General features: G+C 61.5%; 58 protein-coding genes (1 of these 58 running past the window's edge). 27 read left to right on the top strand and 31 right to left on the bottom strand.

The features are described from left to right. The 9 genes from VKS22_06480 to VKS22_06520 form a co-directional block, all read right to left on the bottom strand. Nucleotides 1-611, bottom strand: a 611-nt coding sequence (locus VKS22_06480) for a GNAT family N-acetyltransferase (GenBank protein HLW70249.1), incomplete at its 3' end; no start/stop codon positions are given. 91 nt (nucleotides 612-702) lie between these two features. Next, entirely contained in the window at nucleotides 703-963 is a 261-nt protein-coding gene (locus VKS22_06485; GenBank protein HLW70250.1) for a DUF2934 domain-containing protein, read from the bottom strand. A gap of 786 nt (nucleotides 964-1749) precedes the next feature. Further along, a complete protein-coding gene (locus tag VKS22_06490; GenBank protein ID HLW70251.1) occupies nucleotides 1750-3174 on the bottom strand; it encodes a sigma-54 dependent transcriptional regulator in 1425 nt (474 codons plus the stop codon). 5 nt (nucleotides 3175-3179) lie between these two features. Then, nucleotides 3180-4640, bottom strand: coding sequence for a HAMP domain-containing sensor histidine kinase (locus tag VKS22_06495; GenBank protein HLW70252.1), 1461 nt, complete (start codon nucleotides 4638-4640; stop codon nucleotides 3180-3182). 24 nt (nucleotides 4641-4664) lie between these two features. Then, nucleotides 4665-5282 carry a DedA family protein gene (locus VKS22_06500; protein HLW70253.1) on the bottom strand — a complete coding sequence of 206 codons (618 nt, stop codon included), beginning with the start codon at nucleotides 5280-5282 and terminating at the stop codon, nucleotides 4665-4667. A gap of 2 nt (nucleotides 5283-5284) precedes the next feature. Then, on the bottom strand, nucleotides 5285-5656 hold the full coding sequence (locus tag VKS22_06505; GenBank protein ID HLW70254.1) for a CYCXC family (seleno)protein: 372 nt from the start codon (nucleotides 5654-5656) through the stop codon (nucleotides 5285-5287). Between the two features lie 88 nt (nucleotides 5657-5744). Next, the gene (locus tag VKS22_06510) at nucleotides 5745-6455 is read right to left on the bottom strand and encodes an NUDIX domain-containing protein (GenBank protein ID HLW70255.1); all 711 of its coding nucleotides are present in this window, start codon (nucleotides 6453-6455) and stop codon (nucleotides 5745-5747) included. Nucleotides 6456-6480: 25 nt separating this feature from the next. Then, entirely contained in the window at nucleotides 6481-7488 is a 1008-nt protein-coding gene (nadA, locus tag VKS22_06515) for a quinolinate synthase NadA (GenBank protein ID HLW70256.1), read from the bottom strand. Nucleotides 7489-7570: 82 nt separating this feature from the next. Next, the gene (locus tag VKS22_06520) at nucleotides 7571-7717 is read right to left on the bottom strand and encodes a hypothetical protein (protein HLW70257.1); all 147 of its coding nucleotides are present in this window, start codon (nucleotides 7715-7717) and stop codon (nucleotides 7571-7573) included. A 593-nt stretch (nucleotides 7718-8310) separates the two neighbouring features. On the opposite strand from VKS22_06520, the gene VKS22_06525 reads away from it, so the two are divergent. Continuing rightward, nucleotides 8311-9687 carry a hypothetical protein gene (locus VKS22_06525; GenBank protein ID HLW70258.1) on the top strand — a complete coding sequence of 459 codons (1377 nt, stop codon included), beginning with the start codon at nucleotides 8311-8313 and terminating at the stop codon, nucleotides 9685-9687. A gap of 84 nt (nucleotides 9688-9771) precedes the next feature. Continuing rightward, the gene (locus VKS22_06530) at nucleotides 9772-10707 is read left to right on the top strand and encodes an IS1595 family transposase (protein ID HLW70259.1); all 936 of its coding nucleotides are present in this window, start codon (nucleotides 9772-9774) and stop codon (nucleotides 10705-10707) included. 139 nt (nucleotides 10708-10846) lie between these two features. On the opposite strand, the gene VKS22_06535 is transcribed toward VKS22_06530, so the two are convergent. From VKS22_06535 to VKS22_06575, 9 genes are all read right to left on the bottom strand, one after another. Beyond that, complete coding sequence (locus VKS22_06535; GenBank protein ID HLW70260.1) at nucleotides 10847-11029, bottom strand: hypothetical protein; 183 nt, start codon at nucleotides 11027-11029, stop codon at nucleotides 10847-10849. Continuing rightward, nucleotides 11026-12060, bottom strand: coding sequence for a hypothetical protein (locus VKS22_06540; protein HLW70261.1), 1035 nt, complete (start codon nucleotides 12058-12060; stop codon nucleotides 11026-11028). The genes VKS22_06535 and VKS22_06540 overlap by 4 nt, the downstream gene beginning before the upstream one ends. Before the next feature lie 41 nt (nucleotides 12061-12101). After that, on the bottom strand, nucleotides 12102-12833 hold the full coding sequence (locus VKS22_06545) for a hypothetical protein (GenBank protein ID HLW70262.1): 732 nt from the start codon (nucleotides 12831-12833) through the stop codon (nucleotides 12102-12104). Further along, nucleotides 12830-14629, bottom strand: a complete 1800-nt coding sequence (aspS, locus tag VKS22_06550) for an aspartate--tRNA ligase (GenBank protein ID HLW70263.1) — start codon at nucleotides 14627-14629, stop codon at nucleotides 12830-12832. The genes VKS22_06545 and aspS overlap by 4 nt, the downstream gene beginning before the upstream one ends. 48 nt (nucleotides 14630-14677) lie before the next feature. Next, nucleotides 14678-15940, bottom strand: a complete 1263-nt coding sequence (gene hisS, locus VKS22_06555) for a histidine--tRNA ligase (protein ID HLW70264.1) — start codon at nucleotides 15938-15940, stop codon at nucleotides 14678-14680. Nucleotides 15941-16007: 67 nt separating this feature from the next. Beyond that, a complete protein-coding gene (locus VKS22_06560; protein HLW70265.1) occupies nucleotides 16008-17171 on the bottom strand; it encodes a thiolase family protein in 1164 nt (387 codons plus the stop codon). Between the two features lie 73 nt (nucleotides 17172-17244). Continuing rightward, nucleotides 17245-17691 carry an OB-fold domain-containing protein gene (locus VKS22_06565; protein ID HLW70266.1) on the bottom strand — a complete coding sequence of 149 codons (447 nt, stop codon included), beginning with the start codon at nucleotides 17689-17691 and terminating at the stop codon, nucleotides 17245-17247. Between the two features lie 113 nt (nucleotides 17692-17804). Beyond that, nucleotides 17805-18647: an alpha/beta hydrolase gene (locus VKS22_06570; protein ID HLW70267.1), complete on the bottom strand. Its 843-nt coding sequence runs from the start codon at nucleotides 18645-18647 to the stop codon at nucleotides 17805-17807. A gap of 22 nt (nucleotides 18648-18669) precedes the next feature. Continuing rightward, nucleotides 18670-19488, bottom strand: a complete 819-nt coding sequence (locus VKS22_06575; GenBank protein ID HLW70268.1) for an alpha/beta hydrolase — start codon at nucleotides 19486-19488, stop codon at nucleotides 18670-18672. Nucleotides 19489-19602: 114 nt separating this feature from the next. Here VKS22_06575 and VKS22_06580 point away from each other — a divergent pair, with 114 nt between their 5' ends. From VKS22_06580 to pth, 8 genes are all read left to right on the top strand, one after another. Beyond that, on the top strand, nucleotides 19603-20079 hold the full coding sequence (locus VKS22_06580; GenBank protein ID HLW70269.1) for a hypothetical protein: 477 nt from the start codon (nucleotides 19603-19605) through the stop codon (nucleotides 20077-20079). Between the two features lie 115 nt (nucleotides 20080-20194). Further along, nucleotides 20195-20950: a glucose 1-dehydrogenase gene (locus VKS22_06585; protein ID HLW70270.1), complete on the top strand. Its 756-nt coding sequence runs from the start codon at nucleotides 20195-20197 to the stop codon at nucleotides 20948-20950. Nucleotides 20951-21076: 126 nt separating this feature from the next. Beyond that, nucleotides 21077-21340: a phage terminase small subunit-related protein gene (locus VKS22_06590; protein HLW70271.1), complete on the top strand. Its 264-nt coding sequence runs from the start codon at nucleotides 21077-21079 to the stop codon at nucleotides 21338-21340. Nucleotides 21341-21564: 224 nt separating this feature from the next. Then, nucleotides 21565-23412, top strand: coding sequence for a translational GTPase TypA (gene typA / locus VKS22_06595; protein HLW70272.1), 1848 nt, complete (start codon nucleotides 21565-21567; stop codon nucleotides 23410-23412). 65 nt (nucleotides 23413-23477) lie between these two features. Then, nucleotides 23478-26492, top strand: a complete 3015-nt coding sequence (locus VKS22_06600; protein HLW70273.1) for an AsmA-like C-terminal domain-containing protein — start codon at nucleotides 23478-23480, stop codon at nucleotides 26490-26492. Continuing rightward, complete coding sequence (locus tag VKS22_06605; GenBank protein ID HLW70274.1) at nucleotides 26489-27196, top strand: TIGR04282 family arsenosugar biosynthesis glycosyltransferase; 708 nt, start codon at nucleotides 26489-26491, stop codon at nucleotides 27194-27196. The genes VKS22_06600 and VKS22_06605 overlap by 4 nt, the downstream gene beginning before the upstream one ends. Nucleotides 27197-27215: 19 nt before the next feature. Continuing rightward, complete coding sequence (hisC, locus tag VKS22_06610; protein ID HLW70275.1) at nucleotides 27216-28343, top strand: histidinol-phosphate transaminase; 1128 nt, start codon at nucleotides 27216-27218, stop codon at nucleotides 28341-28343. A gap of 26 nt (nucleotides 28344-28369) precedes the next feature. Continuing rightward, complete coding sequence (gene pth / locus VKS22_06615; protein ID HLW70276.1) at nucleotides 28370-29011, top strand: aminoacyl-tRNA hydrolase; 642 nt, start codon at nucleotides 28370-28372, stop codon at nucleotides 29009-29011. Nucleotides 29012-29013: 2 nt separating this feature from the next. On the opposite strand, the gene VKS22_06620 is transcribed toward pth, so the two are convergent. The 4 genes from VKS22_06620 to VKS22_06635 form a co-directional block, all read right to left on the bottom strand. Next, complete coding sequence (locus tag VKS22_06620; GenBank protein ID HLW70277.1) at nucleotides 29014-29928, bottom strand: VOC family protein; 915 nt, start codon at nucleotides 29926-29928, stop codon at nucleotides 29014-29016. Nucleotides 29929-29960: 32 nt separating this feature from the next. Beyond that, nucleotides 29961-30437, bottom strand: a complete 477-nt coding sequence (locus tag VKS22_06625) for an aromatic-ring-hydroxylating dioxygenase subunit beta (protein HLW70278.1) — start codon at nucleotides 30435-30437, stop codon at nucleotides 29961-29963. A 14-nt stretch (nucleotides 30438-30451) separates the two neighbouring features. Continuing rightward, complete coding sequence (locus tag VKS22_06630) at nucleotides 30452-31777, bottom strand: Rieske 2Fe-2S domain-containing protein (protein HLW70279.1); 1326 nt, start codon at nucleotides 31775-31777, stop codon at nucleotides 30452-30454. Nucleotides 31778-32041: 264 nt separating this feature from the next. Then, entirely contained in the window at nucleotides 32042-33079 is a 1038-nt protein-coding gene (locus VKS22_06635; protein ID HLW70280.1) for a DsbA family protein, read from the bottom strand. 398 nt (nucleotides 33080-33477) lie between these two features. On the opposite strand from VKS22_06635, the gene VKS22_06640 reads away from it, so the two are divergent. Further along, nucleotides 33478-34059 (top strand): hypothetical protein, encoded by a 582-nt coding sequence (locus VKS22_06640; GenBank protein HLW70281.1) that lies wholly within the window; start codon nucleotides 33478-33480, stop codon nucleotides 34057-34059. Nucleotides 34060-34221: 162 nt separating this feature from the next. Here VKS22_06640 and VKS22_06645 read toward each other — a convergent pair whose 3' ends face one another. Next, nucleotides 34222-35325 carry an amidohydrolase family protein gene (locus VKS22_06645; protein ID HLW70282.1) on the bottom strand — a complete coding sequence of 368 codons (1104 nt, stop codon included), beginning with the start codon at nucleotides 35323-35325 and terminating at the stop codon, nucleotides 34222-34224. Between the two features lie 159 nt (nucleotides 35326-35484). On the opposite strand from VKS22_06645, the gene VKS22_06650 reads away from it, so the two are divergent. Beyond that, entirely contained in the window at nucleotides 35485-35922 is a 438-nt protein-coding gene (locus VKS22_06650; protein ID HLW70283.1) for a DUF420 domain-containing protein, read from the top strand. Between the two features lie 83 nt (nucleotides 35923-36005). Here VKS22_06650 and msrA read toward each other — a convergent pair whose 3' ends face one another. Continuing rightward, entirely contained in the window at nucleotides 36006-36713 is a 708-nt protein-coding gene (gene msrA, locus VKS22_06655) for a peptide-methionine (S)-S-oxide reductase MsrA (GenBank protein HLW70284.1), read from the bottom strand. A 138-nt stretch (nucleotides 36714-36851) separates the two neighbouring features. Here msrA and VKS22_06660 point away from each other — a divergent pair, with 138 nt between their 5' ends. The 6 genes from VKS22_06660 (at nucleotide 36852) to VKS22_06685 (ending at nucleotide 43781) form a co-directional block, all read left to right on the top strand. Then, nucleotides 36852-37676, top strand: a complete 825-nt coding sequence (locus tag VKS22_06660; protein HLW70285.1) for an SDR family NAD(P)-dependent oxidoreductase — start codon at nucleotides 36852-36854, stop codon at nucleotides 37674-37676. Between the two features lie 84 nt (nucleotides 37677-37760). After that, on the top strand, nucleotides 37761-38975 hold the full coding sequence (locus VKS22_06665; GenBank protein ID HLW70286.1) for a hypothetical protein: 1215 nt from the start codon (nucleotides 37761-37763) through the stop codon (nucleotides 38973-38975). 346 nt (nucleotides 38976-39321) lie between these two features. Continuing rightward, nucleotides 39322-40704, top strand: a complete 1383-nt coding sequence (locus tag VKS22_06670; protein ID HLW70287.1) for a hypothetical protein — start codon at nucleotides 39322-39324, stop codon at nucleotides 40702-40704. Nucleotides 40705-40919: 215 nt separating this feature from the next. Continuing rightward, a complete protein-coding gene (locus VKS22_06675; GenBank protein HLW70288.1) occupies nucleotides 40920-41837 on the top strand; it encodes a TIGR03560 family F420-dependent LLM class oxidoreductase in 918 nt (305 codons plus the stop codon). Nucleotides 41838-41906: 69 nt separating this feature from the next. Then, the gene (locus tag VKS22_06680; GenBank protein ID HLW70289.1) at nucleotides 41907-42200 is read left to right on the top strand and encodes a hypothetical protein; all 294 of its coding nucleotides are present in this window, start codon (nucleotides 41907-41909) and stop codon (nucleotides 42198-42200) included. 36 nt (nucleotides 42201-42236) lie between these two features. Continuing rightward, the gene (locus tag VKS22_06685) at nucleotides 42237-43781 is read left to right on the top strand and encodes an acetolactate synthase large subunit (protein HLW70290.1); all 1545 of its coding nucleotides are present in this window, start codon (nucleotides 42237-42239) and stop codon (nucleotides 43779-43781) included. On the opposite strand, the gene VKS22_06690 is transcribed toward VKS22_06685, so the two are convergent. Continuing rightward, nucleotides 43778-44884 carry an ArsA-related P-loop ATPase gene (locus VKS22_06690; GenBank protein HLW70291.1) on the bottom strand — a complete coding sequence of 369 codons (1107 nt, stop codon included), beginning with the start codon at nucleotides 44882-44884 and terminating at the stop codon, nucleotides 43778-43780. The two genes, VKS22_06685 and VKS22_06690, sit on opposite strands and share 4 nt — an antisense overlap. After that, nucleotides 44884-45774 carry an ArsA-related P-loop ATPase gene (locus VKS22_06695; protein HLW70292.1) on the bottom strand — a complete coding sequence of 297 codons (891 nt, stop codon included), beginning with the start codon at nucleotides 45772-45774 and terminating at the stop codon, nucleotides 44884-44886. The genes VKS22_06690 and VKS22_06695 overlap by 1 nt, the downstream gene beginning before the upstream one ends. Nucleotides 45775-45787: 13 nt before the next feature. Here VKS22_06695 and VKS22_06700 point away from each other — a divergent pair, with 13 nt between their 5' ends. Beyond that, a complete protein-coding gene (locus VKS22_06700; protein ID HLW70293.1) occupies nucleotides 45788-46045 on the top strand; it encodes a DUF4911 domain-containing protein in 258 nt (85 codons plus the stop codon). On the opposite strand, the gene VKS22_06705 is transcribed toward VKS22_06700, so the two are convergent. The 3 genes from VKS22_06705 to VKS22_06715 are packed head-to-tail and all read right to left on the bottom strand — an operon-like array spanning nucleotide 46042 to nucleotide 49485. Further along, complete coding sequence (locus VKS22_06705; GenBank protein HLW70294.1) at nucleotides 46042-48441, bottom strand: glycoside hydrolase family 15 protein; 2400 nt, start codon at nucleotides 48439-48441, stop codon at nucleotides 46042-46044. The two genes, VKS22_06700 and VKS22_06705, sit on opposite strands and share 4 nt — an antisense overlap. Beyond that, complete coding sequence (tatC, locus tag VKS22_06710) at nucleotides 48428-49228, bottom strand: twin-arginine translocase subunit TatC (protein HLW70295.1); 801 nt, start codon at nucleotides 49226-49228, stop codon at nucleotides 48428-48430. Before tatC ends, VKS22_06705 begins: the two co-directional genes overlap by 14 nt. Then, nucleotides 49225-49485, bottom strand: a complete 261-nt coding sequence (locus tag VKS22_06715) for a twin-arginine translocase TatA/TatE family subunit (GenBank protein HLW70296.1) — start codon at nucleotides 49483-49485, stop codon at nucleotides 49225-49227. The genes tatC and VKS22_06715 overlap by 4 nt, the downstream gene beginning before the upstream one ends. Nucleotides 49486-49574: 89 nt before the next feature. On the opposite strand from VKS22_06715, the gene VKS22_06720 reads away from it, so the two are divergent. From VKS22_06720 to VKS22_06755, 8 genes are all read left to right on the top strand, one after another. Further along, nucleotides 49575-50609 carry a histone deacetylase gene (locus VKS22_06720; protein HLW70297.1) on the top strand — a complete coding sequence of 345 codons (1035 nt, stop codon included), beginning with the start codon at nucleotides 49575-49577 and terminating at the stop codon, nucleotides 50607-50609. A gap of 96 nt (nucleotides 50610-50705) precedes the next feature. After that, nucleotides 50706-51980: an LLM class flavin-dependent oxidoreductase gene (locus VKS22_06725; protein HLW70298.1), complete on the top strand. Its 1275-nt coding sequence runs from the start codon at nucleotides 50706-50708 to the stop codon at nucleotides 51978-51980. 21 nt (nucleotides 51981-52001) lie between these two features. Further along, nucleotides 52002-52787, top strand: a complete 786-nt coding sequence (locus VKS22_06730; GenBank protein HLW70299.1) for an alpha/beta fold hydrolase — start codon at nucleotides 52002-52004, stop codon at nucleotides 52785-52787. A gap of 11 nt (nucleotides 52788-52798) precedes the next feature. Further along, the gene (locus VKS22_06735) at nucleotides 52799-54175 is read left to right on the top strand and encodes an FHA domain-containing protein (GenBank protein HLW70300.1); all 1377 of its coding nucleotides are present in this window, start codon (nucleotides 52799-52801) and stop codon (nucleotides 54173-54175) included. Between the two features lie 58 nt (nucleotides 54176-54233). After that, entirely contained in the window at nucleotides 54234-54506 is a 273-nt protein-coding gene (locus VKS22_06740; protein HLW70301.1) for a type II toxin-antitoxin system Phd/YefM family antitoxin, read from the top strand. Beyond that, entirely contained in the window at nucleotides 54503-54928 is a 426-nt protein-coding gene (locus VKS22_06745; GenBank protein ID HLW70302.1) for a type II toxin-antitoxin system VapC family toxin, read from the top strand. The genes VKS22_06740 and VKS22_06745 overlap by 4 nt, the downstream gene beginning before the upstream one ends. Nucleotides 54929-55019: 91 nt before the next feature. Next, complete coding sequence (locus VKS22_06750; GenBank protein ID HLW70303.1) at nucleotides 55020-55592, top strand: peptidylprolyl isomerase; 573 nt, start codon at nucleotides 55020-55022, stop codon at nucleotides 55590-55592. A 25-nt stretch (nucleotides 55593-55617) separates the two neighbouring features. Continuing rightward, the gene (locus VKS22_06755; protein ID HLW70304.1) at nucleotides 55618-56358 is read left to right on the top strand and encodes a PHP domain-containing protein; all 741 of its coding nucleotides are present in this window, start codon (nucleotides 55618-55620) and stop codon (nucleotides 56356-56358) included. 8 nt (nucleotides 56359-56366) lie between these two features. Here the strand turns inward: VKS22_06755 and VKS22_06760 are convergent, their stop codons facing one another. Both VKS22_06760 and moeB read right to left on the bottom strand, forming a co-directional pair. Then, nucleotides 56367-57077: a histidine phosphatase family protein gene (locus tag VKS22_06760; protein ID HLW70305.1), complete on the bottom strand. Its 711-nt coding sequence runs from the start codon at nucleotides 57075-57077 to the stop codon at nucleotides 56367-56369. Nucleotides 57078-57205: 128 nt separating this feature from the next. Beyond that, nucleotides 57206-57671: the end of a molybdopterin-synthase adenylyltransferase MoeB gene (gene moeB, locus VKS22_06765; GenBank protein HLW70306.1), read on the bottom strand. It continues 770 nt past the right edge of the window; the window shows 466 of its 1236 coding nt (coding positions 771-1236); the start codon falls outside the window, past its right edge; it ends in the stop codon at nucleotides 57206-57208.

Below are 57671 nucleotides of genomic sequence, written 5' to 3' on the forward strand. Positions count from 1 at the left end.
GAGCGGCTGGGACTCAAAAAGCCGACACCGGAGGCGTAGCCGAGGCTGTCGGCGAGAGCCGCGGTCGTGTCGGGGGTCAGCGCGTGCACGAACGTGCAGATGCCGTCGGAGCGGGCTACTGAAGTGAAGCCTCCCCGCACCAGCATCCGCAGGGCCGGAGCATTGGAGGCGAGCGTATCCGTCGTGAGACGCTGAAAGCCGGCCTGTTGGGCGCAGCGGCTGAGGTGCCGCACCAATAGCGAACCGACGCCCAGTCCTTGATATTTATCGAGAACACTCATCGCGAGTTCTGCCTCGCCCGGCTGATCGGTGGCGACACAGCGCGCGTCGCCGATGATCAACGGTGCCCCGGCCGCATCGGTTACTACCGCGATGAGTGCAATGTGCTTGGGGTATTCGGGTGCCGTGAGCCGATCCAGTTCATGAGGCTCAATCGCATGGCGCAGTCCGAAAAACCGTCTGTATCGAGAATCGGGACTGAGCAGTTCGAAGTGACGAGCAAGAAGCTGGTTATCCTCAGGGCGAATCGAACGCACTGTCACGAGCGTACCATCGCGCAAAAGTTTATCGCAACGATAGCTCCACGCCCCGCTGTTAGGCTGAATGGTCATTCACCATTAGTTTAACCACTCCGCAGTCTTATTGCATCTCAGCATTTTATGTCTGCGAATCTCTTAACGCGGATGCAGAGTCGCGGAAGGGTCAGGGCTGCTGCGAGGCTATCTTCTTTTTCCGCGGCGGCTGGTTCGCAATTTCGTGGCCTGTGGCCTCTTCCATCTCACGCAGATGCTCGCGCTCCTCGGTGATTTCCATCGCGTCGATTTGGCTGTCGTTGGGCAATTGCTGAGCCAATTCCTGCTCCGCCCGGAACCAATGCTCAAGTTCCCGGCCTTCAGGTTTACCTTCGCGCGCCCAGATAGCGTAGGCGCGTTCCCGCACCTGTTCGAAAGTATTCTCACTCATTTTTCGCGAAGCCTCGGCGTTGAGCAGCGGCCGTCGGCGGCGCCGCACTTGATCCTTTTGCGCGAGCCGGCGCACCCTCGATAAATCGATTGCAGCCGCTCGCCCCGGAAACTCGCAATTGGAATGACAACAACTCCTCGTCTATGCACTCGCCTTGGGTCAGATTTCCTACGGAAGCGTCAGGTTCTATCTGCCACCATTTGCAGTCCTTGCATAAGCCCCATTTTTTACTCATTTCAGGCTCCTTAACGCTACGAGATGGCGAGCGTGATCTGTCCGCTTGCCGCCGCCGATATTCTAAGGCATCGCCGAAAATGTCGTGGTCGAATGCTTCTCCACCGCACTGCTGTCGGCCGGGCTCGTCGTCGTCGTGGTCGTAGACTCCGAAGTTGCTGGTAACGGCTCAACGGCGACGGCCGGCTCGGTGGTTTTGCTGCTATAAGAGAAGCACCCAGCCACTGCGCCTACAGCAACCATTGCACCGACCAAGGTAGCTGCGCCAATTAGGTTCGTAAGGTCGCCCAGATGGAACCTATTTTTAGTCATTGTTCGAGAACCTCCCAAGATTTACAGACGCTTGTGGCGTCAATGCGAAGTAAGAGCAGCAAACCCTATGCCGCAGCCCGCACTCCGAATCACGTCTCGAACCGCAGTGATTTGCTTTATTGAACGAGACCCCGGTAAAAACTACCGGAGCATCCAGGAGATTTCTGGAAGTCGTGGAAACGGCGCGGATCACACTGCGATAATCCGGTTTGACCCGGATACGCCCTGCGCCGGTTAGATTCAGGCTTTTGCGGGTTCTGGCGGCGCGCCGCCCTTGCCGTCCGGCTTGCCGAGTCCGAACTTGTCGAGCCGATACTGGAGGGTGCGGTAACTCATCCCGAGCATCTTCGCAGCTTTCGCGATCACCCAGTCGTTTTTCTCCATCGACTGAATTATCAGGTCGCGTTCAAAACGCTCGAAATTGATCCCTTCGGCGGGAATTTCGAAGCGATCCGAAATGCGGGCCTTGTCCGCCCGGCCGGCGGCGCGGCGCTGCAGGACCTCTTGCGGCAGGTCGCGCGGAAGAATCTTGTCGCCTTCACATAACAGGATGGCGCGCTCGAGCGCCGACTCGAGTTGGCGGACATTGCCCGGCCACGCATAGTCGATCAGCACTTCCATCGCTTCGCGGCTGAGTTCTTTCGTGCGTCCGTCGGCGAGATGGGTGAAGCGCGCCAGCGTGTGATTCGCCAGCAGCGGGATGTCCGCGCGGCGCTCGCGCAGCGGCGGCAGCGTGATCGTGACGACGTTCACGCGGTAGTAGAGATCTTCGCGGAAGCGCTCTTCGGCGACTTCGTCGGCGAGGTTGCGATTCGAGGCCGAGAGCAGCCGCACGTCGACGCGCACCGATTCATTACCCCCCACCCGGCGCACCTCGCGCTCCTGCAGTACGCGTAACAGCTTGGCCTGCACGCTGATCCCGAGGTCGGCGATTTCGTCGAGAAACAGTGTGGATTTGTCCGCGCTCTCGATCAGGCCAATCTTGCGTTCGGTCGCGCCGGTGAAGGCGCCGCGCTCGTGGCCGAACAACTCGTTTTCAATGAGCGTCTCGGGGATCGCCGAGCAGTTGATCGCAACGAAGGGACGCGTGCCGCGCGGCGACAGCCGATGGATCGCGCGGGCGATAACTTCCTTGCCCGTGCCGCTCTCGCCCTGAATCAGGACGGTCGAGTTGGACGGCGCGATCTTCTGGACCATGCGGATAATCTCATGGATCGCCGGATCCTGGCCGATGATGCCCTCGATTTGGAGCTTGCCGGCGACTTCGCGGCGCAGCAGCAGATTTTCCTGCTTTTCGTTCGCGAGCTCGGCCGCGCGCGTAATCGCGATTACCAGCGTCTCGCGATCGGTCGGCTTGGTCAGGTAGTTGAAGGCGCCGTCTTTGGTCGCCTTGACGGCGCTGTCGATCGAACCGTGCGCCGTCAGCACGACCACCTGCGTTGCGGGATGCTGCTCCTTGACTATGAGCAACAGCTCTTCGCCGGTGAGCCCGGGCATCATCAGGTCGGTGAGGACGACGTCGAAGCGGCTGAGTTGCAGCTGTTCGAGAGCGCGGCGGCCGTTGACCGCCTCCTCGACCGCGAAACCCTCCTCGCGCAGGGTCTCGGCCGTGATTTGACGCTCGCGGTCGTTATCCTCGACGACCAGTACGGAAGCCTGCGCCATCATGCTTAATGTTGTATGCCGCCGAGCGGAAAGCTGAAAGTGACGCGCGCGCCGGGCGGCGGCTGGTTGGCTCCGATCGTTACGCTGCCGCCGTGCTTTTCGACGATCGCCTTGGAGAAAAACAGCCCCAGGCCGATACCTTCGCGCTTGGTCGTGAAAAACGGCTCGAAAACCCGTCCCGCGATCTCCTCTTCAATCCCGCCGCCGCTATCGGCGAAGGTCAGGACCAGATTGCCGTTGTTGCGGCTGAAATCGACCGTCAGCCGCCCGCCATCGGGCATTGCCTGCACCGCGTTGACGACGACGTTGACGAAGCAGGTGCGCAGCTTCTCGGCGTCAACGTTCAGAGTCACGCGGCCGGCGTCGCCGCGCTCGACGAGTTCGATCGCCTGGCTCCTGAGCTTGGATTCGCTGAGCGCGAGCACGCCGTCAACCAACTGGCGCATATCGGTCGGCGCCGGATGGATTTCGATGGGCTGGCCGTATTGCAGGAAGGTCTGCACCATTTCCGCCAGCCGCCGAATCTCATCCTTCATGATGGCGATCTGATGGAGGAAATCCTCGCGGCCACTGTCGGCCGGCGGCGCATAGCGGGCGCGCAGGCGATCGAGCGCGAGACTGATGAAATTCATAGGGTTCTTGATCTCGTGGGCCAGCGCGCCGGCGAGCTGGCCGAGCGCCGTGAAACGCTCGAGCCGGTTCAGCTCCTGTTCGCGCTCGCGGGCGTGGCGCAGTTGCGCGAGCATCCCGTTGAAGCTGCGCGTGAGCAGACCGATCTCGTCGCGCCGACGCGCTTCCGGCACCGGCGCGAAGCCGCGCGCCTCGATATTCTGCGCGGCATCGGCGACCGCGTGGATCGGATCGACGTAGCGGTCAGCGAGCACATAGACAAAGACCAGGCCGAGGGCGAAGATCGCAAACCCGATCGTCACCAGCCGCCAGCGATAATCGCGCAACGGCTGGTCAAAGTCGCTGAAGTCCGCCACCACCTGGATGTAGCCGAGCAGATGATCCTCGACCTCGACCGGGATGAAGTAGACCGTGCTCTGTCCGTTCGCCAGTCCGAGCCTGACGCCGGGCACCGCCACCGGTTCGTGCGGATTTTTGTTGCGTAAATGCATCAGGCTGCGCACGACATCGGGATTCAGCGCTGCGCCAATCAGGCGCGGGTTCGAGCTGTTGATGATCAACTCCTGGTTGGAGGCGATCGAGACTTCGAGGCCGTTGGTGTGGAGCTTGCCGACGAAGCTCTGCAGGCGATCGCGATCGGTCGCGCCGACCGAGGAGAGCTCCTGCACACTGATCTGAATCACGCTGGCCAGGTCCTGAACCTTTTTCTCGGTGGTCCGGACGATGGTGTCCTGTGTCCGCAAGCTGACCAGAATTTCTGCGCCCAGGGTCAACGCGAGCAGCGTCACCATCAGGGCGATCAGTTTGGCTTTGAGGTTAAGCGCGGGGATGCGCATCGTAGAGCTATTCGCCGGATCCGCTCAGGGCGTCAGCTCGGAGCCGGCCCGCGGCGCGCCGCGCGAGATAAACGCGCGCGACGCCAGAAATAACGCGACCGCAATCAAGACCACCCAGATAATCCGCTGCACCCCGCCGATATACGCCAGCGCGTGCTCGATCTGCGCACCAAACCGGTAGCCAAGAGTCACGACGATCGGCACCGAGATGAGCGCGCCCAGGCTGTCGTAAAGCACGAAGCGGCCAAAATCGATCCCCAGCGATCCTGCCGTGACATAGACCAGCGCCCGCGCGCCCGCAAGAAAACGGGCATAAAAGATCGCCAGATGGCCATGACGATCCATAAAGCGTTTGAGGCGTTCGAGCCGCCGGTGTGAATCGGGCCAGATTTTGATGTACGAAACCAGTCCCGTGCCGAAACGCCGGCCCAGGAAGTAGAGACAGTTATCCCCGACCACCACGCCGACGAACGAAATCGCCAGCGTCAGCGGATAGCTGGTGATGCCGCGATAAACCAGGAATCCGCCGGTCAGCAACGCCAAATCCTCCGGCACCGGCAAGCCCAGACCGCATAGCAGTAAGGTCAGAAACAGCCCGGCGTAGCTGAAGTGCTGGATGTAATGGGAGACCAGGCCGCTCAAGCTCAACTCCCGTGGGCGTACCGATCGTGCAAAGCCTGGCGAATCTGATCGACCGGCATCCCGCCGTCAGCGAGTTTGCCCGCCGCTACCGCCTCGCCGACGCAGGTGTCGCAGCCGGCGCCGTGATTGGTGCGAAAACAATCGAGAAGGTTTTTGTGCCCTTCGTGCTGCTCGCAGCCGCAGTAACAGTCGAGCTGGGCGAGCAGGTCGGGATGCGCCTTGGCAACCTCATAAGCCATTCGCGTATCGCCCTCGAACTGCTTGGGATCGAGCGTGAGCGCCTGCTCCGCGGCGGCGCTGGGCGCCAGCCGGACGCGATAGATGGTGGCGCTCACCAGCGTCAGCAGCGCGATAACGACGCCTCCGACGACCAAGCAACCTCGACTCGTCGATCCTCCGTGCATGGCTACTCCTGAACTAATGCGAATCGCAAACTCGCGCGAAATTGATCTTGCGCCCGGATTATAGCATTTCGATGGCCTGCAAATCGCGGCGTGCGAATTCATAGAGCGCCGCAGGCCGGCCCTGCCCGCGGCGCGTTTGCGGCAGCCGCCGCAGCAGGCTCATCGCGAAGATCCGGCGGCGGAAGTTGCGGCGATCGAGATCGCGCTCGAGCACGGTCGCATAGAGCTCTTCGAGTTCCGCAAAAGTGAAGGTCTCGGGCAAGAGATTGCAAGCGATATTCGTATATTCGAGCTTGGCCTTGAGCCGCTCAAGCGCGCAGGCCGCCATCAATCCGTGATCGTACGCCAATGGCGGCAACGCAGCGGCCTCGAACCACTGCCCACCAGGGTATTTTTGCGCGCCGCAACCCGGTCCCATCGAACTGCCACTCAGCGCGAGATAGCCGACGGAGACGACGTGAGCCTGCGGGTCGCGGGTCGGATCGCCAAAAGTGCGCAATTGCTCCAGATAAGTGGCGCGGATCCCGGTCGAAAGTTCGAGCTCGCCGCGCGCCGCTTCGTCAAGCATCTCGCCGACGCGAATCAGCCGTCCCGGAAAGGCCCATTTTCCCGCCGTGGCGCCGACGCGCAGTTCCACCAAATAGCATTTGAGCCGCCGGTCGCGGATCGCAAACGGCACGACGTCCACGGCAACCTTCGGGCGGGCGTCGGCGCGGCGTCGGCGAAGACCCGCCTCCGCCGGTTGCCCGAGCTGCGTTCGGATTGGCACTGCCGCGGGCGCGCTCACGAGCCAGCTACGCGCTCAGTTCGAGCATCCGTTCGAGCGCGCGGCGGGCGCCCTCGCGAACTTCCTCCGAGAGCGTGATCTCGTAGCGCAGATGCTCAAGCGAGTCACGCGTGCCCTCGAGGGTGATCATCTTCATATAGCGGCAGAGCTTGCAGGCCTTATAAAAATGTTTTTCCGGAATCTCCATCAACAAGCGATCGGACAACCCGCACTCAGTCACAATCAGGAATTTGTCTGCCGGGCTTTCCTGCGCATAACGAACCATCGCGCTGGTCGAAAGCACCGCGTCGGCCAACGCCAGCACATCCTTGCGGCACTCCGGATGAGCCAGCACGACAAGCCCGGGGATGCCGCTTCGCACCTTCTCTACCTCTTCCGCGGTTATCTGATGATGGACGTAACAGTTACCGTCCCATGAAATTATCCGCTTGCGGGTCTGGGTCTGAACATAGTTGGCGAGATTCTGATCGGGCACGAACAGGATATTCTCGGAATCGATCGCGTTGACGATTTGCGCGGCGTTGGCCGAGGTGCAGCAGGCGTCGGAGAGCGCCTTCACGTCGGCCGTGCAGTTCACGTAAGAGACCACTTTCAGGTCCGGATAAAGCTCGACCAGCTCCGCCTTGCGCTCGGCCAGCGCCTCGGCCGTAACGGCGTCAGCCAGCGAGCATCCCGCGCGCAAATCCGGAATCAGCACCTTGCGCTCGGGATTGAAGACCTTGGCGGTCTCGGCCATGAAATGCACTCCGCAAAAAACGATGACGTCGGCATTGCGCACCTCGCGGGCCTTGCGGGCCAGCTCCAGCGAATCGCCAATAAAGTCCGCCACCTCGAAAATTTCCGGCCGCTGATAGTTGTGCGCCAGCACCACCGCCTGGCGCTCGGCCTTGAGTCGATGGATTTCCGCGATCGTATCAACGTACTGGTCGCAGAGTTCGACTGTGTAGGCCGAGTCGTGCAGGACCCCCAGCTTGCGATGGAGCGCGGCGCCGTCGATAACAGTTTGCAGGTTCATCGCTATATCCTCTCGCTTTCGGCCTCTCCACTCCGTTCCATCAGCGGAAACCTGCCGACTTTGCGTCAATCTGACGCTTATGCTAACAGTCTCGCGGCACTTCCTGCAACCGCACGAACATCAGCGCGGCCCGGTTCCATTTGGAGATCGGTGCGGTGCGGCGCTGGGTGAGATACAAAATCGGCTGTTTCAGTTCTCGTTCAATAGCTCGCTGAACGTTGATTTCCAAGGTTCACGGGTGATCTCGGACGGTGGTTTGATTCTGGTGCGCGAGTTGGACGGAGGTGCGGCTCTGGGTGAGTGTCATCGCCTACGACCTCGGCAATCTATGGCGGCGACTGGCGCGGACCGCTCCGAGCGGGAAGTGGTTGCTCGCGAGCTTGCAGCAGCGGTTGGTAAAGACTGGCGGACGGCTCATCCAACATGCGCGTACTACTGGTTGCTGCAGTCGGAGAGCCATCTGACGCGCGGCGGCTGTTCGCGGGCATGCTGGCGAAGATCGCGATGCTGCCGTCGGCGAGATAAAGTTAGCGCAAAGCAGAGCAAATTTCGATGACGACGCCGGGGATGCAGGGACAAGTGTCGCCAGAATCGATAGAGAAACGGCATTTTCAGCCGTCGGAGCCCGTCGGACGCGAAACCGGCCCCTCCCCACACTACTGAGAGCACTGCGGCACAAAAGCGGCTAAAGCCTTGCCGCGAAAACAGTTTCGAGCTATAGAACGGCTCGGAATTGGAAAGGCAAAAAGAAAATGCCGGTATAAACTTAAAATCGCAGTTCTATGGCTGGGCAGTATCGCCGAGGAAACAGGAGCTTAGCGAATGAGAAGCCTTCTGGGCGAACGCGCGATCGTAATCGGTGGCAGCCTCGCCGGACTAATGGCTGCTCGCGTCTTGGCCGACCACTTCGACCACGTGACAGTTTTGGAGCGCGACCATGTTGAGGACCGACCTGCGCTTCGCAAGTCGATCCCCCAGGGTAGTCATGCGCACGTCCTCCTACTTGGTGGCCAGCAGGCGATGTCGCGTCTCTATCCTGGATTCGTCGATAGGTTACTTAGTCTCGGCACCGTGCGCGTCCATGTGGGCAGAGAATTTGTGGTGCTGACGCCGACCGGCAAAGCATACTCATTCGGCGGCGCGGTCAGGGAAGCGCGCGATCTCGGGATAACCTTCCATTATCAAAGCCGTGGTTTGCTCGAACATTGTGTCCGGCAATGCACACTGGAATCGCCGAACGTGAGTTTCGAGGGCGACTGCATAGTGCGGCGGCCGATCTTTCGCGACGGACGCGTGCGCGGTGTGATTTGCGGCCGCGACGGAGACATCAAGCCGCTCGTTGGGGATTTGGTAGTGGACGCCGGTGGCCGAGGTTCGCGCGCCCAAGGCTGGCTCCGGCAGGTTGGCTTCGCGCCCCCCGAAGAAACGACGGTGGGCGTTGATTTCGCGTACTCCAGCGCGAGGTTTGTGGCGCCGGATTACGCGGAGCCGGCGCAGGTCTTTGCCGCGCTGGGGCCCGGCCCCGATTATCCCAAGGCCGCATATCTCGTCCCGCTCGAGGATGGTGTGCGGCTGCTGACTCTAGGCGGTCGTTTCGGAGACTATCCGCCGACCGATGAAGCCGGCTTTCTAGCTTTCGCGAAATCGCTGCATACGCCGAAGATCCATGAGATTGTCATGAACGCGGAGCGTGTATCGGAGATCACGCACCATAGCTACCCGACCGCGTTTCGCCGCCATTACGAGCGAATGCCGACTTTTCCAGACGGCTTTCTGGTCATCGGCGACGCGTTGTGCAGTTTCAACCCGGTCTACGGGCAGGGGATGAGTTCGGCGGCGCTGCAGGCCGAAGCACTTCAGCATGTCTTGAACGAACGCGCCGAGGGACCGGCTCCGCTCGAGGGACTGGCGCCCGCTTTCTTCACGAAGGCGGCCGAAGTGATCACGACACCGTGGCTGCTGGCGACAATTTCCGATTTCGCTTATCCGCAGACCCGTGGCGTGCAACCGCCCGGGCTCGAGGAGAGCGGCAGGTACTTCGCGGCGGTCGAGGCGCTTAGCGCCGACGACGCGAAGCTGCAAGCTCTTATAGTGGAAGTTTTCAGCCTGGCGAAGCCTCTATCGGCGCTATCCGAAGAACCCCTGCGAAGCCGTGTCCTGGCGAAGATGCAAACGGCGCCGATAGCATCAGTCGATTAAGGGCCCCTCAGAAAACCGAAAATAGAGCTAATACTGGTAATTATCCCCTTGACGGCCGTATTCTGATTTGCTAGATTGATCGGTATGAGCAAGGTCAATCGCAACAATCCGATTCGGTCTGGCGCTTCTGAAAGCACCTATTCTCGCATGGAATTCGAGCGGCAATTCCCTGATGACGCAACGTGCCTCGAATTCTTGGTTGAGAAGCTTTATCCAAGCGGCATCTATTGCTCTAAATGCGAGAAGGTCACGAAGCATCATCGCGAAAGCAAACGACCAGCTTACAAGTGCCAGCATTGCGGACGACATGAGCATCCGATGCGCGGCACGATATTCGAGAATTCGGCTACCTCGCTCAAGCTCTGGTTCACAGCGATCTTCTTGATGTCGGCCACTCGATGCGGCATTAGCGCAAAGCAGCTTGAGCGAGAGCTCGGCGTTACCTACAAATGCGCGTGGCGTATCTTCAAACAAGTCCGTTCGATGCTCGATGAAGATGATAGCCCCAAGCTGTCGGGCAAAATTGAAATGGACGAAAGCTTTTTCGGCGGCTTGGAAAAAAACAAACACGCGAATAAGCGCCAACACCTTGGGACGGGCGGAACGGGCAAAGCCGCCGTTTTTGGCATGGTTGAACGTAAGGGTCGCGTGGTCGCGAAGGTCGTCCCGAACACTGGCAGCGCCTCGCTTATGCCTCATGTCATCGAGCGTACGATGCCCACGAGCACAGTTTTTACCGATGAATGGGTCGCTTACAACCCGCTTGAACGGCTCGGCTACCAGCACAAACGCGTTCACCACGCGACCAAGGTCTACGTCTCTGGCGACGCGCACACGAACACTATCGAAGGATTCTGGAGTCTCACTAAGAACGGTATTCGTGGCGTTTATCATAACGTTGGACGCGACTACTTGCAGAGCTATCTGGACGAATATGCCTTCCGGTTCAATCGTCGTCCGAGTCTTGGGCGACACAATATGTTTGCGGCATTTGTTTCACGCATTAAGAAATCCGCTTAGAGAGGAAATTCTCATGGCATTGGAAACGTTTGAACGCCAGTTACTTACAGATGCAACAGAGGCAATTGGCAGCATGTCACTAGTCTTGAGCGCCGTGATAAGTGTCCTTGGGCAAGATGTTACCAACTTGAAGCCGCGACTACTCCACGCCCTTACTACTAGCTCTAATGATTTCAGTGCCATCGGCGATATGGAGCGAATGCTCCGTCACGCCCGGACTTTCATCGATTCGATTTAATTTAGCGAGACCATCTCGGAGAGGTTTGAGCCAAATCGCAATTCGGCCAACTAATTGGTTGGAATTCGTATCGTCTTTGTTCATTTCTTTTCTCGCTTCTGTATGGCCTTCGCTAGGTCGTTAAAGAACCTCCCCTTATTGGGATGTTCTGATACATCCTTATCCCGTGACTTGCGTGACGGCTTGGGTTTAGATTCTTCCATCGCCGTTTCAACAGGCTTATCGTCGTCTCGCTTCTTCATCGCTTCTACAATCCTTTTCTCGAATTCTACTAGTTTAGGTTGATTGAGAATTTCGAGAATTTTGGTTGACGGGACAACCATAGAAATTCCAGTATGCCATTTTGTAGCGCCCGAAGTAGCACCTTCGGCGTTTGTCGGATAATAACCATGCACTAGACCAAGCAAATACATATCGCCCAGTGCCATCCCAATTTCGGGGTCAAATGTTGTCCGAGAGCGGCGCAGCGCCGATACACCTACAGTTTGCCGAACAATCACCGGCGATCCGCTTAGGCCCCCGAGCGAGAGCGCTTCGACCAAATGTAAGAGCGCGTCACTGTAATTTCGCGTCGGAATAAGCTCATTCGCCATCATGGCGATATGGCCATGTCGAACAATTGGAGTTACTTGCGCCCTTCCTGCCCATTCGCGGAAAAGGCCGACTATAAAAACTTCGTCTCCTATGCCAATTCCTATCAGATCAAGATTTACTTCCGTAATGAATCGGCTAACTGGAAAGGTTGCGGTCCGGCCACGCAAGCCCCAAGGAAAGACAGCAGCATCGACAGAACTATCCGTCGGGTGATACCACCATTTGTGTTGAGGCTGTTGACTCAGTTGGACATGCGATTGCCCAGCCCTATCATTAAATCTTATTGCAAAAGGCTGGTTGAGCTTAGACGCAACATGATGAGCGGTTATGAGATAGATGGCACCTCCAGGGGTGCGATTTAGATCAACAAGAAAGCCAGTACCCTTTGCGACAAAGGTACCGCCCGGCGTTTGATAGCCGAGATAAACAATAGATCGGAGGGCAGCATCGGGTACGCGCATAGTCGCCTCACGCGATATGCGCGGCGCGACAGCATCTAGTCCGCGAAATCGCAGGGCCAAGGCTAGCCCCTCCCCTTACGGCCGTCAAGGGGATAGGTTCCCTAATACTGGCCCTGCACAATCGGCTGTACGGTAATCTTGTCTTGCAGATTTTCGAGCGCCGCCTGCGCGCCTTGCGCGGTGAGATCATTGGCCCGCACCCAGCGGCCGTTGTTCGCAATAAATGTTGGCAGGTCGAAAACGTTGTCACTTAGCGACTTCTGTTCCTTCGCGAAATTCGCCGTCCAGACAATTTGTTGAGATTTCTCGTCAACAAACTTCAACGTGAAAGCAACCGACGCCGGCGACTGCGCCGCATAGTCGTAACCGACGCGCTCCTTATAGTGATGCACCGAACCGTAGAGTACGCCGTCCGCGCCGAGCTTGCGGCCAAGTTCCAGGGCGTTCTGATCCATATCCGCTGCGGTCGTCGGCGGCATCTGCTGCAGGATGTTTGCGACGTCCTCTTGAGTCACGACGGTCCAGCCGCCGAGAATTGTCGCGCGGGCGTAGACTTCCGCCGTCGCCGATTCGGTCGCACCGGGCGCCAGGTTATGCTCGATCTTGTCCGGCTCCTCAATCAACGGCATCACAGCGATCTTGTGCACGATGACCGTCTTGCTCGAACGCACCGCGTGGATCTCGAGCCCGGGCGTGCCGTGAAATCCGGGCAGGATGTGCGCGACGTTGCCCATTTCCTGATACTCGCTGGTCTCCTGCAGACGCTCGCACGCCGCGAGCGCGAAGACCAACAGCAGCGCACCGATCAGGCGCACCCATGACGACGGCGTCACAGCGCCACCTTGATCGACAGCTCTTTTAGCTGATGCGCCTCGACCTCTGAGGGCGCGCCACTCATCGGATCGACCGCCTTCTGCGTTTTGGGAAAGGCCATCACGTCGCGCAGCGAGTTGGCGCCGCAAACCATCATCGCGATCCGGTCCACCCCGAACGCGATTCCGCCGTGAGGCGGCGCGCCGTATCCAAGAGCGTCGATCAGAAAGCCGAATCTGCTCACCGCCTCCTCGCGCCCGAGTCCGAGAAGCTCGAAAACCTTGAGTTGAAGCTCGGGGTTGTGGATACGAATCGAGCCGCCGCCCATCTCCTGTCCGTTCAACACCAGGTCATAGGCCAGAGCGCGGGCTTGCGCGGGATCGCTTTCGAGCAAATGCAAATCCTCAGGCCGGGGAGCGGTAAACGGATGGTTAACCGACGTCATACGCCGTTGTTCCTCGCTGTATTCGAAGAGCGGGAAATCCACGATCCAGAGAAACTTGAGCGCGGAGGCGTCGCGCAGCTCGAACTTGCCCGCAAGCTGCAATCGCAAGTCGCCGAGAATCGGCCGCACCAACGCTTGCGGCCCGGCCATGATAAGCAACGTGCCGCCCGCCGCGAGTCCCGCCGCGCGCTCCGCAGCTTGGCGCTCCGCCGCGCTGATATGGCGCGCGAGCGGTCCCTGCCATCCGCTTTCGACGGTTTTGGCCCAGGCCAGACCGAGACTCTTTTGCGCGCGCAGCATCTCGACCAGCTCGTCGAGCTCGCGCCGCGAGAGTTGATACTCGGCGGGCAGCGCGAGCGCGTAAATCGATTCGCCGCGCTCCAGCACTTCCGCGAAAACCTTAAACGAGGTTCCGGCAAAGGCGGCAGTCAGATTCTTCAGCTCGAGCTCAAACCGCAGGTCCGGCTTGTCGGAGCCGAACCGCTCCTGCGCTTCTTCAAACGGCATCCGAATGAATGGCGGCGCGAGTTTGACGCCCAGCGCGTATTCGTAGATCGACGCCATCATGCCTTCGGCGACGCCCATGATGTCGTCGAGTCGCGGCCCGGTCATCTCGATATCGATCTGGCTGAACTCGGGCTGGCGGTTCGCGCGCAAGTCTTCATCGCGAAAACATCGCGCGATCTGGTAGTAGCGATCGAAGCCGCCGACCATCAGCAGTTGCTTGAACAACTGCGGCGATTGCGGGAGCGCGTAGAATTTGCCGGGATTGACACGGCTCGGCACCAGGTAATCGCGCGCCCCTTCGGGCGTCGCCCGGCACAGGATCGGCGTTTCGACCTCGATAAAGCCCTGCCCGTCGAGCCACGCGCGCGCCCCGCGTAGCGCCTGATGACGCCGGCGCAAATTATCCTGCATCTCGGGCCGGCGCAGATCGAGATAACGGTACTTGAGCCGCACCTCCTCCGCGGTGTTCTCCGCCCCAGCGCCCAACTGAAAGGGCAGCGCCGCCGACGCGCTCAGGATCTCCGCCGACGCGACGATGATTTCAATTTCGCCGGTCGGCAACTGCGGATTGATCGTATTGTCGGAGCGCCTGACGACCCAGCCCTTGGCCGCGAGATAGAACTCGGCGCGCGCCGCCCCCGCGGCCGCACGCGCTCCTGCCGCCTCGCTCTCGGGCTTGAAGACGAGCTGCACGATCCCTTCGCGATCGCGCAAATCGATGAAGATCACGCCGCCGTGGTCGCGGCGCGCCGCGACCCAGCCCCAGAGCGCGACTTCGCGGCCTTCATCGGTTGCGCGCAGCGTTCCGCAGTAATGACTGCGTGGCCACGGCGGAATCGGGGTGTATGAATCAGTGGGCGACATCGGCTGCGATCCCGCAAGGATACCTATGCGGCTGCACCTGCGAAATAGTCAGCGCGCCGGCTCGGAGACGGCGGCGATTTCGCCGGCGACGACCGCCTGCGGAAGCTCGCGCTGCGTGCCGGCGCGCAGATCGCGCAATTGCACGACGCCCCGGGCCAATTCGTTTTCGCCGACGATAATCGCGAAATGCGCCCCGAGCTTGTTCGCCCGCCGCATGAGCGCCTTGAGTCCGCGATCTGGCGCCAGCAGCTCGACACAAATACCCCGGCGCCACAGCTCGCCCGCGAGCTTCATCGCCGCCACCACAGCGCTGTCGCCGAGCGCAATCAGTGCAACGTCGGGCGCCACCGCTCCCGCGCCGCCGGTCGCCTCGAGCGCGAGCGCCAACCGCTCGACGCCAATCGCGAAGCCGGTACCCGCCACCGGCGCCCCACCCAACGCCTCGACCAGACCGTCGTAGCGCCCGCCGGCGACCACCGCGCTCTGCGATCCCACCGCGGTCGAGACGACCTCAAAAGTCGTGCGCATATAGTAGTCGAGGCCGCGCACGAGTCGCGGATTCACGACGTAGGGGACTCCGGCTCCGCTGAGCAGCCGCTCGACCGTTGCAAAATGCGCGCGGCACGCATCGCACAGATAATCGATGCTCTTGGGCGCTCCGGCCGCCAGTTTCACGTCGATTTTACAATCGAGCAGACGCAGCGGATTGCGTTCGAGCCGCTGATGGCAATCCGCGCAAAGCTCCGTTAGATGGGCGCGGCCGTATTCGAGCAGAGCCGCACGATAGGCGGGCCGGCACTCGGCGTGGCCCAGAGAATTGATCTGGAACTCCAGTTCCAGCTTCAACTCCTGACGCAGCTCATCGATCATGATCAGCAGTTCGGCGTCGCAAGCCGCGTCGGCGCGACCGAAAATCTCGACGCCAAATTGATGGAACTGCCGGAAGCGCCCCTTCTGCGGCCGCTCGCGGCGAAACATCGGACCCGAGTAATAGAAACGCTGCTCGGGATCGCTGCGATCCAGGCCCGCCTCGATATAGGCGCGGACGACACCGGGAGTCCCTTCCGGTCGAATCGCGAGCAGCGTCTCCGCCTCGTCGGCGTCGCTGAATGCGTACATCTGCTTTTCGACGACATCCGAGGTTTCGCCGCTCGAACGCTGATACAGTTCGAGCCGTTCGAGGATCGGGATGCGCATCTCGTGGACCGCGTGGCGCTCCATGATCGCGCGCGCGCAGTCCTCGACCCGGCTCACGGCGCGCGCGCTCGGCCCGATCAAATCCTGAAAACCTCTGAGACGTGTCAGGTGCAAATCAGCCTCACTCAAATAAAAAGGGCCGCCCGCCGGGCGGCCCCTCATGCCCTTCGCGAATCCTCGATTATACCGTCAGGATATTGATCGTGCAGGCCGAGCCGAGCCCGATCACATGCGCCATCCCGACCTTGGCGTTCGGCACCTGCCGTTCCTTCGCGCGATCGTCCTGCGTCAGGTGCCAGACGATTTCGCAGATATTCGCCACTCCAGTCGCGCCCAGCGGATGACCCTTCGAGAGCAGGCCGCCGGAGACGTTGACCGGCGCGTGGCCGCCGAGGTCCGGATGCTTGCCGCCGCCCTCGTCGATAAACTTGGCCGCTTCACCGTCGGCGCAGAGCTCCAGATTCTCGTAGTGCACCAGTTCGGCGGTCGCGAAACAGTCGTGCAGCTCCGTCAGGCTCACGTCCTTGGGGCCGAGTCCGGCCGTCTCGTAAGCCTTGCGCGACGCGCGCCGCGTCAGTGTACTCACGTCAGGCAGCGTCAAATCGCGATCGGTGTAGGGATCCGACGTCAGCACCGAGGCTGCTACCCGCGGCCGCTTGCGGCCGCCGGCGAGCTGCTTGAGCTTGTCCTCGGAGACCAGGATCGTGGCCGCGGCGCCGTCGCCCGTCGGGCAGCACATATAGAGGGTATTCGGGAACGCGACCATGCGCGCGCTCATCACGTCCTCAAGCGAGACTTCGTTGCGATACTGCGAGAACGGATTCTTGGTCGCGTGCTTATGCGACTTGACCGAAATTTTCGCGAAGTGTTCGAGCTTGGTGCCGTGCTTGCGCATGTGCTCGACGCCCGCCTGGCCGAACACCGCCGGCATCAGGCCCGAGCCGATCCGCCCTTCCGTCGAATAAGCCGGGTCGGAACCGCCGCCGCCACCGCCGAGCAGCCCCTGCTTGCCCATCTGCTCGACCCCGATCGCCATAGTGACGTCATACATACCCGACGCGACGGCGATATAGGCCTCGCGAAAAGCGGTCGAGCCGGTGGCGCAGGCGTTCGAAACGTTGATCACCGGGATTCCGGTCTGCCCGATCTGTTGGAGGATCCGCTGCCCGACCATCGCGTTTGATTGATATAGATTACCCGCCGCGAACATCTCGACATCCTTGATCGTGACGCCGGCGTCCTTGAGCGCGATCAAAGCCGCTTCCGCGCCGAGCTCCGGTACGGACTTGTCGGGATAGCGGCCGAACTTGATCATTCCGGTTCCCAGTACGTAGACATTTCGCATCGCGATTCTCCTTCAGAAAAGAACTTGCTGGAAAAGAAACTGCGGGCCGTGCCCCTCGATTAATTCTCGGTATCTAGTTCTTGCTCGGGCGGAACTGGAAGGCCATCACTTCGTTGCCCTGACGATCCTTCGCCACTGCATTTACCACCAGCTCGACCGGCATTCCGAAGGCCTGCCCCGGATTCTTTTGCAGATCCTCGGGATCGACATCGATCAGATTCGACTTCACGCTGATCCCTTCGGGCAGATCGATAATCGCCGTTACGTATGGCGTCTTGATTCCCGGGAACGACTGATGGATCACCGAAAAGACCCAGACCTTACCCTTGTCTGAAAGGTCGATCTGCTGGAAATTACCGGCAGCTCCGCACTTTGAGCAGGCCAGCCGTTTGAGATCGAGGAATAACGCGCCGCAGCCGCCGCACTTGATCGCCACCAGATGAGGTTTCGGTTGCAGTTTGAGGATCGGCAGGATCGGGCGGGGTCCCGCTTCAGCCGGCGCAGTCTGCGGTTCAGCCATGATTTTCCTCCGAGGGCACGATTGCGACCGCGCTGTTACACTGTTCTTCTTTCACGTTTTTCAATCTTACACTCTTAGCCGGGCCTGAGTTTCCCACGGCCCGAGCCGTATCGTCAACCGGAAGAGGCCTCCGGATGCGTTTCAATGAACTCCTTCAGCACCTGCGCCAGTTCTGCCGGTCGTTCGAGCGGGATATGGTGATGCGCGTCCGCAATCGTCTCGAGGCGCGCCCGCGGATTTGATGCGACCGCGGCGGCCGCCGCCTCGGCGGTGAGGATCCGGCTGTGGCCTGCGCGCACCAGCAGGAGGGGCATTTCGATTTGGCTGATCGCCGACGCCACGTCGAGCCCGTCGCTGCCGAAAAAACTCTCGCGATCGAATTTCATCGTGAAGCCGCCGTTCGCCGTGCGCACGAGGCTATGCTCAGCGACGGCGCGCATGATCTCCGGCGCGATCTCCCCCTCTTTCGGCATCAGCCGGAACCTTTCGATCGCGGTCGCGAGGTCGGGATAAACCACCGTCGGCAGAGCCTTGAGATGACGCAGATAGCGATTCCGCCGCGCGGTCGAGGTTACCGCGACGTCGATCGCTACCAACCCTCGCGCGAGCTTGGCGAAGCGCATCGCGAAGGCCAGCGCCGCGACCCCGCCCATGCTGTGCCCGACGACCACCGGACGCTCAAGTTCGAGCGCGCGAATCAGCCGCGCGATATCGTCTGCATAGGCGAGCGGGGAATAGTTCGGCGGCTTGACCCAGTCGCTGTCGCCATGACCACGCAAATCCAGCGCGACGATTCGCTGCGCGGCGGCGCCCATAGCCTCCGCGACCCAGACCCACCACCAGGCGTTGGCGGAATTGCCGTGCACGAGGACGACGCAATCCCGCGCTCCGCGGTTCCATTCGAGATAGTGGAGCCGCGCGGCGCCTTCGGTAAAGCCACTTACCGGCGCGTCCACAGTGTGCTGTCCAAATGGCTGATTACTGTAGCTCGCCGAGAAACTCGTTGAGGATCGCGATTAGCGCGGCCGGATTATCGATCATCACATGATGGAACGAGTCGGGCACGGTAGCTTGACGGCAATCGGGAATCGCCGCCACGATTTTCCCGGTGACCTCTTCCGGCAGGACGCTCGATCCGGCGCGAATATAGAGTGACGGACATTGGATTCGTGCGAGGCCCTTCCAGACGCTGACGGGTTCGCGGATCAGGGTCCGCCGATCCATCTTATGGATCCAGCCGCCTGCCGCATCCTGACGAAAGGAGAGTCGCGCGACATATTCGAGGGTTCCGGGCCGTGCGTTATTCTGGCGAGGATTCGTGCGGAACTTCGCCACGGCCTCATCCAGTGAAGCGAAGGGCCGCGACGGCCGCTCGCCGATCGCGCGCAGCGCCGCGACCGCCTCGGGCGGATAGCTGGCCGGACTGTCGATCACGACCATCGCGCGCAGGCTCGCGCTCTGCTCGCTCGCGTACGCCATCACCGTATGACCGCCCATCGAATGGCCGACCAGAATTGGCGCCCCCAGTCCCCAGCCTTCGATCACCGCGCTCAGGTCTGCGACGTATTGACGGGTGCCGTAAGTCCATTCCGCGGTCCATGGACTCTCGCCATGACCGCGCTGATCGAGCGCCAGCACGTGAAAGCGATCGCAGAAGGCCGGCGCGACGAAATCCCACCAGCGCGCGTGCGCCGACCCGCCGTGGACAAACAGGATCGGCGTCTGGCCCGCGCCGCCATAATCCGTGGCGCTCAGCACCAGGCCGTCGGCGGCGTCGAAGCGGCGAATCGTAATCATGCTTCGCTATTCAAGAGGCTTCCGCCGCGTTGCGCAATCGTTGCGCGCGATCGAGTCTCGCCGCTAACCCCAAGCCCTGCTACAATCCGCGCCAATCCATTGCGAGGTAACACCATGAGCCAAACTACGCCCGCCGAAAGCACGCCAGCCACACCAAATCGTTTCCGGTTTGATACCGGCAACATCCAATGGAAAGACTTCCTGACCGAGGGCTGTTACTACCAGATTCTTGACGTCAATGTCGCCGCGCACACCGCCGACATAATCGTGAAGTTCGATCCCGGGGCCCGTTGTCTGTTCCACCGCCATGTCGCCGCGACGACGACCCTGGTGCTCGAAGGCACCCTCCACGTTTTCGACCAGACTGCAGACGGCGTGGTCGAGAAGATCAAACCCGCAGGCTTCTTCTCGAGTGGCGCGGAAAACGAAATCCACATCGAGGGCGGCGGCGACGAGGGCGTCATCGTCTATTTCAGCATGCGTGGCAAAGACGATCACATCTACGATCTGCTTAACTCGGATTTCAGCCTGCGCAAAGCCATCACGGTGCAGGATTTTGCCAAAGACATGGCGCGCTGGTCCGAATCCTAGGACTAGCCGGAGCGTAGCGGAGGCGAGCACAGGGGGGCGGCCGAGTCTGCGCGAGGCGCGGCCAGGTCAGGAGTCTGCGAGCTGCGTAAAAAATTAAGCCGGAAGGGGAATTCCAATGGACCGACTCAAAGGTAAAGTGGCGCTGATTTCGGGCGGGGCGCGCGGCCAGGGCGCCGCCGAGGCGCAGCGCTTTGCCGCTGAAGGGGCCAAGGTCGTGATCGGTGACGTGCGCGACGACTTGACCAAATCGACCGCCGACGCGATCAATGCGAAGCTCGCAAACGCCGTGCGCGCGGTGCATCTGGATGTGACACGCGCCGCCGACTGGCGCGCCGCGGTCGAGGTCTGTGAACGCGAATTCGGCGGCCTCGATATTCTCGTCAACAACGCCGGTATCCTCAATATCAAAGGTCTCGAACAGACCTCGGAAGAGGAATGGGACGCCGTGGTCAACGTCAACCAGAAGGGCGTCTGGCTCGGGATGAAGGCGGCGATTCCCGCGATGCGTAAGCGGGGCGGCGGCTCGATTATCAACATCTCATCGATCTTCGGTTTGATCGGTTCGCCGGGCTCGACCGCCTATCACGGCACCAAGGGCGCGGTCAGGCTCCTGACCAAGGCGGCGGCGGTGCAATACGGACCGGAGAAAATTCGCGTCAACTCGGTCCATCCGGGGGTGATTCACACGGCGATGGTCTCCGAGGCTTTGCCGACCCGCGAAGACCTGCAGCCCTTTTTCGATATGACACCGATGAAGCGCGGCGCGCAGCCGGAAGAGGTCGCGGCGGCGGTGCTGTTCTTGGCGAGCGACGACGCGTCATATGTGACCGGGGCGGAGTTGGCGGTGGACGGCGGCTACTCGGCTGCCTAGTGAAGTAAATCTTGGCGGACGACTGCTACCCGAAGATCTCCGCGCAGAGATATGCTCTTCCAGCATAACTGGTTTTTTGAGATACTATGTCGCGTTCGAGTAATCTATCTCTGCTGGGAGTTGCAGGTGATCAAACAAATCGTTTTGGGTGTGGCCGCGTTGGCCTTAGTGACGGCGATCGGCGGCGTCGGAAGCGCTCACGCAGGTAAGGTCGATTGTGCCAAGGTTATGACCGAAGTTGGCGCGGGTAAGAAGACCAAGGATATCGCAAAGGAGATGAGTATCTCGACCAGCAGCGTTTACCGCTGCAAATCGAAAGCAAAGACCAAGGCCAAGGCGGCAGGCGCGGCGAGTCCCGCTGCGGTCAAGTCGCCGTCGAGCCACTCGTAACCGGCTGGATCGCCGGGGTTCCGGCGCTGCGGCCAACATGCGCAGGAGATGCGGGGCTTAGCGCGCACTCGACGCGCCGCCAGTTGATGCGCACCGCCGAGCGAATTCACACGATCGTCGCCATGAACTCCGGTACCGAGCGTTTACTCCCGGTCCAGAGACCAGTACACTAGGCGCTGCGCGACCGAGACCGCTCGGTCGCGTTTCCCTTTATAAATAACACTATGCGCCGTCAGGATATTCGTAATCTCGCCATTGTTGCGCACGTTGATCACGGGAAAACCACCCTGGTTGACGCGATGCTGCGCCAGTCGGGGGTTTTCCGCGCCAACGAACAGGTGGTCGATCGCGTGATGGACTCGTTCGCCCTCGAGCGTGAACGCGGCATCACGATCATGGCCAAGAACACTTCGATCCAATTCGGCGCCACACGCATCAATATCGTCGATACGCCCGGCCATTCCGATTTCGGCGGCGAAGTTGAGCGTACGCTCTCGATGGTCGATGGCATCTTGCTGCTGGTGGACGCCTGCGAGGGGCCACTGCCGCAGACTCGTTTCGTCCTGCGCAAGGCGCTCGAGTCACACCTTTCTGTGGTCCTGTGCATCAACAAGATCGATCGCGCCGACGCCCGCGCGGCGGAAGTGCTCGACGAAGTTTACGATCTCTTTATCGATCTCGAAGCCCACGAAGATCAGCTCGACTTTCCCGTGCTCTACACCAACGCGCGCGCCGGCACGGCGACGCTGAGGCCCGAGATACCCGGAGTAGATCTGCATCCGCTGTTCGACACAATCATCGCGCATCTGCCGGGACCCGAGGTTGATCCCGACGCGACCGTCCAACTTCAAGTCAATAACCTCGACTACGACGACTATGTCGGCCGCCTCGCGATCGGCCGCCTGATCGCCGGCACGATCGTGGCGGGCGGCAACTATTCAATCTGCCGCGGCGAGATCCGCCGCGGTTCAGGCAAGGTCTCGCGGCTCTACGGATGGCAGGGGCTTAAGCGGATTGAGGTCGCCGAGGCGCGCGCCGGCGACATCGTGATGCTCGCCGGCCTCGATGATCTCGAAATCGGCGATACTATCGCCGACCTCGACGAGCCGCGCTCGTTGCCGCCGATCCGCGTGGACGAGCCGACCGTCGCGATGACCTTCTCGGTTAACAATTCGCCCTGGGCGGGCCGCGAGGGTACTTTCGTCACTTCGCGCAAGCTCGGCGAGCGCATCGATTTCGAGGGCCGCCGTAATGTCAGCGTGCGCATCGAGCAACTCAGCCCGGAAGCCTGGCGCGTGATGGGCCGCGGCGAATTGCAACTCGCGGTAATCCTCGAAACCATGCGTCGCGAGGGCTACGAGCTCCAAGTCTCGAAGCCCACCGTGATTACCCGCCAGGAGGGCGGCGCAGTGGTCGAACCGATGGAGTTCCTCGTAATCGATATCCCGGAAGAGGCGGTCGGCACCGTCACCCAACTACTGGCCGGCGCCAAAGGGCGGATGCGCGCGATGGAGACGCACGCCAGCGGAAGGGTGCGCCTGGAATATGATGCGCCCGCACGCGGCCTGATCGGTTTTCGCGGCAACTTTCTCACCGAGACGCGCGGCGCCGGCGTAATGCATTCGATCTTCAATGGTTACGCGCCGTGGTGCGGCACGATTCGCACCCGCCAGAACGGCGCGATGATTTCCGATCGCGAGGGCGCCGCGACCGGCTACGCGATCTTTCATCTGCAGGAACGCGGGCGCTTCTTTATCGGCGCCGGCGAACCGGTGTACGAAGGCATGATCGTCGGCGAGTATTCCCGTGAAACCAATCTGCCGGTGAATGTCTGCCGCGAGAAAAAGCTCACCAATATCCGCGCCGCCGGTCACGACGAAGCGATCCGGCTGTCACCGCGGCGCGACCTCGGGCTCGACGCGGCGCTCGAATGGATCGACGAGGAGGAGCTGGTCGAAATTACGCCGAAGTCGATCCGCGTCCGCAACCGGATCCTCAAGACTGCGCTGCGCGGCAAGCATCGCGCGGCCTGGAGCGATAGCGCCCCGGCGCAGTCCGCGCCCAGCAACTGATTTCGACGCGACGCTGCATTCGGGGGACCTCGGCGCCTCCGAGCTCTGACGCGAATCAACTCCCGATGAGACGTCTGCGATTTGTCGGCTATGCGCTCCTGCTGGCGGTCGCCGTAGGCGTTACCGCCGGCGTGGTCGCGGTGCGCAATCAGGCGACGATCGCGAAGATCGTACTGGGCCGGATCCGCGATCACACCGGCTTCGACATTCAGATAAGCGGCACCCGCGTCGCCTTCAATCGCCGCCTCGAGGTCGTGCTCGAACATCCGCGCGTGCTGCGGGCGGGCGTTGAAGTGGCGCGCCTGAAAGAGATCCGCGCCGTCCTCGGCTATCGCGCAGTCTTCCGTAATGCCGGCCTACCGGTCTACGAGCTGGGGTTTGAACAGCCGCTTGCGCGAGTTCCCGCCGGCGGGGCGAACTTCGCCGCAGACGGCTTCGCCCATCTCGACGCGCCGGCGATAAAAGCGCTGTCCGAAACGCTCGACGCACTCTCCGACACGGTCCAGCACATAAAAGTCAACGAGGCGACGCTGACCGATGAACACAATGTCCCAATCGTCGAGCATCTGAACCTCGAGGCGAGCCGTTGGCACTATCGCCATCCGGGCAACTGGCCGTGGCAGGTGAAGTTTACCGCAATGCCGGCGTGGGTGCCGGCCGACCCGTTTCATCTCGCCGGCCGGGTCACCCTCGGTCCGCCGTTGGATCATCCGCAGCTCATCGCGAACGGCGAAATCTGGTTCTGGGATCTGCGCGTCACCGGCGTTGACGTTGGCGCTGCAAAGGCGGCGGCTAAGGTCGACGGGAATCTGCACGTGGCCCTTGACGACACCGGGGTCCTCAGCGGCAAGAGCAACACCAACGTCCGTGGTTTGTCACTGAGTGGCGGCAGCCTGAGCAAGCCGCTCACGCCCGGCGATTATCAGATCAGCGCGGGCTATCATGCGGCACCCGACGAGATCGACCTGCCGAGCGTCACGCTGCGTCAGGAAGGCGTGATCGTGTTGAGCGGGAACGCGCGCATCGTACATCCATACACCGATGATCGCGCCGCGACCTTTAGCGCGGGCGGAACGCGGCTGACGCTGGCGCGCGTCAGCTCATTGATGCGCTCAGTCCGCGCGATTCCACCATCGCTGCTCCAATTCGCCACACGGCTTGACCAGGGCGAAATCGCGCTGACGCAGATCGCGCTCGACACGGCCGTACCGCTTCGCGACTGGAGCGTCGCGACGCTGCGCAATAATTTGCGCGCCGCCGCGATTCTTACGAACGTCGGTTACCAGTTTCCGCCCGATTCAAAGCTTATGCCGCTGCGCGATTTCAATGGGCAGCTCGCTTATGCGGCGGGCCTGCTGACGCTCACGCAGGGCTCGCTCGCGATCGGCAAATCCCGCTTCGACGGTCTCAGCGCCGACGTCAATCTGTCGCGCGCCCCGGCGCTTATTTCTTACAAGACGAAACTGCGCGGCGATCTCGATCTCGGCGAGCTTTACCCGGCCGCTAACGCCGTGGCGCGCACTGCGAGCCCGACGATCGCCGATAACGTCACGCATGTCGCTGGACGCGCGCCAGTCGTGCTCAGCGGTTCCGGCGACTCGAAAGATCTCAGGTGGCGCGCGCCGCGCGACTATCTTGCGACCTTCGACTTGAGCCGCGCGGTGCTCGGAACAAGATCTGTTCCCGAGGACATTGTCTTCGCCCAGGGCAGTGCGGTGCTCAGCCCCGCCGGCATCTCCTTAGACCACGTCCGTTTGCTTCCTGCGGGCGCGAAGGGCGGCGACATCGTCCTCAACGGGACATTAGCGCCTCGGCCCGGCATGCCGCTTCTGCACAACTTCACCGCGCAACTGCATCAACTTGTGATCGAGCAGTGGCTGCCGCGATTCGTCGATCCCGCGGACCTCGCCGCCGATGGCACGGTAAGCGGCGCGCTCACCGCCAACAGCGCTCCCGGTCACGAAGATTTTCCGGTAATCACCGGCAAGCTCACGCTCACTGCCGGCCAGATCCAATTCGGCTTCGTCCGTTCACCGATGATCGTAAGTCGCGCAGCGACCCTCATCTTGGACGGCAAGGGGTTGACGCTCGATCTGCCCGGCGCCAAACTGGAAGGCTCGGCTCTGGACTTCCGGCTGGCGGTCGCAGACCTGGCGCATCCCGCGGTGCGGCTCGACGCCACCGCGGCCAAACTCGATTTTGAAGTGCTGCGCTTCATCCGCCTACCCTGGTCGCCGCGCACTCCGCCGCATTTTTTCCCCGTCCCAGTATCGGGACATATCGAAGGACGCGAGGCCAATTTCGGTGAGTTGCCGCTCTCCAACGTCGCCACCGACTTCACCAAAGCGGGTAACGACTGGCACGTATCCAATTTCACCGCCACCGTCTTGAAGGGCGACGTCCACCTCGATATTGCAGGCCGTTCGCGTGACGATTGGATCCGTATCATCGGCACGATCGCCGGAATGGATGCACGGCTGCTTTCGACCCTCGCCGCCCCGGGGCCGCGTCCCATCTTGATCGGGACGCTCGCCGCCAACGGCGACATCTGGGCGCACACCGACGTCGATTTCTTCGACTCGCTCGGCGGAACCCTCTCAGTCCGCGTCACCGACGGTCTGGTCAATCGCTTCAAGCTGCTGACGCGCATCCTGGGGCTTATCGATCTCAAGAGCTGGCTCACCGCTCAAGTGGATCCGCTGGTCACCGGAGTGCCCTTCAAAGCCTTGACCGCAGATTTCCTGGGCGCAGGCGGTGACTTCAAAACCAAAAATCTGTTGCTCGATGGCCCGGTGGTCGATATCACCGCGCACGGCGACGTTCAGTTTGGCCGCGAGCGCGTGAATATGGAGGTCGGCGTCTTCCCATTCAACACCGCCAACTGGATAGTCCATCAAATCCCGATCGTCGGCGGCAACCTCGCCGGTGGCACCAAAGGCCTGGTCGCGGCTTACTTTGCGGTTTACGGGCCGCTAAAGGATCCCACCGTCTTGCCCAAGCCAGTGACCTCAGTAGCGGAGTTTGTCAAAAAGATGCTGGGCCTGCCGATCAATATAATCGTGCCTAACACGATCAAGTGACGCATTCGTCGCAACCGCCGCAAGCCATAAACCAGACCATCATAGTCTTCACGCGCGAGCCGGTCCCGGGCCTCACGAAAACGCGGCTGATTCCCGGCCTCGGCGCGAACAATGCCGCGGCTCTCGCCGACGCTTTCACCCGCGATGCGTTGACCAAGGCGCGCGCCACCGGCCTGCGTCTGGTGATTGCCGGGAGCGCCGCGCGCGACGTGAGGCAGAGCCGCTATTTTCTTGCCCTCAAGCGCCGCTTCGATGCGGAATTGATCGACCAGGGAAACGGTAGTTTGGGCGCACGGATGGCCCGAGTGCTGGCCCCCCTTAGCGTCGATGGCGCAATTCTGATCGGCGCCGATACGCCGTCGCTGCCGCTGCGAGCGCTCGTCCAAGCCGTCGCGATGCTGCAGCGCTCGCCGACCGTCCTCGGCCCCACTCTCGACGGCGGCTACTATATGGTTGGCGTCCGCGGCGGGCTTCCCAAGATTTTTCATGGCATCCGCTGGGGCGGCGCGAGCGTGCTCGCTACAACGATCGCGCGTCTCGAGCAGGCTGGAAGGCGCTACGCGCTGGCCGAGCCGTGGTACGACATCGATCGCTGGAGCGATCTGATACTCCTTGCCGCGCATCTGCGCCTGATCCTTCGCCGCGCGCCGGATCCCTGTCCTGCAACCTCACAACTGCTGTGGCGGCTTGGTCTGCTTTATTGACGCGGCTAAACTGTTCGCGATGGCCCAGCCGGTTCAATCGTCAGTTGCTGATAACGCATCGATGTTTCGTCCGGCGATCGCGCGGATGGAACCATACGTCCCGGGAGAGCAGCCGCGGCCGGGCGAGCAACTGACCAAGCTCAACACCAACGAGAATCCCTACCCGCCGTCGCCATTTGTGCGGCGGGCGATCGTCAAGGCAGCGACCAGCGCGCTGCGCCTTTATCCCGCGCCCAACGCCGACGATTTCACTTTGGCGGCGTCACGCGCCTATGCAGTTCCCCAGAAAATGATTCTGGCCGGTAATGGTTCCGACGAACTGCTCGCGATGCTGTTTCGGGCGGTCCTCGATCGTGGCGACAAAGTCGCCTGCGCGCAGCCGACCTATTCGCTCTATGACACGCTCGCGCAAATTCAGGATGCGCACGTAATTAAAATTCCACTCGGACCCAGCTTCAAGCCTCCGCTCCAGGCGCTGACGCGCGAGCGCGCCAAATTGACCATCGTCTGCAGCCCAAACTCTCCGTGCGGCACGCCGGCGCCGCGCGCCGCGCTCGACGTGATGGCGCGGGCCCTCGGGGAGCGCTTGCTGGTAATCGATGAGGCCTACGCGGATTTTGCCGAGGCTCACGCCCTGGACCTCGCCAGGCGGCACAAAAATGTCATCGTGCTGCGCACGCTGTCAAAGTCTTTTTCGCTGGCCGGAATGCGCCTCGGTCTCGGCTTCGCCCATCCGCATTTGCTCGGCCAGCTACTCAAAGTTAAGGATTCCTACAATCTGAATCGTCTCGCGATCGCAGCCGGCGCCGCCGCGCTCTCCGATCTACCCTGGATGCGGCGTAACGTCGAGCGCGTCAAACGCACGCGCACCCTGACCGAAGCCCGTCTGCGCCGGATGGGCTTCGAGGTCCCGCCTTCACAGGCTAATTTCGTGATGGCGCGGATGGCGAATCAGAATCTGGCGGCGTTGGCTGCGAGCTTGCGCCGGCGCGGAATTTTGGTGCGCCATTTTCCGCGCTCGGTCTTCAATGACGCCCTCCGCATCTCGATTGGGACGCCGGCGGAGATGCGCAAATTGTTTGACGCGCTCGAACCTCTGATCAAGCCGTTGAGCGCTTCCGGCCGCAATGGCCGCCACGCGCGCTAAACAATCGGCTGACGCAGGAAGCCGCCATGAGCCGGATCGGCAACCTGTTCGTCAGATTTCGTCCCGGACCGGCGCCGCGCGCGGAGCCCGATACGGACGCGAGCCGCTGGGTCGTCGCCGGACTCGGCAATCCCGGCGAAGAGTATCGCCGCTCACGCCATAACGTCGGCTTCATGGCCGCCGCACATCTGGCCGCGCGCCACCGGATCGAACTCAACCGCCGCAAATTCAGTGGCCTCTACGCTGAGACGGCTATCGCAGGCGCGTCCGCACTGATCGTGACGCCGCAGACCTTCTATAACCGCAGCGGCGATTGTCTCGCGTCGCTAACCGGCTATTTCAAAGTCCCAGTCGAAAAGTTGATTGTAATCCACGATGAGATCGATCTGCCGCTGCGGCAGATGCGGATCAAGCGTGGCGGCGGCGACGCCGGCAATCGCGGCGTGCGCTCAATCGCTGCGGCGCTAGGCCCCGACTTCATTCGCGTGCGCGTCGGCGTCGGCCATCCGGGCGCCGCCGCGGACGCGATCGATCATGTCCTCAAGCCATTGACCGCGAGCGAGATGCGCGAACTTGAGCCGACACTGGACCGCGTCATCGAGGCGGTCACGGTGCTGATTGGCGAGGGGCTCGAGCGTGCGATGAGTATTTTTAACCAGCAGGTTTGAGGCTACGCGGCTGGCTTCGGCGGTGGTCCGCCCGCTCCGCCGCGATGACCCCAGATGCTGCCGGCTTCGTGCCGCTGAACTTTCCAGGTCGCGTCGTCGATCTGCCGCGCGCCGTAGCCGTATTCGATCTCAAAGCCCGACGGCGACCGCATATAGAACGACACCATATGGTCGTTGGTGTGGCGCCCGAGCGTAGCGGCGATCGGAACGCCGCGGTCCTGGCATAGATACATCGTCGAGCAGACATCATCGATCGTCCTGACCTGCAACATGAAGTGATGGAGCCGCTTGCCGCCGGGAAATTCGCCAAAGGCCAACGAGTGATGGCGCGGATTGCAGTGCAAAAAGTTGATCATCATGCCCGAGGGCGCACCGCGCCGCATCTTTATCTCGATAAAATCACTGATCCGCATGCCCAGCGCGTCGCGATAAAAGTGCAGACTTTTGGCCGCGTCGGTGACGCCCAGCACGATATGACCGAGTCCCATCAGGCCGGTCTCGAAACCCGTTATCGCGCGCGAGGAGTGAAACGGCGCCTCGAAGTTCATCAGCGGACCGTAATAGGCCTCGCTCGCGATTCCATTCGGGTCGCGAAACTGGATTAGTTGCGCGACACCGCGATTACGCGCGAGTTCCGGCGTTCCCGCCGCCACCTCGACCCCCGCCGCTTCGAGTTGCGTAGTCAGGGCGTGTAACGCCGGCTCGTCGCTCACTTCCCAGCCGATAAAGGCCACGTCGTCGGCGTCATTCTCGTGCAGGATGAAGCGATGGTGATTCTCGTCCATACGCAAGTAGAGCGAGCCGTCGGCGGTGACGCCTGACGACTGCAGGCCGAGAATTTCAGTCGCGAACCGCTCCCAGTCCGCGAGCACCTTGACGTTCAATCCCAGGTAACCGAGTTGCGTCACGCTTGCCACCTGAATCCTCCAGCGCTGAGAGCTTCTGCGCGTCACACGATAAAAGTGAGGTTGTCGATCACCTCGTCGTTATTGACCAGAATGGCTTTTTTCGCCGCGATCTTCCATCGCCCGGCCTCGAAACGCATCTGATGCTCGTAACGGCCGGCGAAAACCCGCTCCCGCCCGCGACGAAGCTCGTAAAGGATAAAAGCCGAAGCGACCTTCGCCGCGGCGTCCGTGGTTTCCTCGATCTGCACATTCGCGATCAGGCGGCGGGTCTTTGAGGGTGGACTTTGCGCGTGCGCGAGCCCAGTGCCGAGTCGGGCCACGCGGTCGCGCAGCCGTGCGCCGTTATCGTAGACGATCGAAATGGCACGCGCTGGATCGCCGCCCTCGCCCCCCATGGGAATCCAATAAGTAATGTCGTCGGTGAGAGAATTCAGCCAATCAGCGTAGCGTCCTTCGTCGAGCAGGCGCGCCTCCGCATAAAGCAGATCCTCCGCATGCGAGCGTTGCAGCCCGGCCATCGTCGCGGAACCGCCTACGAGCCTGAGGCGATCAGCGCCAGCTTTGCCGGACGTGGTTCAGTCGCCGCCGCGCCGCAAATCACCTCGCGCCAGCGGCGGTAGAGGGCGCGCTGGGGAACTTCGTCGGTCAGATGCGCCGCGATGATGCCGTCGGGTGTAATGACCTCGCGTTCGAGCCCGCGGCTCAATTCGAGCCACTCTGCGCCTTTGACCGCCAGTCCTGCGGTGCAGCGGTTGAACATCTCGACGTCGTCCGGCGCACCACCGCCGGCCGGGCCGTAAAAGGATTCGTGCGCGCGCAGCCGCGCGACGTTGATCTCTTCGGGCACGCCACGCAAAGTCGTCGGCGTCGCAAAGACCTCGGTGCGATTGAATGCGATCGGAATGACTTGGCGCAATTGGACGCCGATGATCAACAAATTCGGAAAAATCGCCAGATTGACGTTCGAGGCCCCCAGAATCTCGCTGGTGCGCTGCTTGCCGAATCGCCGCTGAAGGCTGTCGAGGTAGGCGTCCGTCGCAGCCTGCGAACTCATGCCGCGAAACAAATTATTCACCGGCTGCTCGACGCGCCGCTTCGGCGCCGTATCCAGAATCGAATGGCCGTGCCCTAGGTCCTTGCTCTCCATCGCGGTGCTTTCATTGAAGAGCTTCATCAGCTTACGGCCCAGCCGCTTGCCCTGCACCTCAAAGAACGATTGATGGACGAAGTTGGCGTGATAGCCGTCGACGCCGTTCTCCATCTGGAATTTCCAGTTGCCGTCGTAGCCGTATTTATGGGTGCCGGCGCGCGCCGCGATCTCACCCTCGGGCGACAGATCCATAAACAGATCGAGATAGTACTTCGCGTTGCCGAGATAGTCAGGCAGTTCTTCGACGTCGGCGCTCAGGCTCGTAAACACCAGCCCTCGGTAGATCGCGACTTTCGCCGGTTTGATCAGCGCGAATTTGCTGCGATCGAACTTGCTGCCGAAACCGCCGGCGTACGGCACGCCAATCAGCTCGCCACGGCTGTTGTAAGTCCAGCCGTGATACCAGCATCGCAGATAATTCGAGTTGCCACGCTCCTGCTGGCAAATGGTCGCGCCGCGATGCATACAGCGGTTCATCACGACATGCACGCGGCCATCTTCGTCGCGCGAGAGGATCGCAGGCTGCGTGCCGATCCGCACGGTTTTGTAATCGCCGGGCTCGGCGACCTCGCTCTCGTGGCCGAGGTAAACCCAGTTGCGCTCGAAAATCCGCTCTATTTCGAGCTCGAAAATCTCCGGCGTGACGTAGATCTTTCGATGGACCCGATGATCCTGCACCAACTCGGCGAGGTTGACTTGCTCGAGCATCGCTGCCTCCCTTGCGGAAAAGCGCATCGTTCGCCCTGACGGGCGGCTCTATTAGAGCACTTTCTTGATAAAAATGGCGAGCGCGAGAAAGTAAACGCCGCCGGTATTTTAGCCGGCGGCGTTCATTGCCTCACGATGGCCCGAACTCAGACCGACAAGTGATAAACGCCCGCGACGTTATCGTGCAGGATGGCATCCTTCTCGACGGGCGTCATGGCCTGCTGCCACCAGAAACGCAGCCAAGCAGTTCGCTCCGGCTGGAGTTCATCGCGCCGCTTCTTTTTCCGGCGCCGGGGGGGCCTTAAGCTCGTCGTCGACGGCGGCGGAAAATGCCTCCGGCGACTGTGCCCCCGACAATTCGCGTCCATTCAGGAAAAACGTAGGAGTTCCGGTAAGGCCAAGCTTGGTCCCCTGATCGCGATCGCTTATGACCGCGGCCCGATACTTCTTGGAGTCGAGACAATGGTTGAAGCTCGCCGTGTCGAGCCCTAACTTCGCCGCCGTAGTTCTGAGATCGGACAAGTCAAGCTTGCTTTGGTCCGCGAGCAAAGCGTCGTGATAGGGCCAGAATTTACCCTGTTCATTGGCGCATCGCGCGGCCATCGAGGCGTCCAGTGCGTGCGGATGGAAGCCGAGTGGAAAGTCCATATAGACCAGGCGCACCTTGTTGCCGTATTGCTGCCTGACCTGCTTTATCGAGCCCTCGGCAGCCCGGCAGTACGGGCACTGGAAGTCCGCAAACTCGACGATCTGGACCGGCGCATTTTTGTCGCCCACAGCCGGGCTATCGCCCGTAGCCACCCCAAAGCGCGGCGCTTTCAGCGCAATTTGAACGTCCTGCGCGGCGCGCAACTTGGCAATTACCGCGTCCACCGCTTCACGCTGCCGCTTTTGTTGCAAAGCCGAAATCAGCAGAGGTTTTATTTTGTCGTAAGGCTGGTTTCCCGTCTTGACGTCAATCTGAGCCTTATGCGCGTCATAATAGGTGCGTGCTTCGCTCTCAGTCACTACCGGGACTTTGGCCGCCTGCTTCATGTAATCTGCGGAATTCAGTTTTGCGTTCGCCGCCGCCTGTCTGATCAGATATTCGTCGATCATCTCGTCGAGCGCATTCTTACGCTCGTCGTAGAGATGCGCCGGACCTTTTTCTCCTAGCAGCCGCGTATCGACATCCTTTAGCGTGATTTGATAACTGCCAACCATAGCGACCACGCGGCTCGGGTCGTCCGTGGCTGATGTATCTGCCTGCGCTGCCGGCGCGCTCGGCAGCAGCCACATAAGCAGCCCGAAAAGGCCGATCACCGACAGGTTTCTCCATGATTGCGTCGCTATCTTGTGCCTGATTTGCATCATATACACCCTCTTTGCTGAATATAACATCATACTGCTTCTTTCGCAATTAGATTAGCTCTTGGGTTTTGTCAAAAAAACTCAAGATCGCTCTTGGGATAAGCTGACTCGCAACATCTTACACCCATCGGGTCCTAGCTCTCCCCATCACAACAGTTGAATAATCAGCTCTTCTTGGATATAACCACCGATAGATATATCGACGAGCCCTCACCAATGCAAATAGAAATATTGATATGCTTAACAGCTTTGTACTGATCTGCGCTTGCGTATGTAACGCTTTTCAATTACAAGAGAGCTTGACGTGAGAGAGTCTGGTTAAGCGGCCGAATAACGGAGGAGTAAACGTAATGGGCAAAAGAGGTACATTCATAGCGACGCTGGCGGCAGCGCTTCTGACAAGCGCCGCCCTCGCACTGGCATTGCCGTCGCCGACCCCGACCCCGTCGGGAGCGCAGAACGGCGTCTACCAGGTTAACTATTACTCGAATGCTGGCAGCACAACGGACCCGGACGGCACGGTACGGATCGTCAACCCGTCGGGCTCGTCACTGTGCGCGTTGATCTACGTGACTGACGAAGATCAGGAACTGCGGGAATGCTGCGGATGCAACGTGACCGACCGGGGGACCCGCATCCTCAGCGTCGACACTGATCTGACGAGCAACCCCGCCAATGGCGTTTCAACCGTCAATGGATCGGTGGCGATTGTCTCGTCCTCAGCAACGAACTGCGACGCAAGCTTGGCGAAAACGTCTGGGAATCTCGCCGCTTACGAGACGCATCCGCAAAACGATGGCACCTTGACGGAAGATGAGTTCACGCCAAGTCCGTTGAGCCGTCCCGAGTTGAATGGCCTGCAGACGGCCTGCGCCGCGATCGAACTGGTCGGCAGCGGTAAAGGCATCTGCAGCTGCGGCACGGGCGGCTGATCGCGTCAACGAAATGGGGGGAGCGAACCGTGGTTTCTGAAGATCGCACGTTCTGGGATGTAAACAAGTAGTCCGCGAACCGAACTCTCCACACGCGTCAATGGACAGCGCCGCCAGTCGTAAGACCAGCGGCGCTTCCTTTTTTCGGGAACTCGCGGAACTTTAGATCGACAAATTGTAGAGTTCCGCGACGTTGTCGTGCAGGATCGCGTCCTTCTCGACGGTCGTCAGACCCTTCGTATGCTCGGCGAGAATCTCCTGCGACCACGGCCAGGTTGAGTCGCTATGCGGAAAATCGTTCGCCCACATCAGGCGCTGATAATTGCACAGGTCCTTCGTCTTGAAGGCGACCCAGTCATCCTGGAAAGTCAGGTAAACGTGCTCGCGAAAATAATCGCTCGGCATCTTCTCGAGCTCCTTGCACCTCATCCAGGTCCGGTGGCGGTTGTAGGCGTGGTCCATCCGGTACATGAAGTGCGGCACCCAGCCGGCGTCGGCCTCGACGCAGACGATCTTCAGCTTGGGATGGCGCTCGAAAACGCCGCCGTAAATGAACGTGCCGATGATGTCCTGGTTGCCGCGGATGATCGACATGAAACTGTTGATCAGCGGTCCGCGTCCACGGCTGCCGACCTGATCGCTTTTGCTGGTCAGGATATGGAAGCTGATCGGCATCTCGAGGTCGATCGCCGCTTCCCAGTAGGGCCCATAGCAGGGGTCGTCGAAATCGCTCACCTGCGGATTGCCGGTCAGCATCACGCCGCGCAATCCCAGCGCCTTCATTTCGCGCAGCTCCTCGATACCCTCCTCAACTGAGCGCATCGTACTTTGGCCGAGCCCGATCAAACGCTCCGGGCTCCCCGCGCAGAATTCGGCGATCCAGCGGTTGTAGGCGTCGAAACAGGCTTTCTTGTAGTCAAAATCCTGATGGTTGCAGATCATCATCCCAATGGTTGGATAGATAACCTCGGCCGACACGCCGTCGCGATCCTGATCGGCGAGCCGCGCTTTCGGATCCCAGCCGCCGCGATGCAGGCTTTCGAAGGTCGAGCCGTACGCCCGCAGGTCCTCGGGCCGCTTGCCGGCTGCGGCCGCAAGCGCAATTCCCAAGGGCTTCTTCATGCCGTGAATGACGAAGAGGTCGCCCTTGGCCTCGTCACGCACGATCCTCGGCGCAATGTCGCGATACTTCGGATCGATGTTATCGATGTAGCAGTTCGGCGGCTCGGTGATGTGCGAGTCGGCTGAGATAATGGTTTTGCCCATGGTTCCTCCTGAGGGTCCGCGGCGCGACGCGCTGGCGGCCCAGTCTTATTCCTACATAAGGATAGCTTAGCACCCCGGCTTTTCCAACGATAAACGACCAACGCACGCAATCGCGCCGCCGAGGCTCAGGCGCTAGACTCGCTCATTCGGTTTTATTCGATGACGTCGTATCACCTGCTCGCGCCGATCAACTCGGTCCTGAACGCGCTCGCAGCGCTACTTCTGCTGGCCGGTTTCTACTGCATTCGGCGCCGATGGATTCGCGCACATCGCGCCTGCATGATCGCAGCGTTCACCGTGTCGTCGATTTTTTTTGCCTCTTACTGCTTCTATCACTATGAGGTTGGGGACGTTCACTTTCGGGGCTACGGACTGATCCGGCCCCTCTACTTCTCAATTTTGATCTCTCACATCGCGCTGGCGGGCGCGATCGTACCGCTCGCCATAATCACGCTTTCCCGGGCCTTACGCGGCAACTTTGCGCAGCATCGGCGGATCGCGCGCTGGACCTTGCCGATCTGGATTTACGTATCCATCACGGGCATCGCGACGTATTTGATCTGCTACCAGCTCTATCCGCCCGGATATGGCAAGTAACAGGGCGATTACCGCGACTGATCGCGGGTCACCGAGAGGTCGGCCCTTCGGCTATCGGACTGAATCCGCTTAAGACCGTTGAACTATTCCTGGTAGAGCGCTGGGAAACGCTTCTGTAGCGCCGCCAATTTCGGCTGATCGTTGATGATGATGTAAGGGCTATCCGGGTGCAGTGCGAGGTAGTTTTGATGGTAATCCTCGGCGGGGTAGAAAACCTTTAGCGGGACGACCTGGGTCACGATCGGTTCAGAAAAAATCTTTTCCCGCGCGAGTTCGGCGACGTACTGCTGAGCCATCTTCTTCTGACTCTCGTCCGTATAGAAAATTGACGAGCGGTATTGCGTTCCTTCGTCGGGACCTTGCCGATCCAACTCCGTCGGATCGTGCGCGACCAGGAAGAAGACCTTCAGCAGATCGCCGTATGAGACTCGGGACGGATCATAGGTTACTTCCACCGACTCCGCGTGTCCGGTCGTGCCGGTACTCACCAGCTCGTAGCTTGGATCGACCGCAGCTCCGCCGGTATATCCTGAAACGACCTTGGTGACGCCCTTGACGTGCTTAAAGACCGCGTCCACGCCCCAGAAACAGCCGCCGGCGAAGACCGCGGTCGCAGGCTCCGCAGCCGCTTCCGCGGACGATCTGCCTGCCCCGGCGCCAAACAGCAGACTCGCGCCAATCATGAGAGCTAACGCCAGATGCGTCCGCGATCGGCCCAAGTTGGATCTCTTCAAATCATCGATACCGCTCGCGCCGCCCACGTTCACACCGACCATCTCGATACTTGCCACCTCGTTACTTGGACGATGAGACCTGAAAATTGTTCACCTTCGAGCCGCCCCTGCAAAGTCCTCAATCCGCGCGGTTTGCAGTCGTAATCGGAACCGACTAGCAATCTCCTCCATCAGACGAGGAGCCGGGAAGCGACGATGGCCATGGATCAGGAACTTACGGGCAAGGTTGCGATCATCACCGGCGCCGGACGAATGCGCAGCATCGGACGGCCGATCGCGAAGATGCTGGCGCAGGCCGGCGCCGCAATCGTGATCACGGGCACTGGACGGCGTCCCGAGGACTACCCCGACGACGAGAAGGCCGCCGGCTGGCGAGACATCGAGAGTGTCGCCGACGAGATCCGAACCGCCGGCGGACGATGCCTGGCGCTGGTTTCGGACATCCGCGACGAGCAGGCCGTCGACGAGCTGGTGAGCCAAACCGTCGCCGCCTACGGCCGCCTCGATATCGTGATCAACAATGCCAGCGCCGCGCGCGGACCCGACCGGGTGCCGGCGACCGAGCTCTCCTACGCGGTTTGGAAGAAAGTCTTCGCCACCAACGTTGACGGAACCTTCCTGCTCGCGCGTGCGGCTGCGCGCCGCATGATCGCGCAGGGCGAAGGCGGCAGCATCGTCAACCTCTCATCGATTGCAAGCAAGCTGGCCTTCGCCAATACCGCCGCGTACGCTTCGTCGAAGGCCGCAATCAACGCGCTCAGCCGGGCGATGGCGCTCGAGCTGGCGCCCCATCGCATCCGCGTCAATGCGCTCTGCCCGGGTATCATCGATACCTTTCGCATGGACGATATCGGCCGCGGTGAGAAATGGCGGAACTTCGTCAAGACGATGATTCCGCTGGGCTACGCGGGCGACGGCAGCGAATGCGCGGAGATGGTGCTGTTTCTGGTGACGGATCACGGCAAGTGGATCACCGGCCAGGCCATCAATGTCGATGGCGGCACCGTCTGGGGCAACTGAATTTGCCTTGATTGCCCTGAAAACCCAATCGCGGGCAGCACAACCTCCGGCTGCATCGTTCAACCGTCCAGTGGAGGTTAATCGATGAAAATAAACTCCTGGTCGCTACTGCTTGCATTCATTTGTATGCTGACGATCAGCTCAGCCGTTCCACGCGCGAATGCCCAGCCTGAGACGCCGCCCCGGTCATCAAGTAGCGCCGCGGTCCAGCCGATGGCCGCCGCCAGCCCGACGCCATATCTGGGATGCGACCAGACCGTCGCGGCCCATCGGGCAGGAGTCGGCGTCATAGTTCAGCAATCCAGCAACGGCGCGCAGCAAAAGAGCTGGCAGCCGATCGGCGGCGCCATCCAATTCACCGTCGCGACCTTTACCCGAATCCCTGACGACGCCGAGGTGGTGGTTTGCTTCCGATGGAAACAGCGGAACGGCGGCGAGCAAAAATATGTCGAGGCATCTAGTGAATCTGAGCTCGACAGCGATCGGAAAGTTCTGAAAGTCACCGCGATCGTTCCCGCCGGCCTGGGACCGCCAAAAGATGCCGAACGGGTGGCACTGCTTCCTCTGGTCCCTCTGGCGCAGGTTCGGATCCTGGCGGTCGGGCCCGACAACAACCTCGCGGCCGATGCGAGCACCACGATTGGAATCACCAATCCCCTGTGGGCAATGCTTTTTGCGAGCCTTACGGTAATCGCGGGTCTGCTGCTCTTACATCTCTGTGCCACGAAGCGGCTAAAGCAGCCCGGGCTGCAGCAGGCCAACTGGCTACTGAGAATTATTTCAACCGCCAATGGCGTTGCCAGCCTTTCCCAACTTCAGATCTTGCTCTGGACCTTCGTGGTCGCGGCCTCTGCCGTGTACGTAATGTCCCTTTCGGGTCAACTGGTCGCAATTTCCGATGGAACACTGGTGCTGGTAGGCATCGCGGGTGCTGCTAGTATCGCGGCGAAAATCAACGGTCAGAATCTGATCGCGCGCGCCGGTACCGATACGGCCCAAGCGACCGCCGCCGCCAACGACGCCGCGAAGAAAAAGGCCGACGCCCCGCAAGCCCCGCCTGCGACCCAGATCCCCAAATGGTCAGACCTCCTGGTTAGCGACGGCACGAGCGACGCGACGGCCCCGCGCGAGGTCGATATCGCGCGCTTTCAGATGCTCATGTTTACCCTTATCACGGCCACCTTCGTCCTTATTTCAGTGGCGACGACTTACGTGATTCCGGAGATCTCATCGGGATTTGTCACTCTGATGGGAATTAGTAATGGAGTGTATCTGGGATCGAAGATCGCGCAATCATAATTCCAGTCAAGCGCGATCGCGGCTGGTCACCAAGTTCTTCACCGCGCAGAGGGGCTGACGCTGAGCTGGGTCGGCGCCGGCCGCTATCTCTGAGTGAGGCACAGCAACCCGGCCGCGACAGGCTAATGCGATTCCGCCTGATGGAAGGGCCTGACCTGACCCCCTCAACGGAGTTCATGCGATGGGAGAGGCGGATGTTCATTGTGATCGAACGAATTGTTCCCTCGATTGTTACGCCTTCTAAAATGAGTCTCACCCCTTCTGGAGCTGAACCCAAGTGAGAGACCCTTTTGTGAAAGCTGTGAACGAAATCGGAGGATTTCTGATGCCACTATCTCGGGGGCCAATGGCGAATTGTCTTGGTGAACATGCTGTGGTTATCGGTGGCAGTCTGACGGGACTGATGACAGCCCGTGTGCTCGCCGATCACTTCGAGTCAGTGACGGTACTCGAACGCGACCATGTTGAGTCGGGGCCTGCGCTGCATAAGTCGGTTCTGCAGGGCAACCATGCTCACGGGCTGCTGCTCGGCGGCCAGCAGGTAATGGCGATGTTGTATCCAGGTTTTCTCGCAAGCCTCAACAAACTCGGCTCGGTTCGTTGCCGTATGGGGAAGGAATGGGTATTTTACGGGCCCTTTGGCAAAGCGTATACCGTCGGGGGAAGTGTGCGCGAGCCACGCGACTTCGGGATCGATTTCTACCTGCAGAGCCGGGGTCTTCTCGAATATTGCGTGCGGCAAAGTACGCTGGAGTACACGAATGTGAAGTTTCAGAAAGAGTGCGCGGTGCAAGGGCTTTTATGCCGTGCCGGTCATGTCGACGGCGTTCGATATAGCAAAGATGGCGAGTTGCGGTCTTTAGACAGTGATCTCGTAGTCGACGCGAGCGGATGCGGATCGCGTGCACCTCGTTGGCTTCGGGAAGTCGGCTTCGAGAGTCCCGCGGAGACTGCTATCGGCATAGATCTGGCTTATGCGAGCACTAAGTTCCGCATACCCGAGGATTGCGACAGGCAAGAGCGGCTACTGGGCTTTGACTGGGGCTTGGCCCCTGATTTTCCAAACAGTGCTTTGTTGGAGATCATCGAGGGGGACCTCTGGCTCGTCACGCTGGCAGGACGTTTCGGAAACTATCCGCCCCATGATGAAGCTGGGTTTCTTGCCTTTACCAGATTGTTACATACGTCCAGGTTATTCGAGCTAATCAAAGATGCGGAACGGGTCGCCGATATCACCACATATCGTTATCCGACTGCCTTACAACGCCATTACGAACGATTGGGCGTTTTCCCCGAAGGATTTGTCGTCTTGGGCGATGCGATCACAAGCTTCAATCCGGTGTATGGGCAAGGGATGAGTGTGGCAGCGCTCCAAGTCCAAAGCCTCCAACAATTGCTGGCGGCACGGGCACTGGAAGGGCAAGGGTTAGGAGGGTTAGCGATGTCCTTCTTCCCGGAGGCACGGGACGTCGCTGGTAACGCGTGGACCCTGGCCGCCAACCTCGATTTGGCCTATCCACAGACGCAAGGTGAACGTCCACCCGATCTGAAAGAACAATTAGCGTATTTTGCCGCGGTCGAGACTCTCGCCGCCGAGGATATCGAAGTTCATCGCCGATTGATTGAGGTGGTCAGTCTTTGCGCGCCGATGTCAGCGCTTAGCGAAGAGCCATTGCGGAGCCGCGTGTTGGAGGAACAGCGAAACCATCCAGAGCATTACAATTTCTAGTTTCCGACGACGCACGTATCGGATCTGGCCTTAACAGCGGGTGAAGGCGTTCTATCCGCAGGCGAACAAGCTTCGAAATTGAGAGCGACTGCGATCCCTCCGTCGAACTCTTATGTAATACTATGTAATACAGGGACTGAGACTTTGCATGTGGCGCTTGACTCCTCAGTCGAGCGGGCATCGATTCGGAGCGGGAGTCAGGAGTCATCATAGGTATGGAGCAAAAAATCGGATTCGGGGTCTTCTCGCCACAGGCCGGACTGCCCTTCAAGGCGTTGCTCGAGCGCGCGCTTCAGATTGAGCGGCTAGGCTATCACTCGATCTGGCTGGTCGATCATTTCTGGAATCGCGGCGTGCCCGAAGCCGACGTGCTCGAATGCACCACCACGATGAGCGCGCTCTGTGCGCGCACCGAAAAGCTCCGGGTCGGCTCGCTGGTGCTCTGTAACTCATTTCGTAATCCCGCGATGCTCGCAAAGGTGCTGGCGAGTATCGACTGCATCAGCGGCGGCCGCCTTGAGATCGGGCTCGGCGCGGGCTGGATGGACGAGGAATATCGCGCCTACGGCTACGAGTTTCCGTCGATGGGAGCGCGGCTGCGGCAACTCGAAGAGGGCGTGCAGATTCTCAAGGCGATGCTCTCCACGAAACAGTCGAGCTTTAAGGGGCGCTACTATCAGACCGCCGACGCCTGGAACAATCCGCAGCCGGTGCAGCGGCCTCATCCACCGATTACGATCGGCGGCAGCGGCGAAAAAGTGATGCTGAAAATTATTGCGAAGTATGCCGACCGCTGGAATTGCCCGGCGGGATATCGCAGCTTTGAGCAGAAATTCAACGTGCTCAAGGAGCATTGCGCCGCCGTCGGCCGCGACATCAAAGAGATCAACATCTCGGAGCAATTGCTCGTCTGTATCGGCGCCAACGAGGCCGAGGTCGAGGAGCGCTGGAAGATCGCGCAGCGCCTGCCGTTCTGGCGCACCGCGATCAAAGGCACGCCGGACACCGTCGTCGAGCAATTGCGCGAGCGGGTCAAGCGCGGCATCCAGTTTTTTACGATCATCTTCGGCGATCTGAACTCGCCGCAGAGTATCGAGCTGTTTGCGCGCGAGGTGATGCCCGCTTTCGCGTGAGTCGGCGCCGATCGCTAACCACTTCGTCAAGTTTACGAGTATAAGGAATCCATCGAGGAGGAGAATTTTATGCCGCTCTATCTGGACGAAATCAGTTTCAACGTTTCGAGCAAAGAGGATCTGCAACGCGCGCACGCACTGATCAGCGGTGCGGTGAAGAATGGCTTTCCGCCGGGCGTGACGCTCAAGGCGGGACCCTGGTTTTCGAACGAAGAGGCCACGGTCATCCTCATCCTCGATATTCAGGACCATGCGCTGACCTTCGGGCCCTTCAGCGGCGCGATGGCTAGCGGCGTCGTCTCGAAACGGCGGCTCAGCCCGATCGTGGACTGGGAGACCGCGGGCAAGAGTATCAACGGCTGATTGCATCAAAAAAAAATAGCGGATGAGAGTTCGTCGATGAACGGCGCTGAGAGTCTGATCGCGACCGCGTTGGCGGCGGGGGTCGAGGTCTGCTTCGCGAATCCGGGGACGACCGAGATGCCGTTAGTCGCGGCGCTCGACGCCACTCGCGGGATGCGCGCGGTGCTCGGCCTGTTCGAAGGGGTCTGCACGGGCGCCGCCGACGGCTACGCGCGCATGGCCGGCAAGCCCGCGCTGACGCTCCTGCATCTCGGCCCCGGCTTCGCTAACGGGATCGCAAACCTGCACAATGCGCGCCGCGCCCGTTCACCGATCGTTAATGTGATCGGCGACCACGCGACCTGGCATCTCGCCGCCGACGCGCCGCTCACGTCGGATATTGTTTCGCTCGCGCGGCCGGTCTCCGGATGGATTCGCGAAGTGAAGTCGGCGGCCGCGGTGGCCGCGGATACCGCTGATGCGATCGCGGCGGCGGGCGGCGCGCCCGGGAAAATCGCAACGCTGATTGTGCCGGCGGACTGCCAGTGGAGTCCCGCCGGCGGGATCGCGCCCGCGGGCAAAGTCGCGACGTCGCCGCTCACGCCCGATAACGCGATCGCACGCGCCGCCGAGATGCTCCGCACGCACGGCGTTAACGCGGTCATCTTCATGGGGGCGCAGGCGACGCGCGAACGCGGCCTCAAGGCGGCGGCGCGCCTCGCGGCCAAGACCGGATGCCGCCTGATGTGCGAGACCTTTCCCGCGCGTATCGAGCGCGGCGGCGCGCGGCCCGCGGTCGAGAAACTGCCATACTTCCCCGAGCAGGCGACCGAAGCGCTGGCGAAGTCCGCTGCCTTCGTTCTCGCCGGCGCGCTCAACCCGGTAGCTTTTTTCGGTTATCCGAATCTGCCGAGCGAGTTGATTCCGGCTGGCCGCGCAATCGCGACGCTGGCGACGCCCGAGCAGGACTCGGCGGCGGCGCTGGAAGCGCTTGCCGATCTGATCGGCGCGCGAAGCGATCCCGCGCCGCCTGCGACCGCACGCCCCGCGATGCCAACCGGCAAACTCGACGCCTCGACGATCGGCGCTGCGATCGCGGCGCTGATGCCCGCGAACTGCATCGTGATGGACGAGGCCGCGACCACCGGCCTGCCCTTCTTCGGCGCCTCGACGGGCGCGCCCGCGCATAGTTACCTCGCTCTCACCGGTGGCGCGATCGGACAAGGATTGCCCTGCGCGACGGGCGCCGCGGTCGCTTGTCCCGATCGCAAGGTCATTGCCTTTCAGGCCGATGGGAGCGGGATGTACACGCTGCAGGCCTTGTGGACGCAGGCGCGCGAAAAGCTCGACGTCACAACGCTCATATGCAATAACCGCCGGTACCGGATTTTGCAGGTTGAACTCGCGCGCGCCGGTATCACCGAGCCGGGCCGCGCGGCGCGATCGCTCACGAGCCTCGCCGAGCCCGAGATCAATTGGGCTTCGCTGGCGGCGGGAATGGGCGTTCCCGCGGTGCGGGTCGAGAATGCGGAAACCCTCACCGTGGAACTCCGACGCGCGCTCAAGGAACGCGGACCCAACCTGATCGAGATGATGATCTAACGCCGGCTCGAGCCCAATTCGTGCAAGCCCGCGGCGATCGCAGCAAGGTCCGCGAGCGCGCGGGGCTCGCGGCCAAGATCGTCCGCAACGATAATCGGAATCTCGTCGGGGATCGCGGCGCGCAAGCGCGCGAGCGCCGCCCGCTCGCGCTCCTTCAACGCGGCGAAATCCGCGAGGTTACGCCGCAACTTGGCCTTCAACCCCACCGGCAGCTTCGCCGTCTCGATCTCGTCCGCGTCAGGCAACGACGCCATCCGCCGATTGACCGCCACCGCGCCGATCCGCAATCCCATCGCGCGCAAGGTACGCGCAAATTCTCGAGCCTCATCGACTCTTTCCGGGCTCGGGCTCGTGACCAACACGATAAAGCTCTCGTCAGCGCGAATCAGTGCCGCGGCCTCGGCCGCACGCGTCGCGAAACCGTCGTACATGCCCTCGAAGCCGCGCACAAAACCCTGCACGTCCGCCAGCAGATGAAGCCCAGTCAGGCGATCAAACGCCGACAGCACCGCCCGCGCCGCGAGGTCCAGCACGCTTAGCGGCGCACGCATCAGACCGCGCGACGCGCCCAGCAGCGTGATCGCCCGCGAGCTCATCAGGTCGAGCATGCGCTGCGGCGCCTCGAGAAAATCCAGCGCCTCACGCGCGGGCGGCGTGTCCAGCACGATCAACTCCGCGCCGCCCTCGTGATAAAGGCCGAGCAGCCGCTCCATCGCCATGTAATCCGCCACGCCCGCCAGCGCGCTCGACAGATTCTGGTAGATTCGCCCCGCAATAATCGCATCGCGGGCAGCGGGCGATGGCGCGTGGCGGGCGATCAACCCGTCGAAAGTCGTTTTCGGATCGAGCCGCAGCGCGCGCAGCCGTCCCGAGGACTTCGCCCGCAGCCCGGCGAGCCCGACGCTCTGCAGCTCGACGGCGTCCGCTTCCAGCCCCAGCGCGTCGAGCAGGCGCGGCGCCGGATCGATCGTCATTACATCGACCCGCCGTCCGCGGATCGCCTCCGCCAGCGCAATCGCGGCGCTGAAGGTCGTTTTGCCGACGCCCCCGGGTCCGAGGCAGATGACGAGCCGCCTGCTGTCGAGGTCGAGGCCCGTTCTCATCACGCGATCCCGCTTGCGGCGAACGCGTCCGCGAGCGCCTCGAATTCCGGCTGCGCCAGCGCGGGCCGAAAGAGCGTCGGCAGCGTCACGACTTCGAGCCCTGCGCGCCGCAGCTCGCGCTTCGCGCGCAGCATCTCCGCGGCTGCCGTGCGCCGTGCTTGCGCCAGGCGGCGATGATCTTCAAGCCCATCCAGGCGAGTCAATTCTTGCGCGGAGAAAAGTGCCGGGGTCGCGCCGTTGAGTACGGCGCCGATACACCTGATGCCCAACGCGGTCAGCGCCGGCGGCGCGGCGAGCGCCTCGCGGAGCGCGAGTTCTTCCGCGCGCAGCGTCAGGAGCACCCCGAAGCGCTCGCCCTCCCGGATAAACTCATCGACCTCGGCGGCGAGCCGGTTGAGGGTTCCGAACGGCGCGAGCCGCTGAACACCGTCCGCGACTGACAACATTTCGAGCGCGCTGCCGGTGGCCGCAGCATCGATCACCAGAGTTCGATCTCGATGCTCCGCGACCGCCATCAGCCGAATCCGCGCGAGCATCAGGAAAGCCTCGAGTCCGGGCAACGCCGCCGCGACCAGACCAAAGGTGCGGCTCTGCAGCAACCGCCGTGAGATTGCGCGCAGCGGCACAATTCGCTCGATAAAGGCTTGCAGTTCAGCGCGAGCGGTCAGCGCCCGATACTCAAAGTTGCCTCCCGCGAGCGGCGAGGCCGGACCGCCGCCATCTGCGCTTGAACGTCGCGGATCGAGCTCAACCAGCGTCACCGCGCGCGCGCGTGACAACGCCAGCGCCAAAGCGACCGCGACCGTGCTCTTGCCCGTACCGCCCTTGCCGGTTACGAAGATAACCTGGGGCAGCTTGATTGATGAACGGCAGGTTGTCTCAGTGCGCATCTACGGAGGCGAAGTGGCGGAAAGGCCTAACGATACGGCTCGCGATATTCCCGCGCCGATTGACACCGTCGCGTTTGCCATAGCGCCGGAACAAATCGCGTTGTTCAAGGCGATCATCGAGTCCTACGATAACCTGGCAACCGTGCGCACCGAGGATCCGCGCCGCCATCATATGAAACTCTATTTCGCACCCGAGATGCGGCTCGAAGTTGAGGCGCTGCTTGCGGCGCTCGCCGCCGACTTCTCGATCATCCGTCTGGATTCGCCCTAGGAGGCGCGCACCTCGACCGTGAAATCGCGCCCCTCCCATCGATTATCCTCGGACCAACGGAAGGTGAAGCGCAGGGGATCGGTGTCACCAACCGCGGTCGTGAGATCAACGAAACTCATTCCGATCGAGGTGTTGTAGGAGGGTGAATCAATCGCGTGCGACCAGTCGCCGCGTCCCCAATGGAGTGTGAAGGGCGCGCCGGCCTGGATCCGCAATCGCGTGCCCGCGACCATCGCCCGCACCTGCCGGTTAAATTTCCAGACCTCGAGTGGCGGCCGCCGCCGCGGCTGCAAATAGCGCTCGGCTACCTCCGGAATCAGATCGAAAACCTGGCCATCGTCGGCCGAGCGCAACAGCTTGATATATTCCGCGTGCGCCCACATCAGCGGCATCGCCGCACCCGTCGGTTTGCCGAAAAACATGTGCGCCGAAGCCAGGTCCGGCTGATCCCAAATCTGTTCCGGCAGCAGGCGGGTCGCCGTCGCAAAACTCTCGATCGCGCGGATGTAGGGGCGCGCGTCGCGGCCCGCAGCCAGCTCATAGTGCGCGCGTTCGCCGGTCAGCAGGGGCCACGGTCGTCCGCGGCCCCAGTTGATGAACGGGCCGCCGTCGTCCAGTTGTCCGTAGCCGTCATGGTTGTAGCGGCGCCAGCAGGGCCCGCCGGGAAAATCGGTCTTGAGCGCGGCATCGATTACGCGCAGCGAATCTTCCATCATCGGATCGCCCGCCCGCCGGATGCCATAGCGCACCAGCTCCAGAAAGCCCGCATCGACGATTTCCGCGGCGGGAAAATCGGTCTGCTCGCCCGGCGCACGATTGCGAATTGAAATCGTGCCGTGATCGGGATCTTCGTCAGGTAAGGGATTGGCCGGATCCTCCGGATTGATCCGGATGTAATGCCGCTTGATCCCCGGCACGATCACGCCCCGGCGCGTCACCGTCCAAGCTTCGACGTGAGACTCGATAAAATCGGCGAAATCGGAAAAAAATCCGGCGAGCACCGTGTCGCCCTGTTCCTGCGCAAACGCCGCGGCGCAGACCAGCGCGGCGATATTGCTCGCCAACGTCGAGGGCGAATAGCCGCTGTTCTCTTCCCAGCGCTCCTGCGGCGTCACGCAGCCGCGATCGATCAGGAACGTCGCTGCCGCTTTCACCATCGGATATGGATCGAAGTCGGCCAACGCCCCGGCCTTGTGCAAACGCCAGGCGAGCATGATCGGAAAGGCGACTTCGTCGAGCTGAATACCCGTCCAGTAGGGCTCGCCATCGACCCAGAAATTCTGCGGAAAACTGCCGTCCGCAAGCTGCGAGCAGGCCAGATAGATCAGCGCGCGCAACGGCGTCTCCAGATCCCCGGCCGCCATCAGACCCGTCGCGCTGTTGACCATGTCGCGCGTCCACACCAGATGATAGCCGCCGAGATCCTCGTCGCCCTTCGCTTCGCCCCACGGAATACTCAGTGAGGCAATGAGCGCACCGGGATAGTTTTTATCTTCGTGCGTCAGGATCAACTCGCGACTGCGGCGATAGAGCATGCCGCCGTCACCGCTGAGTTTTTCCAGCGGCCGCAGCCGTTTTGTAGCGCGCGACCATTGCTCGAGAAAGCGCTCACGATGCTGCTCGAAGGGCGTACCCAGGGTCTGCGATACCGTGGTGATCGCATGATGTAGTGTCCGCCCGAAGCCCAGCGCCAGCGTGAAGCGAGCGCCGCTCCGCAAATCGATCTCGCCGGTCAGCGCGATATTGCCGTCCGGTGCGGAGGCGAACTCCCGATCGAGCTTGAAGTTTCTCGATAAATCCTGCCAACCGTCGGTCGTGCCGACGTAGCCGCACGAACGATGGACGAACGGCGTCGTCGCCGCCAGCGCCAGCCAGGTCGCGCCTTTGTGCGCCGTCAAAAACTCGCGGCCCGCGATTCGCGCCACGTTGCCGTTGTTGCCCCAGCCGCCGACCTCGAGATGCGGCGCGAGTATTACGTACATCCGGAGCTTGCGGAGAAACGCCGGATCGCCTTCAAGGCTGGTATCCAGCAGCACGCAGGGCTGATGCGGGTCGGCAATCACGTCGATCACGATCCGATAGCGCCCCGCCGGGGCGGCGTTGATAATGCGCACGCCGAGCCCGTGCTCGCCGAGATATTCGATCGTCGAATCGAGATTGCGATGGGTGTCGTGGAAAAAAGTCTCGCCGTCGGTCACCAGATACTGCAGATCGCGGATTTGCGGACGATCGAGGGTGGAAAAGTAAACCTCACTGATCACGCCATTCGATACCGTAAACCACACCCGGCTCGAGGCCGAATACGCCGTGCCGACCACGTCCTTCGCGCTATGCGTCCAGCGCGGCGGGATACCCGGCCCGCCGTTCGCAATCGGCAGATATTCAAGCGTCGCCATATTGGGATATTTCCTTCAGAGGTTCCGGCCGTACGCGAAAGAAATATGCGACCCCGACGCTCAAGCCATAGAGGCCCAGTAGTGGAATCGCCAACAAAAAGGGTGAGATCATGTCTGGCGGCGTCAGCGCCAGCGCGACCACGAAGATCGCCAGGACCGCGTAGCGCAGATGGCGAATCATCAGGCGATGATCGATCACGCCAACGCGCGTCAGAAAGAACGCAAATATCGGCATCTCGAACGTCAAGCCGAAGGCCAGCAGCAACTTGGCGGAAAAGGCCAGATACTCGCTGACCCGCAGCGTTGGCGTCACCCCGATACTCGCGTACTGGCCGAGGAAAAACGCATAGCCGATACGAAACACGACCGCCCAGCAAAAGTAGCCGCCCGCGGCAAAAAACAACGTTGCCGCTATGACGAATGGCCCGGCCATCCGCCGCTCCGACCGATGGAGCCCCGGCGCGATAAAGCGCCAGACCTCAAAAAACACCGCCGGACTTGCAACGAACAAACCGGCGATCAGCGCAACCTTAATCTTCGTGAAAAAAGCCTCGCCCACCCCCGTGCCGATCAGCAATACCGGGCTGCGCGAGGCCTCATGCAGCGGCTCGGCCAATAGTTTGAAAAGCTGATCGGCAAACGCATAGGCGATCGCAAAGCCAACGCCAACTGCGATCACCGCCCGGATCAAGCGGTTGCGCAGCTCGGTCAGATGTTCGAGCAGCGGCATCCGCCCGTCGCCGGGCTCGGGTGCCGCCGTCGATGTCGTCAGCTCCGGCTCGGTCACGATTGGCTGTCAGGCCCCTCGGATGGCGCGGCTGGACCTGGCGTCGCCGCGCTCGGCGGCTTCGCGATCGCGGCGGGCGGTTGCCGGATCGACAATGGATCGTCGGCCGCCTCGGTCAGCTCGCGCATCACGGTGTTGCTCGCGAGCCGCAATTCCCGCAACACTTTCCCCACCGTGCGCATGACCTCCGGCAGTTTTTCCGGCGGCACCACGATGAGCGCAACAATCAGAATAACGATGATTTCGCTGATCCCCACAATCCGGCTCGCTCGATCCGCGCGCCACACTTCGCCCATTCCGGCGCGCTATATGCAATGATCATGGACCTTCCCCGGAGTGTCAAACGATGAACCGCACCGCTGTCGTCGCTGACCGCCGCTTCATGAACCACGCTCCCGGCCGGATGCATCCCGAGCGCCCCGAGCGCATCGCCGCGATGCTCGAGATGACGTCGCAGCTGACCCGCCCCGAGCTCAAGCTCTATTCGCCGCGTCCCGCGACGCCGGCTGAGTTGGAATTGTGTCACAGCCCGGACTACGTCGCGTCAGTCGAACGCACCGCGACGCTTGAGCACTTCGACTTCGATCCCGATACGCACAGCTCGCGCGCGACTTGGGCGACCGCGCAACTCGCCGCCGGTGGCGTCCTGACCGCGGTCGAGGCGGTCGCGGACGGCGACGCCGACAACGCCTTCGCGATCGTCCGCCCGCCCGGCCATCACGCCCTGGCCGAACGTGCGATGGGCTTCTGCTTCTTCAACAACGTCGCGATCGCCGCTGCGTCCCTGGTTAAACAGCGCGGACTTAAGCGCGTGATGGTCCTCGACTGGGATGTCCATCACGGCAATGGCACCCAGCAGGCATTCTTCGATTCGCCGCAAGTCCTCTACCTCTCGATTCATCAATATCCGTTTTATCCCGGCACCGGCTGGTTCGACGAACTCGGCGTCGGCGCCGGCGCGGGCTTCACGATCAACGCCCCGCTGACTGCGGGCTTCGGCGACGCCGAGTACCTCGCCGTCTTCGATCATCTCCTGTTGCCCATCGCCCGCCGCTTCAATCCCGAGTTCGTGCTGATCTCGTCGGGCTTCGACTGCCATCAGCGCGACCCACTCGGCGGCATGAGAGTCACCGCCAACGGCTTCACGGCGATGACCCGCCGGCTGAAACGGCTCGCGGCCGAATGCTGCGCGGGGAAACTGGTCGCAGTGCTCGAAGGCGGCTACGATCTCGAGGCCCTGAGCGCGGGCGGCCGCGCCGTCATCGAGGAGCTGGGCCGCGAGGCCGACGAAGCCATCGCGACCGCCGCTCCCAACCCGCGCGTCGCCTCGATTCTCGAACGCGCCCGCCATTTCCTCGCGCCCTATTGGCAGCTCGACTGATTTACCCGCGGCGCCACGCCCGCGCGCCTCGTTGTCGCCTACACCCGACCGTGATATTTAATCCATGATCAACTGTGCGTTTGGAGGGAAGACGGCATGAAAGTCTCGATGTTCCATCTTATGCCTTACCGTGATTTGCCGGCCGACTTCGAGAAAAAATATCGTTCCGTATGGGTCGATCCGCCGTACTGGGAGCTCGCCGATTCGACCAAGGTGGGCCAGTACTATAACTGGACGCTTGACGAACTTATCTATGCAGCCAAGGTCGGAATGGACGGCATCTGCGTCAACGAACATCATCAGAACGCCTACGGCTTCATGCCCAGTCCCAACCTGATGGGCTCGGCCCTCGCACGCGCCACCGCCGACCTCAACTGCGCCATTGTGCAGATGGGCGCGACTTTGCCGACCTCCAACCCTCCCATCCGCGTCGCCGAAGAATACGCCATGCTCGACTGTATCAGCGGCGGCCGCATGGTCGCCGGGATGCCGCTGGGCACCCCGATGGATGCCAACCTCTGCTACGGCGTCACCCCGATCGAGCATCGCGAGCGCTACTACGAGGCGCACGATCTGATCATGAAGGCGTGGCAATCCAAAGAGATCTTTGCCTGGAACGGCAAGTACTTCAAACTTCCGATGGTCAACCTCTGGCCGCGCCCGATCCAGCAACCTCATCCTCCCGTGTGGGTCCCCGGCGCGGGCAGCCTCAGCACCTGGGATTTTTCCGCCAAGCACGATCATTGTTACTGCTTCCTGAGCTACTACGGCAGCCAGCTCGGCAAGCGTGTCATGGACGGCTTCTGGGAATTTGCCGACAAGGCCGGCGTTGACCAGAACCCCTATCGCGCGGGCTTCCTCCAGCTCGTCGTCGTTGCCGAGACCGACGCCAAGGCGGAAGAGTTGTACTATCCGCACATCCGTTATTTTTACGACAAGAGCCTGCACGTCCTCAACGAGTTCCAGATGATCCCCGGCAATCAGGACTACAAGAGCCTCGCCAACAGCGTCAAAAATCTGATGCCTATGCAGCTCGGCCTGATGAACGAGATCCCCAACTGGAAGTACAAGGATTTCCTCGATAACGGCTTCGTCATCGGCGGCAGCCCGGCAACGGTGCGCGATCAGTTGATGGAAGCGGTCAAGAAACTTCGCGTCGGCAACCTGATGGTTCTGCTGCATATCGGCTCGATGCCGCACGAGTTGACCCTCAAGAACATCGAGCTGTTCGCGCGTGAAGTGAAACCGCACTTCCGCACCTTGTGGGACGATAAGTGGGAGAACAAGTGGTGGCCGCAGGCGTTGCGCGGGCGCGAGGCGTTTGTCGCGCCTAATCATGGCGTCGGCGCCGAGATGCGCGCAGGCAAATAATTTTAGAAGAGCTGGATGAACATGGCTGCAACGTCTGAACGGACCGTTACGCTCTGGGAAAACAAGGTCAACGCGCGCGTCAAGGTCGCCGGCCAGGGCCCGCCGCTGGTCTTTCTGCATAGCGGCTATGGCCTGATCTGGAGCGATTTTCTCGATCAGCTCGCGCGCGACTTCACGGTTTACGCCCCCGAACATCCGGGCACCAGCGAGGGCGACCCTGACAGCATCAAGGGCCTCGACGACTTCTGGGACCTGGTGCTGTTCTACTACGAACTATTCGACAAGCTCGGGCTCGACGCCCCTGCGCTCGTCGGCCATTCGTTCGGCGGAATGGTCGCCGCCGAGCTCGCAGCCACCAACCCCAAACGCGTCGACAAGCTGGTCCTGATCGATTCGTTGGGGCTGTGGCGCGACGATACCCCGATCAAAAACTATATGGTCGCGCCGCAGGCGGATCTGGACCCGCTCTTTTTTCACGACACCAACCATCCCGCGCGCAAACTGGTCTTCATGAATCCCGAGGAACCCGACTCGATTATTCGCGTGACCTGGGCGCTCGGATGCACCGGCAAGTTCATCTGGCCGATTCCCGATAAGGGGCTGCGCAAGCGGGCGCATCGCATCGCCGCGCCGACCCTGTTGATCTGGGGCAAGGAAGACGGCTTGACCAAATCTATTTATGCCGATGACTTCAAGCAGCTCATCCCAGGCGCGCGGATCGAGATGGTTGCGGGTGCGGGCCACATGGCGCCTTTCGAGCAGCCCGCGGCGATCGCCGCGCTGGTGCGTGATTTCATCAAAAAGTAACAACATCCCCGATGGCCGCGCGACTCGTTGCGATCGGCGACTCGACCCCGCGCGAGTTCCCGCTCAATCGCGACCGCGCCGCCATTGGCAGCGCAGCGGGTAGCGATCTCCTCCTCGCCGACCGGACCGTCTCCCGCAATCACGCGACCCTCGAGCGGCGCGACGGCGTCTGGTTTCTCGCGGATACCGGCTCGACCAATGGCACGTTTCGCAACGGGGAGCGCGTCAACACCGCGACCCGCCTGCGCGACGGCGACGAACTGCGCTGGGGTGCCGTGCGCTATCGCTTCGCCGATGAGATCCAGGCGTCTGCGGCTGCGCCCATGCCCGCGCGGCGCAAAAGCGTATGGCGCTTCGCGGCCTTGGTCCTGATTCTTGTCGCCGCCTTCGGCACGACGCTCTTCGTGATCAATTTCGACCGGATGGAAAATCCCGGCGTCACCCCGACCGCGCGAGCAACTTCATTGCTAGCGACCGCGCCCGCAGCGGCATCGCCCGCCACTGCACCAGCCGTCACTCCGCAGGTCGCCACCGCGGCCACTCCGGTGCCGCCGGCCCCGCCCGAGTCCGAACCGCTGGGTTGGCTCATCGCCTTGAACAACTATCGACGGGCCGCAGGCGTCGCCGAGGTCAGCGACGACCCGCGCTTGAGTCCCGGCTGCGCCGCGCATTCCCGCTATATCGTCAAGAATTTCAGCGCCGCGATCGGCCGCGGTCTCGGCGGTACGATCCATACTGAGGACTCGGCCAAGCCCTGGTTCACCGCAGCCGGCTTGAACGCGGCGCGCAATGGCGACGTCGACGAGATGTGGGACCCCGGCCATGTCGCAACGCCGTCGTGGGCGATCGACAATCTGATGGAGGGACCCTTTCATCGCGTCTCGATGCTCGACCCGCGCCTGCGCAGCGTCGGCTATGGCCATTTCTGCGAGAACGGCTACTGCGTCGCGACGCTTGATATCCACAGCGACGCCAGCGGACTCACGCCGCCGCTCGCCAAACCGATTGAGTATCCACCCGACGGCGCCACGATTACCACGACCTCCTTCACTGGAGAATGGCCCAATCCGCTGACCAGTTGCCCAGGCTACGTCGCGCCTGCGGGCTACGCGATCACGCTGCAGCCCGGCGCCGGGGCAGTTCCACCAGTGACTAACTATTCGCTGACGCGCACCGCACCGACGGCACAAAAGCTCGACGCCTGCGCGCTCACGGCGCAGACCTACACGAACCCGGATCCGGTTGCTCAGGAAGTCACGCGCGCGGGTTTGCGCGCCTATGGCGCGATCGTGATCATGCCGCGCCAGCCCCTCCAACGCGGCGATTACGCAGTCTCGATCACCGCCGGCGCCCAGACCTACGCCTGGTCATTCTCCGTCAACCCATGACTTTTTGTAGCTGTGTTGCACAGTTTACGCTATGATGACCATTATGACTAGGATGACTATGAGATTAAATGATCACGAAGATCGCGCGACTTGGGCGGTTGCCGAGGCTAAGGCGCGCTTCAGCGAGGTGATTGACCGCGCACTCGCGGATGGTCCACAGACCATCACTCGTAAAGGTCAAAAGGCGGTGGTCGTCGTGTCGGCTGAGGAGTGGCAGCGCAAGACCAAACGCAAGGGCAACCTTGCGGAGTTCTTCGCGGCCTCGCCGCTGCGCGGCTCGAACCTGAAGATTAAACGGTCCAAGGATAGGCCGCGCGAGATTGAGGTGTGAATTTTCTGGTCGACACCAACGTGGTGTCGGAATGGGTCACGCCGCAACCGGATCGCAACGTTATTTCCTGGCTGGCCAACGTAGACGAAGACCGGGTGTTCATCAGCGTCATTTCGTTCGCGGAAATCCGCCGAGGGCTCGAGATGTTGCCGGCCGGGCGCCGCCGCGACCGCCTGGCGGCCTGGCTTACCGAGGAACTACCGGTGCGGTTCGAAGACCGCATCCTCAACATTGATCCGCACGTTGCTGAGACCTGGGGCGTGGTCATGGCACGGGGCCAGAAGCTCGGCCTGACGCTCGGGTCGATGGACGCGTTCGTCGCCGCCACCGCAGAGGTTCATACGCTCACGCTCGCTACCCGCAACGTGAAGGACTTCGAGCGCTTGGGCATCTCGCTGCTTGACCCTTGGCAGCCCGGTTAATGAGCTTTCCCTCTGACTTTTGCGCTTGCGTGACCGCGGCGGCTCGAATAGTGCTGTAGGGTCAACCTTTCTCGAACCACGCTTGGTAGTGATGAAAACGAAATTACTCCGGATGGCGAGCGCTGCGCTCGTCGCGCTCGCGCTAACCGCCGCGGCCTGTCAGGGCGCGGCCAACCCTAAATTGGACGGATTACCTGTGCGCAACACTGGACATTACGTGACGCTCGAAACTGACCGCGGGAATATCGTGCTGGAACTTTATCCCGAGGTCGCTCCCAAAACTGTCGCCAACTTCGAAAAGCTCTCGAAGGACGGCTTCTATAACAACCTGACGTTTCATCGGGTCGAGCCCGGCTTCGTCGTGCAGGGTGGCGACCCGGCAGGCAACGGCACGGGCGGCCCCGGTTACGAGGTGCCGGCCGAAATCAGCTTGACCGAGAAACATCTGCGCGGCACCCTCGCGATGGCGCGGACCGGCGACAACGTCAATCCCGAGCGCAAATCCAGCGGCAGCCAGTTCTATATCTGCCTCGCCCCGGCGCCTTTCCTCGACGGCCAGTACACCTCGTTCGGCGGCGTCGTCGAAGGGATGAACGTGGTCGATCAGATCAAGGTCGGCGACCATATCAAGAAGGCCGTCGTCAGTAGCGCTCTGCCGAAATAGGCGCTCCGGCGCAACGCATTCCATTATGGGCGCATCAGGAAGCGGCCAGCCGCAGGCGGCCTACTTCACCCAGCCAGCTTACTTCACCGTCGACCTGCACCTGCACACGACGCGCGGCAGCTCCGATTCCAATCTCTCGCCCAAGGAGCTGATCGAGCGCGCCCGCGCGATCGCGATCGGCGCGGTCTGCGTCACCGAACACGACAATCTGTGGGACTTAAAAGAGATCGCGCCGTTGGCCGATGCGGCCGGCGTCGTCTGTATCCGCGGGATGGAAGTGACTACCGAGCAGGGGCACGTCGGCGTCTTCGGTTTGAACGAGTATGTTGGCGGCATTTACAAGCTCGCGGGCTTGCGCAAGGTCGTCGATCAGCATGGCGGCATCATGATCGCGAACCATCCCTTTCGCTACAAGCTCGACCCGCGCTTCGCCTTCATGAACTCGGATGACGAGCCGATCGACCCGGCGCATCCCGAACGCGCGGCCAAGCTCGAAATCATTCAGATGTGCGACGCGATCGAAGTTTTGAACGCGGCTTGCTCCGAAGAGGAGAATCAGTTCGCCTTGCGAGTCGCGCGCGCCCTCGGCCTGGCCGAAGTTGCCGGCTCGGATTCGCACTCGGCCAATTCGATCGGCGTCGCAACGACATTGTTAGCTGAACCGATTCGCACCGACCGCGACCTGATCGAAGCGATTCGCGCGCGCCAAACGCGTGCGGGCCGCGGTCTGCTGAGCGGCGCCGTCGTGCCCTTCGAACTTGCTTAAAGCATGGGTTAGCGCTTGCGGTTTTCGTCCGCCGACTTGACCGCAAACGGCGCGATGAAGGCCTGAGCGGGATCGGCGAGTAAATTGAGGAACTTCAGCTCGGCAAATTTGCCCGCAACCTGAATCGTCGAGATCGACGCATTGTCGATCCGCAACCGATGAAAGTACGCCAACTCCAGCCCCATGAAATGGCATAACACGGTGCGAATGATGTCGCCGTGCGAAACGAACATCACCCGGTCACCCGGATAGCGCCCGAGCGCGTCCATCACCGCACCGACCCCGCGCGCCTGCACCTGCGGGATACTCTCGCCGCCCGGGGTTGCCTTCTCGACCGGCGCCTGACGATATTCGGCGTAATAGGGGTCGGCGATCAGCTCGTGATAGACCATCCCTTCCCAGCGGCCGTAGAGCACTTCGGCGATCGCCGGCTCTTCGACGATCTTGATGCCCCCCAACCCCGCCGCCATGATGTCGGCGGTTTGTCGCGCACGGACGAGCGGGCTCGTAACGATCACGTCGGGCCGGAGCTCCGCCGCGAAGCGCGCCGCCGCCTCCACCTGCGATCGCCCGCGCGCGTTGAGCTCGATCGGGTTGCGCCCCATCACGCGGCCCTCGCGATTCCAGTCGGTCTCGCCGTGCCGCATGAGCATCACCGCCCCGCGCAGGTCGCTATGCTCGACGAGCTTCTGTGCCACGTAAAAAGGACCGAGCGCCATGCGTACGCGCCGTCAGCTCACGCCAACGCTGGCATCATCGCCAACGTCCGAGCAATGGCTGACGCCCGCGCAGCTTTTATCTATGACTTGCTGCAAGAATCTGCGATCAGAGCAAGAATCCGCCGGCTTTACCGTCCAGCAGCGGCGGCGTGATCTTGAGCCTGATTTTGGGCATGGCCGTGAGCGCCGTCGGTCGGCGCGGCGAGTCCGCAGAACGCCTCGTAATCGATCAGGGTGGTCTGCGTCGGATGGTCGCTGCAGACCGGGCATTCCGGATTGCGCCGGATCTTTAGCATCCGCACATAGTCGCTCGACAGCGTATCGAAATAAACCATCTTCCCCATCAGCGGCTTGCCCGCACCGAGAATCAGCTTGATCGCCTCCAGCGCTTCGATTGAGCCGATCACGCCCGGCAGCGCGCCGAGCACTCCGGCCTCAGCGCACGAGGGCGCCATGTCGGGCGGCGCCGGCTCCGGGTAGAGGCAGCGATAACACGGGCCGCCGGCGGCTGGATGAAAGACCGTGGCGTTGCCCTCGAAACGAAAAATCGCGCCGTCCACCAAGGGCTTTTTCGCGAATACGCAGGCGTCGTTA

This window comes from Candidatus Binataceae bacterium (genome assembly GCA_035308025.1).
GTDB lineage: Bacteria > Desulfobacterota > Binatia > Binatales > Binataceae > JAJPHI01.

Bases quoted from the DNA above. Each gene is read 5' to 3' on its own strand.
- VKS22_06485 (HLW70250.1), bottom strand. From the start codon at position 963: ATGAGTGAGAATACTTTCGAACAGGTGCGGGAACGCGCCTACGCTATC.
- VKS22_06490 (HLW70251.1), bottom strand. From the start codon at position 3,174: ATGGCGCAGGCTTCCGTACTGGTCGTCGAGGATAACGACCGCGAGCGT.
- VKS22_06495 (HLW70252.1), bottom strand. From the start codon at position 4,640: ATGCGCATCCCCGCGCTTAACCTCAAAGCCAAACTGATCGCCCTGATG.
- nadA (HLW70256.1), bottom strand. From the start codon at position 7,488: ATGAACCTGCAAACTGTTATCGACGGCGCCGCGCTCCATCGCAAGCTG.
- VKS22_06525 (HLW70258.1), top strand. From the start codon at position 8,311: ATGAGAAGCCTTCTGGGCGAACGCGCGATCGTAATCGGTGGCAGCCTC.
- VKS22_06530 (HLW70259.1), top strand. From the start codon at position 9,772: ATGAGCAAGGTCAATCGCAACAATCCGATTCGGTCTGGCGCTTCTGAA.
- VKS22_06535 (HLW70260.1), bottom strand. From the start codon at position 11,029: ATGAACAAAGACGATACGAATTCCAACCAATTAGTTGGCCGAATTGCG.
- aspS (HLW70263.1), bottom strand. From the start codon at position 14,629: ATGTCGCCCACTGATTCATACACCCCGATTCCGCCGTGGCCACGCAGT.
- VKS22_06560 (HLW70265.1), bottom strand. From the start codon at position 17,171: ATGCGAAATGTCTACGTACTGGGAACCGGAATGATCAAGTTCGGCCGC.
- VKS22_06565 (HLW70266.1), bottom strand. From the start codon at position 17,691: ATGGCTGAACCGCAGACTGCGCCGGCTGAAGCGGGACCCCGCCCGATC.
- VKS22_06575 (HLW70268.1), bottom strand. From the start codon at position 19,488: ATGATTACGATTCGCCGCTTCGACGCCGCCGACGGCCTGGTGCTGAGC.
- VKS22_06580 (HLW70269.1), top strand. From the start codon at position 19,603: ATGAGCCAAACTACGCCCGCCGAAAGCACGCCAGCCACACCAAATCGT.
- VKS22_06585 (HLW70270.1), top strand. From the start codon at position 20,195: ATGGACCGACTCAAAGGTAAAGTGGCGCTGATTTCGGGCGGGGCGCGC.
- typA (HLW70272.1), top strand. From the start codon at position 21,565: ATGCGCCGTCAGGATATTCGTAATCTCGCCATTGTTGCGCACGTTGAT.
- VKS22_06600 (HLW70273.1), top strand. From the start codon at position 23,478: ATGAGACGTCTGCGATTTGTCGGCTATGCGCTCCTGCTGGCGGTCGCC.
- hisC (HLW70275.1), top strand. From the start codon at position 27,216: ATGGCCCAGCCGGTTCAATCGTCAGTTGCTGATAACGCATCGATGTTT.
- pth (HLW70276.1), top strand. From the start codon at position 28,370: ATGAGCCGGATCGGCAACCTGTTCGTCAGATTTCGTCCCGGACCGGCG.
- VKS22_06625 (HLW70278.1), bottom strand. From the start codon at position 30,437: ATGGCCGGGCTGCAACGCTCGCATGCGGAGGATCTGCTTTATGCGGAG.
- VKS22_06630 (HLW70279.1), bottom strand. From the start codon at position 31,777: ATGCTCGAGCAAGTCAACCTCGCCGAGTTGGTGCAGGATCATCGGGTC.
- VKS22_06640 (HLW70281.1), top strand. From the start codon at position 33,478: ATGGGCAAAAGAGGTACATTCATAGCGACGCTGGCGGCAGCGCTTCTG.
- VKS22_06645 (HLW70282.1), bottom strand. From the start codon at position 35,325: ATGGGCAAAACCATTATCTCAGCCGACTCGCACATCACCGAGCCGCCG.
- VKS22_06650 (HLW70283.1), top strand. From the start codon at position 35,485: ATGACGTCGTATCACCTGCTCGCGCCGATCAACTCGGTCCTGAACGCG.
- VKS22_06660 (HLW70285.1), top strand. From the start codon at position 36,852: ATGGCCATGGATCAGGAACTTACGGGCAAGGTTGCGATCATCACCGGC.
- VKS22_06665 (HLW70286.1), top strand. From the start codon at position 37,761: ATGAAAATAAACTCCTGGTCGCTACTGCTTGCATTCATTTGTATGCTG.
- VKS22_06670 (HLW70287.1), top strand. From the start codon at position 39,322: ATGGCGAATTGTCTTGGTGAACATGCTGTGGTTATCGGTGGCAGTCTG.
- VKS22_06675 (HLW70288.1), top strand. From the start codon at position 40,920: ATGGAGCAAAAAATCGGATTCGGGGTCTTCTCGCCACAGGCCGGACTG.
- VKS22_06680 (HLW70289.1), top strand. From the start codon at position 41,907: ATGCCGCTCTATCTGGACGAAATCAGTTTCAACGTTTCGAGCAAAGAG.
- VKS22_06685 (HLW70290.1), top strand. From the start codon at position 42,237: ATGAACGGCGCTGAGAGTCTGATCGCGACCGCGTTGGCGGCGGGGGTC.
- VKS22_06690 (HLW70291.1), bottom strand. From the start codon at position 44,884: ATGAGAACGGGCCTCGACCTCGACAGCAGGCGGCTCGTCATCTGCCTC.
- VKS22_06695 (HLW70292.1), bottom strand. From the start codon at position 45,774: ATGCGCACTGAGACAACCTGCCGTTCATCAATCAAGCTGCCCCAGGTT.
- VKS22_06705 (HLW70294.1), bottom strand. From the start codon at position 48,441: ATGGCGACGCTTGAATATCTGCCGATTGCGAACGGCGGGCCGGGTATC.
- VKS22_06720 (HLW70297.1), top strand. From the start codon at position 49,575: ATGAACCGCACCGCTGTCGTCGCTGACCGCCGCTTCATGAACCACGCT.
- VKS22_06725 (HLW70298.1), top strand. From the start codon at position 50,706: ATGAAAGTCTCGATGTTCCATCTTATGCCTTACCGTGATTTGCCGGCC.
- VKS22_06730 (HLW70299.1), top strand. From the start codon at position 52,002: ATGGCTGCAACGTCTGAACGGACCGTTACGCTCTGGGAAAACAAGGTC.
- VKS22_06735 (HLW70300.1), top strand. From the start codon at position 52,799: ATGGCCGCGCGACTCGTTGCGATCGGCGACTCGACCCCGCGCGAGTTC.
- VKS22_06740 (HLW70301.1), top strand. From the start codon at position 54,234: ATGAGATTAAATGATCACGAAGATCGCGCGACTTGGGCGGTTGCCGAG.
- VKS22_06750 (HLW70303.1), top strand. From the start codon at position 55,020: ATGAAAACGAAATTACTCCGGATGGCGAGCGCTGCGCTCGTCGCGCTC.
- VKS22_06755 (HLW70304.1), top strand. From the start codon at position 55,618: ATGGGCGCATCAGGAAGCGGCCAGCCGCAGGCGGCCTACTTCACCCAG.
- VKS22_06760 (HLW70305.1), bottom strand. From the start codon at position 57,077: ATGGCGCTCGGTCCTTTTTACGTGGCACAGAAGCTCGTCGAGCATAGC.